This is a genomic window from Legionella bononiensis (assembly GCF_016786215.1).
Classification (GTDB): domain Bacteria; phylum Pseudomonadota; class Gammaproteobacteria; order Legionellales; family Legionellaceae; genus Legionella; species Legionella bononiensis.
On record NZ_JADOBG010000022.1, the window covers coordinates 576714 to 634384 of the forward strand.

Sequence of the window (57671 nt, forward strand, 5' to 3'; positions counted from 1 at the left end):
TTTAACGGCATACACCCCTTATCAAGCTGAGGCCAGTCAAGGAACTTTGCAATTATTGTATGAATACCAAACGATGATCTGCGAATTAACCGGCATGGAAGTGTCTAACGCCTCCATGTATGACGGCGCCACTGCTCTGGCTGAAGCCGTACTTATGGCGGTCAGGGTCAACAAGCACAGCAAAACAAATAGAGTATTAATTGCAGGCACTGTACATCCTTATTATCGTGAAACCATAGAAACGGTTGTACGCAATCAACATATTGAAGTTGTGACTCTGCCATTTGATGAGCAGCAGGGAATCACTGCCTTGTCAGCTCTGGAGCAATACTCTGGCGAAGACATTACGGCTCTGGTTATTGCTCAACCTAATTTCTTTGGTTGTCTGGAGCAGGTAGACAAACTCACCGACTGGGCCCATCACAATAAAACCATTAGCGTAGCCTGTGTCAATCCCGTTTCACTGGCCTTGCTGAACCCTCCTGGTCAATGGGGAGCACATGGTGTTGATATCGTTTGTGGCGAAGGACAACCATTAGGATCACCTATGGCATCTGGCGGCCCATATTTTGGTTTTTTAAGTACCCGAATGGCACATGTGCGGCAAATGCCTGGGCGATTAATTGGTCGCACGGTTGATAAAGAGGGTAAAGATGGTTTTAGCCTAACCTTACAAGCACGTGAACAACACATACGCCGAGCCAAAGCCACTTCAAATATTTGCACGAATCAAGGCTTGCTAGTAACCGCTGCTACGATTCACATGAGTTTACTTGGTGCTGAGGGACTAAGACAGGTTGCCAGTCAATGCCATCAGAACACACATGAATTAGTTGAGGCACTGACACAAATTGATGGCGTCGAACAGGTTTTTAAGGCTCCTTATTTCCATGAGGCGTTGCTCAAACTCAATCAGCCCGTTGAAGACGTGTTAAAACAATTAGCTGACGCGGGTATTGCAGGAGGATATGCGCCCGGAACTCATTATTCCCAATTAAACAATACTCTACTGGTTTGCGCCACTGAAATGCGTACGCAGGAAGATATTGCGACTTATGCCCGGGCATTAAAAACCATTATGACCAGACGAGGTGCCTGATGTTTCTAGTGCAATTAACGTATCTGACTCCTCTTAGTGAAGTAGATAAATATCTGCGGGCACATAGAGAATTTCTTGATTACCATTACAAACAAGGTCTTTTACTGTTTTCAGGCCCTATGAAGCCAAGAACAGGGGGCATTATCATCGCCAACACCAATGATAGGGAATACCTTGAGTCAGTATTTCAAAAAGATCCTTATTTTCTGGCTGAAATCGCTGAGTACCAATTTATTGAGTTCACTCCCATGATGTATCGAGACGAGTTCAAAGAACTTATTCAAAAAACGGAAGGCAAAATATGATGATTTTTGAATTATCCAAACACGGTCGACAATCTACCGCCCAGGCACCTAAAATTGCACACAGCACGTATGCGATCCCGGCTGAGTTTCAACGTAAAACTCCACCCAAAATGCCTGCTTGCTCTGAATTACAGGTAGTGAGACATTATACACGCCTGTCTCATAAAAATTTTTCAATTGATACCAATTTTTATCCGCTGGGTTCCTGTACCATGAAATACAACCCTCGCGGCGTTCATAAAGCGGCTTCTATTCCTGGTTTTGCCAACCGACATCCATTAGCTCTGGAACGAGACAGTCAAGGCTTCCTGGAGTCCTTGTACCGCTTACAGAATAATATTGCTGAAATTACCGGTATGGCGGGAGTGTCTCTGACTCCAATGGCAGGTTCGCAAGGTGAATTTGCGGGTGTAGCCATGATCAAGGCATACCATCAATCTCGAGGCGATACAGCACGTGATGAAATGCTGATTCCAGATGCTGCGCACGGAACGAATCCAGCATCTGCGGTCATGTGCGGTTTTAAAGTGATAGAAATTACTACTGGCGCTGACGGTGATATCGATCTGGACGAGCTGAAAAGTAAAGTAGGTCCAAGAACTGCAGGAATTATGCTAACCAATCCCTCAACTCTGGGATTATTTATGCGTCAGATTAAGGAAATCGCTACTCTTGTGCATCAAGCAGGTGGTTTACTGTATTACGATGGTGCCAACCTTAATGCCATTCTGGGTAAAGTAAGGCCTGGCGATATGGGTTTTGATGTCATGCACCTTAATTTACATAAAACGTTTGCAACGCCTCATGGAGGTGGTGGCCCGGGAGCAGGTCCAGTCGCAGTCAGCAAAAGACTGGTTCCATTTATGCCTCTTCCCGTTGTGAAAAAGACAGGCACAGAGTACCAATGGGCCACAAGACAGGATTTCCCACAAAGCATTGGTCGTTTATCCTGCTTTATGGGCAATGCCAGTATTCTCCTGCGAGCTTACTTCTATATGGTTGTATTAGGAAAAGAAGGCTTATTGCGAGTTTCTGAATACGCCACGCTTAATGCCAATTATTTACTCAAAAAATTAACAACTGCAGGCTTTACTCCTGCTTATCCAGGTAGAAGAGCGTCTCATGAATTTATTCTGACCTTAAATCCGGAGAAAAAAAGCTTCGGAATTTCTGCGATGGATTTGGCAAAAAGACTCTTGGATTACCGTTTTCATGCCCCCACCACCTATTTTCCTCTGCTGGTTCCAGAATGTCTTCTAATCGAGCCAACTGAAACTGAGAGTAAAGAAGAGTTAGATGGTTTCATTCACGCAATGAAAGCCATCAGGGAAGAAGCGGCCAATAATCCCAATCTGCTCAAAGATGCGCCTCATACCTTACCCGTGAAACGGCTTGATGATGTGAAAGCGGCTCGAGAATTGGACTTGAATTATTTTGCCAAGAACAAATCCGATTCAAATAAAGATTAATCCTGAATCCCGGGTACCAGCTTTGTGTGTACCCGGGTAGCTCCTGACGTCTGTAATAACTCATCGAGTCGCCCTATCTGAATGCTTCTATCGGACAAGGCACACTGCTGGATTGACTAAAGAGATCATTCAGTCTGGTTTATGCAGCAGATGGGGACATATTCATTTCATCAATTATGTGCGACAGATCATTTAGCTTATTGGCTGAATCTGTATTTACCTTAAAGAAAAAAGCATTACCTTTTGAACAACTGTAATTAATAACAAATGCTAACCCCAAAGTTACGATTCCTATTGCCAGATTGACAAAAATTTCTTTCCATCCACGATGCGTTTCTAAATGGGGCTTGGCTGAATTAATCTCTTTTGTACATTCATCCTTGAACTGCTGATAATCTTGCCCGGTCTTTGAGGAAGATTGATACAGATCAAATGCAGCTTTTAATTGGGTATAAAGGTTTTCAGCGATAAGTGCTTTCTCAGGACATAGTTCTTCCCTAAGCAGGTTACTTTTATTGCTTATTTGAAGCAAAAGCTCCTGAAACGTGTTGTTATGGATTTGCGATAATCTGATCCGCTGTACTTCTGCTGCCTGGTTTAATTTTCTTAATTTATCTTCTACCAAACGTTTAAACTCATTAACTATTATTTGATCCAGTTTAACAAAGTCACTCTCTATATTTTTAAAAGCTGCATTCTGTTGATCGAGATTCTGTACTTCTTGCTTTAAATAATGATTAATCTCTTCATAAGTTGTACATTGAGTAAATTTAAGGCCATATTGTTGTACTGAATGAATAATACTTCTAACTTTAGCAGGTGCTTGAGACAACTTTTGTTGTACCATTAACCTGACCTTTATTTCACTATGTGACATATACTTTTTAGGATCCTGTAGCATTGTCTCAAATTCTGCTTGTACCGCAGCACTTTCCTTTTTAGACAAGCCAGACCCTTTAACTTTTATATTCCGAGCTATATCAGCAATCAGCACCATATTAAAAACCGCTTCGAAGGCACATATAGGAATATTCAACTCGTCAACTGAATGAGACTTAAAAAACTTCTCAAGCTCCAGATCAAAAAATGGATACACATCATATTGACCCAATAGTCTATTAGTATCAAATCGCGCAGATACAAAAGAATTAAAGCCAAAACTGTCTTTAGGTCCACGTTTAATCGTGTTAGGTGGAACACTGTTAGATAGTAAATAGTCTTCTATTTTTTGTGATAAGCGAATCATATCCGCAGCTGAAGAATATTTATCAAAATAAAGCGTGAGTTGATCGGTATCAAAAAAACGATCATGAGCACGATTGGAAGGATCAATTATTTTAAAACTAAAGCTTAGGTTATTGTCAGGTGACTCCGATTCTTGAATCAATAAATGGATTAACCCCAGGATAATTGCTTCATCCATTTCAGCAATTTTATTAAGATTCAAGTGTAATTTTAATGCACCTTGTGGGTTCCAGTTGCGCTCACCATAGAATCCATTCGCCCACAATTTCTTGTTCATTAATTCAATCAGTTCTTTTTGTATTCTTAGATTTTTATGGTAATCAGTAAAAATACCCGGTTTATCCAGTTCCGGTTTATAGTGTTTTTTTAATTCGATTATTTTGCTGTTTGAGGACTCAATTGTATAAAAAACAGTACCCAACATAGGAGAGCATGTTACATTATCGTGAAGAGCATTAACTCTTTTCATTAATTCTTCACCAGAAAATTCTTTAAATTTCATAGAGTTATTATTCCTATTTAGATACTACTCACAACAATTTGGATCATTTTAGTTCAAGATGTCCTTTTTGTAAATAAATGGGAGGGATATCTAACAAAAGACGATAACCGTAACACGTCTGAATCATCGAGTGATTGTAATATCACCATGTTGATGTACAATGACTCAAAATTTGAACTTGAGATGAATACAATGTTCCTAAAAGCATTTATTTTTGGCGCGGAAGGCGTAGGTAAAACAGAATTATGTAAAAAACTGACTAATCCTCAATATACCAATAAGCCAGATCAAAAATACAGTCGTTCGATTGGTCCAGATTTTAATACAATTGAGATTCCTAATATTGAAGGAATTAAAAAAGTTCAGCTTAACTTATGGGAAACATCAGGAAATCCGAAATTCAAAAACACCTCCCCATTTTTTCTCGCAGGCTCGGATTTTGGTCTTTTTTGTATTGATTTATCCAAACCTGTTGATCAACAAATAATCGATGAACTCAATGATGACCTGGCTATGTTCCGGGAAGCCAATCCTGCTGCACTGTTACTTTTAGTAGGAACCAAAAGCGATGAAGCGTTACCCAATGCGCTTGAAAATGCAAAACAACAGTTTAAACAAATTCCCTTTAAATCAGCTGTATCGACCTCTGCAAGGGAGATAGAGGGTACACTAGAACTGTTTAACCTCATTACTTTAGAAACGCCTAAAATAGCGTTACAAAAGCAAGAAGAAGAGTTAAAAAACGCACAAGAGTTAATCAAAAATACTGAACAAAGAATGACTATCCTTTATGCTCGAAATCGATGCATGGAAAACTCTGATTTGTATCGTGCGTTAGATAAATTAAATCATGAAGCCAAAGAGTTATCCCCAGAAACAATCAAAACACTGGGTATTGAAACAAATAGCCTGCTTGATAAACTTGAAGATCCAACCATTGATGATAAAGCCCCCTGTTTTAAAACATTCATCGCTAACTGTAATAGAGCAATTAAAGGGACTCATTACGAACTTAAAAGTACTTTATTAACTTTTGTTTACGCTGCAGCTGTTACGATTATTGCCGCAGTGATCGGCTTCGGAATTGGTTTTGCTTTAGGAGCATGGTCAGGACCCGGCGCGTTTTTTACCGGTTTAGCCGCAGGCAGTGCCAGTGCCGTTTCAGTTGCAGTTGGTTCTTCATTATCCGGCGCAGGAACACTGATTTATTCTGCTCATCATTTTTTTAAAACCACAACGTTATTAAGCTCAATTAATCAAGTTGCAGAACATGCCAATGAAAAAGACCTTAATCAGTTTAATAACAGATATATATTCGACTAAACAATGACCATGACTCGCCAATCAGGACAGGTACGACACCACAGTAGTTCAGCTAAAAACCTCGTCCATTGGGAGCACTGCCATTAAGTAAGGGGTTATTGTGGATTGGCTATTTTCATGGCCTATAGTACCGAAGCGCTGAGGTATCCAGGCATATAATTACTCACCTGATTAACTACAGACCTGTGGGAGCAAAAAACACGTCATTCCCGCGAAGGCGGGAATCCGTTCATCAAATTAGCACCTGATTTTGTCTGTTAAATGGATCCCCGCCTTCGCGAGATGACGTATTTTCACTCAGAGTGAATTAACTAAGGTCCGTAGGATGATTAACTATATGCCAGGATTCCACGGAGCGAAGCGTAATCCAGGGGACTAATGGCGTTTGTAGCCACTTAGATCCTGTATTACGCTTCGCTAATACAGGCTACGCAGAATTAATTTAATGGCAATGGCCATTGGGATTCTAAAGCTCGCTCTGGATCAGTAAAAACAGTTGAAGGCTTCCAAAGAATAAGGCTATAGAATAAACTTGGTTCATTTTCGACTCACTCAGGATAGTACTAATGCGTAATAATTACTGGTTTAGTCCATTATCAGCGTTAAAGGAATCCCTGTTTCATGATACAGACGCAATTAATCCGAGCCATATACTCAGTTTATTTCTTCTGGGATTCTCATTAATTTATATCCTGATCCCCTCTTTTGGATACCAATCCATCTTACCTGACTCCGCACAAAACCTTAGTTGGGGACACACTTGGGCATGGAGCTATAATCGTCATCCACCTCTTGGCACCTGGCTCATTAGCTTCATGAGTATGATATGCATCAACAATGAAGTGGCGACTTTTTGTGCAAGTGTCTTATGCTTATCAACAAGTTTGCTCTTTATTTATTTATTATCAAAACGCTATCTGGGTTCTCATGATGCCTTTGTCGCATGTGTTGTTTCTTCTTTTTGTCTTTATTATCAGACTAATTTCGTCCTTCAATTTAATCAAAACACCATCATGCTCCCTTTTTGGATCATGATATGTTACTTTCTTGATCGCTGTATCCATACAAACCGCTTACAGGACTGGATTTTGTTAGCAACAGTAACTGCAGGAGCAGTACTGGCTAAATACGAGTCCCTGTTAATAATCTTTCTCGCACTGGTCTACCTGCTATGGCATTTTGAGTATAGATTTTTGTTCAAATTGCTGATGGCTATGGGATTAACTTTATTGCTACTCACGCCGCATCTGATTTCTGTAGCAGAACATGGTTTTTTAACCCTGGAGTTTATTCAGGGCAAAGTAAGTGAGGATCCAGGCAATTATACGCAACATCCCCATCTGGCTTATCCCATTAAGGCATTACGAGAGCAACTGGGGCACATAGCACCTGCAATAGCAATACTCATCCTGTTGATTAAAACCAGGCGGATTAATCCAGCAATTCGTGAAACAGACAAAGTTAAATGGAATTATCTAGTCTATCTGGGAATAGCCCCTTTATGTTTGGTTATTCTACTGTCACTTATTTTTGGCTTGAAAATTCAGCCTGAATGGGGCTTTCCACTCTTTTCATTCACCGTGCCAGCACTAATGTCCTATTTTCAATTAAAGAGCAGAACAGCACTTTTAAAACCGCTGCTTTTTATGGCGTTATTAATTCATTCAGGCGGCCTGGGAATCTATATGGCCGCCAACTATTTTTCACTCAAATATGCTCGAACCAATAATCCCAGTTATATGCTGGCTCAGGAAGCCCAGAGCTATTGGAATCAATTTACCAACAAGCCGCTGAACTATGTAGCTGGTGATGAGAATTACGATTATTACCTTGCTGCGTACCTGCCCAACAGACCAAAATTGCTTGAAGCTTATTCGTTTCGACTAAGTCCATGGCTGGATCAAAGGGAACTAAAAAAACAAGGATTTATGATGGTTATTGAAGGGTGCAGTCCAACCAGAAATACACAACTGAAAGAGCGCTATTTAGCTCAGGATTTTAAGTGCGTCGAAGTGCCCTTTAGTAATAAATACCGACAACAATATAAAACGTTGACCTTAATGATAGTGCCGCCAGCACGTTCCAAGGTCTGATTCATTGTTCAGTATCCCTGCACCACAATTCAGTGGTGCACTATTACTTCAAACCTAATTCAACTAATCGCTCATATAAGTAGCGTTTTGCGGTTTTATCTGGCGATAAAAGGACATCCGGATTTGGATGTAAAAATAATGGCATAGATAATCTGGCCACATTACTGTTATGTGGATTCACAACTCTATGTGTGGTTGAACGATAATAATGATTGGTAGCCAAATCCAGCATGTCCCCATTATTAACCACGATGCTTTCTTTAGAACAGGGCACTTCGTGCCAATTACCTTGATTATCCTTTACCTGTAATCCTGAACTGGTTGCTCCAACAAGCAAAGTAATCAAGTTAATATCTTCATGAGCCGCAGCACGTACAGCACCAACAGGTTCATTACCCGATAAAGGAGGATAATGCAATATACGGAGCATGGTCTGTTCACAATGTTCGATCATTGCAGATAAAGGCATGGATAAGGTATTGGCGATCTCTGGAGGTAGTTCCTCTTCCAACCAGGCTAACAAAGTGGAAGCCAATTGGGTCAGCTGCTGGTATAGTTTTCGGGTATTATTACCCATATTCTGAGGATATTGTCCCCATGGATAATACTGATAAAACTCTTTCAAATCCTTTAGTTCAGCTCCTTTCGCTTTCTCAGAAATCGAGGCGGGGAAATATCCATCCTGGGTTTCAACAACAAATTGATATTTATATTTGTTCTCACTGTTAAAAAACGTCATCCATTCCTGATAGATTTCGTTGATTAATTGGATGTCAATTGGGTGATTTTCCAGAACAGCAAACCCGGTATGGTGCAATGAAGAAGCAAATTGGCCTTTGGCATCAGAATGTTCAAAATCTATTTTTAATACATTCATAACATCCCTATTAATTAGGTATCACTGTAATTAAAACTACTATTAAATCATCCTCAAAACAATACAAATTGACAGGTATGTATCCTCATTTTTCTAGGCGCTCATTACTTGGTCATCTTGATATGTTCACGATAACTTGATGAAATATAATTGATTTTAATAATAAAAAGTCTTTGCTATTGAAAAAAAATAAGTTATAACACTCTTACCTGGTTCATGGATTGACGAGGTATTGATGTTGGGTCAGCCAGTCGACAAGGCAGTGCTGGATTAACTATTTTTTCATGGAGTGAGAAAATGAACAGTAAAGTGTTTTCACAACGCTTTAATCGCGAATTGGCTGCACTGGGATTTCCAGAAGAATTAGCTGAAAAGACCAAAGCAGTTGCAAAAGTATTTGGAGTCACCCGTCATTTGGCAAACTCAATGATATTTGGTCATGTACTTCCAGATAGAGAACAGCTTGATAAAATCGCAGAAATCCTGGAAGTGTGCCCACAATGGTTAGGTGGAGCAACCGATAGGAAAAAAGCCTACCCAGGACGTGAGACAGCAGATAGCGTGTAATAATTTTGAAATTATTGTATACTAAAGCCTAATAAATGGCGTTTGCCTCAAATTGATTGTTCAGCAAACGCCTTATCAATTTGCGGATTATCATTACCATGGAATGCTTAAGCTTTTGCGTTGCCAAATCGATTGACTTAGCGCGTTTAGACAACCACTTCAAAAATTTATCTAATGAATACAGTTCAGTTAAAACTCGAGATGTACTCAAACTGAATCCTCGTGATAATAAAGATCACACCGTTTTTATTTTTAAAAACGGTACGGTAGTTTCATGGGGTATCAAACGATATGAAATTAATGACTATCTCAATACCATTAAGCTGCTGATTGATAAGCCTGTCGCTATATTAGTTCACGATGAATTCCATTATCAAATAACCAACAAGACAGCAATCGAGCCCCATGATTTTTTTGATGTGGACTGTTTGACTATGGAGGATGACAGCGATGAACTGAAGCTCAGTTTGTCCTACGGCTTTTCCCAATCGGTGAAATTACAATATTTTGAAACCATCATTGAAGCTCTGATAGAAAAATACAATCCAATGATTCAAAGTTTGTCTCACAAAGGTGAAATGCCTATTAGCCGGAAACAAATCCAGCAGGTTATAGGAGAGATTTTAGGCGCCAAGAGCGAATTGAATTTAATTAGTAATTTTCTCTATCATCCAAAATACTTTTGGCAACATCCGACCCTCGAAGAGCATTTCACCATGCTTGAACGCTATTTACATATTCAAAGAAGGGTTAATGCAATAAATCATAGGTTGGATACGCTCAATGAGATTTTTGATATGTTTAATGGTTATCTGGAAAACCGCCATGGGCATAATCTGGAAATTATCATTATTGTATTAATTGCAATAGAAATAGTCCTCTTGATATCAAACTTCCATTTTTAAGCTGAAATTCTGACGCCATCGTTTTTTATGCACGCTGCAGAATGACTCTCATCAGTCTGTAGCATAATCCGCATCAGTTCAGTTGCAAATCACCCCTGTATTTGTGTAGCATTAACTTTTGCTACCAATCAATCCCCAGATGAATACTCCAAAATCCAATTATCTTGATGGAACTAGCCTTAGAACTGAAATTCTGGCAGGAATGACAACATTTCTCACCATGGTGTACATTGCCTTCGTTAATCCCTCTATTTTACATGACGCAGGTATGGATCAGGGTGCTGTATTTACTGCGACCTGTTTAGTTACTGCCTTTGCCTGCGCACTGACTGGGTTAATTGCCAATACCCCCATTGGCGTTGCCCCGGGCATGGCCTTAAATATTTATTTTTCTTATAGCGTCGTTCAGGGAATGGGGATTGATTGGCAGCACGCTTTGGCCATGGTGTTCATCTCTGGACTGTTGTTTCTTTTAGTGACCTTAACTGGTCTGCGTCGACTGTTAATTGAAGCAATCCCTTACAATTTACAAATTGCGATTTTAATTGGTATTAGCTTGTTAATTGCGTTAATTGCCTTACAAACCAATCAGATTGTCATTGACGATCCTCACAGTTTAATGCGTCTTGGAAATCTCAACAATCCGGAAATCGGCTTGTTTTTCTTAGGATTTTTGTTGATATTAGCTTTTGATTATTATCGCATCCCCGGCGCGATTATAATCGGTATTCTGAGTATCGCTGCTTTGAGCCTGATACTTGGTTTAACTTCCTGGCAAGGCTTGGTTGCCTTACCGCCCTCTATGGAGCCCACCCTTTTAAAACTGGATTTTTCTGGTCTTACCAGTGTAACCGCATTAAAAGCAATCTTTACCTTTTTTCTGATCGCCATATTTGATGCCACAGGAACACTAATAGGACTGCTTAATCCTACCGTATTCAAACAGGAAGAGGATTATCCCAAGCGTTTAAGTTACAGTTTAACCGCGGATGCTGCTGCGTCTTCTTTAGCAGGTCTTCTGGGTTCAGCCAGCACTTCTCCGTATATAGAATCAGCGACCGGAATTGAAGCAGGAGGAAGAACCGGTATCACCGCATTGGTCATAGCGGCGGGATTTATCTTAATGCTCTTCTTTTTTCCTTTAGCCAAAATGATTCCCAGTTTCGCTGTAGGGCCAGCCTTATTGTATGTAGCATGCTGCATGATGAAGCATTTAACTGATATGAAATTACCCGATATCAGTGAAACCGCGCCATGCATGCTAACAATCATGATGATTCCCTTCACCGGTTCGATTGCAAATGGCATTGGAGGAGGAATCATCCTTTATAGTGTACTCAAACTGTTAACCCGGCAAAAACAAAACCCCTTGGTCATCATTTTAAGCCTGATTTTTGTAGTGTTTTTTGTAATTAGTTAAATAATCACTACCTAATAAATCCGGCACACGTTATCCCTGAGATCGAGAAAACGTCAACCGGATTTTTAAATCGTTATACTCATTGTCCTAGATACAAAAGCAGCGCTTTTTGCACGTGCAAACGATTCTCGCTTTGCGCAAATATGATGGAACAGGAATGGTCCGGTAATGAATCTGCAACCTCTTTTCCACGTTCCATGGGCATACAGTGCATAAACACGGCTCCAGAATTTGCCTGAGCCATCAAAGCCTCATTCACTTGAAAACCTGCAAAGCAATGTTCATTATCCTGAGCAACAAAGCCCATACTGGTCCATACATCGGTATAAACCGCATCAGCATGACGAACCGCCTCCTCGGGTGTGGAATAGCAATTAATCATTGACTCAAAAGACGGTGAACATTGTTTCAGTATCTCGTCTTTGGGCTGACGAGTTTCAGGACAACAATAATTAATTTTAACTCCCACCAAAGGAGCCATTAACAATAAACTATGCAGGACATTGTTGCCGTCACCAACATAAGCGATTGTTAACCCTTCCAGGATGCCGAAATGCTCGTGCAGTGATAAGAGATCAGCCAGAGCCTGACATGGATGATACAAAGCCGATAAACCATTGATAACGGGTACTTTGGAATAATTCACCATCTCAGTCAGCACCGTGTCATCATGAGTCCTGACCATGACAAAATCACAATATCCATTCAACACTCGAATCAAGTCACGAGGTTCTTCATGTTTTCGTGAATTACTGATACTTTCAATCGCTGTTCCTCCCATATTTTCCATTGCCAGAGTAAAGCTCAATCGCGTCCTGAACGAAGGTTTTTCAAAAATCATGGCCAAATTTTTGCCCAGCAATGTATTCGAAAATTCAAGAGGATATTTTTTTATCCTGATGGCGTTATCCAATAATAACCGAATATCCTGACCATCTAATTCCATTCCTGTTACGACATGTTTTATTTGAACTGAATCCTTTTGTTGCGGATTCAATGGTTTTATTGGTTTTAAGGAGAAACCGATAACATCCGAATTGAGCTCTTCCAGAGTACACTGATTCTCCAAAGCCGCAGCGACCATTTGCCCCACCTGATGATGAGCATCTCGAAACGGAATACCCTGCATAATCAATGCTTCCAGCACAGCGGTGGCATTGAGAAAACCACTATTCGCCTTATTTTCCATCAACTCAGTATTAAAGTGCAGGCTTTCCAAAAATGGGGGCAGAATAGTAAGACATGATACTAAGGTATTTACGGTATCAAATAGCCCTTCTTTGTCTTCTTGCAAGTCTTTGTTATAAGCAAGAGGCAATCCTTTTAATACGGTTACTATACCGAGTAAATGTCCAAAGACCCTGCCAGATTTACCCCTGATCAACTCAAGAATATCCGGATTCTTCTTATTTGGCATCAAGGATGAACCGGTTGCAAAAGCGTCATCAAGAGTAATAAAACCAAACTCCTGAGTAGCCCAGAGAATTAAATCTTCAGCCAATCGAGAAAGATGTACCATCAAAATTGAAGCGGCACTGCAAAATTCCATTATAAAATCGCGGTCGCTCACAGCATCCAGAGTGTTGTTGATAATGCCGCTGAATCCCAAGGTTTGGGCAACCCAATTTCTATCCAGAGGCAAATTGCTGCCTGCCAATGCACCTGCGCCTAATGGAGAGAAATTCATTCGATTTCTCATGTCTTCAAATCGGCTTATATCTCGTACCAGCATGGACAGATACGCATCAAAAACCCATCCCAAATAAATAGGCTGAGCCTGTTGCAAATGAGTATATCCTGGCATACGGTCATCAGCATGTTTCATGGCCAGTTTTTGGAGTACATCCCTGACGCTGTGCAACAAACCAATTATTTTAGAGGCCGCATCTCGAGTATAGAGTCTTAAATCAAGAGCGACCTGATCATTTCGACTTCGGCCAGTATGCAATTTCTTACCTGTTTCACCAATCTTCTCTATCAACAGGTGTTCTATAAACATATGAATGTCTTCATACTCATCATTCAGAACGTGCTCGCCTTTGTTCAACTCACCTTTGATCTCTTCCAAAGCGACACAAATCGCCTGAGCCTCTTCTAATTGAATAATTCCCTGACGCGCAAGCATTTTGGCATGAGTCTGACTGCCCAGAATGTCATAAGAATAAAGAACATGATCAAAAGCTAATGAAGCATTGAACGTTTTGGCTAATGGATCCAGGCTTTTTTTAAATCGACCGCCCCAGGTTTTATTGCTCATACTGCTCTCCTTTATGAACCTTGCCATAGACTTGTGCTGATAGGGAAAATAAATTAATAAAACCTTCTGCATCCTGTTGGTTATATACCGTATCTTCTTCAAATGTTGCGAGAGCTGGCTGATGAAGACTATAGGGTGAATGCATACCACAAGGAATCATATTGCCTTTAAACAACTTGAGTTTTACCGTACCTGTAATATGTTGCTGCGTTACCACTATTAATGCGTCCAGCGCTTTTTTCGCGTGGCTGAACCAACGCCCTTCATAAACCAGATTGGCATAGGTCCCCTGCAAAGATTGCTTCAGGCTAAGAGTCGCTCTATCCAGACAAAGGCTTTCCAGCATCTGATGCGCCTTATAGAGAACCGCTGCCGCCGGTGCCTCATAAACCCCCCTGATCTTCATGCCAACCAATCGATTTTCTACAATATCAGCAACACCTATCCCATGTGCACCGGCCTTTTGATTGAGCAAGTGAAGCAAATCAACTGGGTGCATCGGAGTATTATTTAAAGATACCGGCTCACCCTGTTTAAACTCTATCGTGATGAATTCAGGTTCATCAGGCGTCTGTTCTATTGGAGTAGTCATCAAGAGCAAATCATCGGGTTGTTCCTGAGCAGGATCTTCCAAGACACCACCCTCATGAGAGATATACCAAATATTATGATCTCTGGAATAGGGCGATTTTGGGGTGACAGGAACCTCAATACCATGCAAATTGGCATAATCTATCGCTTGTTGCCTTGATTTAATTTCCCAGGAACGCCAGGGAGCAATAATGTGCATGTCTGGTGCCAGAGCTTTAATCGTGTATTCAAATCGCACCTGATCATTTCCCTTACCTGTAGCGCCATGAGCAATAGCATCAGCCTCTTCTAACGTAGCAATTTCTACCAGTTTTTGTGCGATTAATGGCCTGGACACAGTACCCAGGATGTATTGATCCTCATACAACGCTCCTGATTTAACCAAAGGCCATAAATAATCGGTAACAAACTCGTTCTGAACATCAATAACATAAACAGTTATCGCGCCACTGTTCAGAGCTTTTTGTTTAATCGCTACCAGATCTTCGCTCTGACCCAAATCACAAATCACCGCAACAATTTCCGCCAGAGGATAGTGCTCCTTAAGCCAGGGAATCATTACCGAGGTATCAAGCCCGCCAGAATAGGCTAAAACGATCTTTTTAATTGCTTGCTTCATAATCAACTCCTGCTAATGTTTGTTTTACATAATGGATAGGATGTTCCAGTTCTCCAGGCTTAATGTCTGCGATAAGCCGCCCGTTTTTAAGCACCACAAGCCGGTCAGTAACCTGTGTCAGAAAAGCTAAGTCATGTGAGGCAATGATCATGGTGACCCCCATAGTGTTCACTTTTTTCAAAAGCATGATGACCTCCTCTATCATGATCGAATCCAGACCAGATGTAGGCTCATCGCAAAGCAGTACGGCGGGCTGCATCATTAAACTTCGTGCCAGAGCCACACGTTGTTTTTGTCCGCCAGATAACTGAAATGGGTACTCTCCAGCCTTATCTGCAATACCGAGAGTTTCCAAAAGAGTCATGGCATGTGCTTGATGGTTCTGTGTTTTATTGTGCAGGCCTGGGGCATAAGTCAGATTTTTAAGTACCGTCATATGAGGAAATAACTGAAAATCCTGAAACATGAATCCACTGCTTCCTTCTACGTGAATTGCTCCTGAATCTAAATGTTCCAGTTTTTGGATGCATCTTAATAAAGTTGATTTTCCACTGCCTGAAGGACCAGACAGACCCAGAATAGTGTGTTTCTCAACCTGCAGATTGATATTATTCAAAACCGGACTGAAACCAAATTGTTTGCAAGCATTAGCAATTGTTAACATGCGATCCTCCTTTGGCGATTCGTTTACCCAGAAATTCAATCAATAAAACCAGGGCGTAGTAATAACAACCCGCAATACAAAGAGGTAAAAAATAAGTAAAATGCTCTGAAGCCGCTGATTGCGCTTTACGCATCAAATCCATACCGCCTATAGTAGAAATCAATGCCGTTTCCTTGGTTAAGGCTATGGTTTCATTAATCAGCGCTGGCAGAATATTGTTTATTACCTGAGGTAATATAATGTCTTTCCATAAGTAAAAATTAGATACGTTCAAGGTTGCCGCGGCTTCAAACTGCCCTTTTGGTAAATGCTCAATACCTGCCCTTAAAATTTCGGCAATATAGGCCGAACTGTTCAAACCGAAGGTCAGAATGCCTGCAGCTAAAATATCGGGTCGGAACCCGGTAAGACCCGGGATGGAAAAATACACAAAGCTCAATTGCAATATAACGGGCGTTCCTCTGATAACAGAAATAAACTGGGTGATTAATCCTTTGCCTATACCGTTGTATCGTAATATGGCCAGCACGGTTCCAAGCACTAAACCGGTAAGCAGTCCTCCTGCCAGAAGCTTCAAAGTCAGAACCATGCCGGAGTCAATATACAGGATGTATTCACTTATTTGTTCCATGCGTCATTCTCCAACCATTTAGTTTTTAATTTTTGAATTTCTCCTTTTGCCTCCAGATTTTTTAACGCCTGGTTCACTTCCGGTGTTAACAATGAGTTCTTGGGTAGCGCCAAGGCGTATCCATCCTCAGATTGTGCAATCAATACATAAGCCAATCCTGGATTGTTCTTACTGAAAATGGGGGCTTGCGCGCCATCCATAATCACCACATCAACATGCCCGGCCTTAAGCGCTTCTACAGCCTGATTATTATTATCCATAAGGACAAGCTCTGCGCTTGGTACCTGCTTTTTCGCCCAGATTTCCATTGTGGTTCCCAACTGACACGCTATTTTCTTATCATGCAGTACAGATAGCGAATTCATTGATTGCCCAGTCTTAAATACTGCAGCCATGCCTTCAAAATAATAAGGTGTACTAAAATCCAGATTCTTTTTTCGTTCTTTAGTAATGGTGATGGTTGAGATAGCAAAATCGGCTTGCCCTGACAAAACAGCCGGTAAAATACTGCTGAATTGCATGTCATGAAACACCGCCTTTTTTCCTAACTCTTTGGCGACCAAGCGAGCCAGATCAATATCAAAACCTTTGATTTCACCTTGATCAGAGTATTCAAATGGTGGATATTCTGCTGAAGTAGCAACATTTAGGACCTGAGTCTCATTTTCCCCGTCACACCCAGTAACAATAAGGGTAAAGCATATTAAAACAGCGTAAAGTAATTTATTCATAATGCATTTATATCCAATTTATATCCATTTATTCACTATATGGATCCTGGATTGCCTTGTCAAGGCTTAATGGATATAATTTCAAACAATTGATTGCATATCCAAATTTTAAGGGGAGGTTTTATGTCGCGTGATGCCGTATTGGATGGGCATATTTTAACTATTGTTCAAAGCAGTAAAATTGCGGAACAGATGGAGTTGCAACAGTATTTAAAAGCCAGAGGTTATGATGTTCCTCAGGCGACTTTATCGCGACGTTTAAAAAAATTGAATATTGCCAAAGTTTCCGGAGTGTATAAGGTTGTTGATTTTAAATCGTCTAATTTACCCATGATACTTGGCATTAATATTTCTGAATATGGACTCATTGTATTGCATACAGAACCAGGTAACGCGAACAGCATTGGCTATTACATCGATCAAAAATATGTGGATTATCATTCATTTGAAAATAAAGATTCAGGAATTTTGGGAACTATTGCCGGTGACGATACTTTACTTCTAATTATCAAGAGCAAGAGTTACCTGGATAAAGTAGTACATCTTCTGAAGAATGAATTTCCTTATTTAAATTTTTAATAAAGAGATTGAATGTTATTTGTAAGACCGGATTCTATTAAAGTTTAAGGGAACCATTATGTTAGAACAATCATTAAGACATCATTATCAACGTGTTTTGGTTGATCCTCTAGTCTGTCGTTTAAATAATCGAATAACGCCATTATCAATTACCTGGTTATCTGGCTTTTTTGGTTTATTATTTATTCCTTGTCTTTTATTAAATAAACCGTTTTTAGCAATTAGCTGTCTCTTAATCTCAGGATATTTAGATACACTTGATGGCTCAATAGCTCGCTTTCAAGGGAAATCAACCGACTTTGGCTCAGCAATGGACATCATTATTGACCGAACCGTTGAATTTGCAGTGATTTTTGCATTTTATCTGGTGAATCCAATTCAAAATGCCTTTTCTGCTATTTTAATGTTAGGCAGTATCTTGCTGTGTATTACCAGCTTTCTGGTTGTAGGCATTTTCACCAACAACACCACACATAAAAGTTTTCATTACAGCCCAGGATTAATGGAGCGAGCTGAAGCATTTATTTTCTTTATTGTCATGACCTTATACCCTGGATATTTTAATCCTTTAGCATGGCTATTTTGTATTTTGGTTTGCTTTACAGCATTGATTCGAATGATGGAATTTAAAAAAAACAGTAATACTGCCAGTTGATTTGTACTAAACTAAATACATTGACATAGTATCACCCAGATACTTCAAGAGAGCGGATCAACATGAAAAATCCCTTCATTCGTTCAGGTGTTGCCTGCATCCTGTTCCTCACAGCAATCTCGAGTTTTGGCAAAACCGAACAGGCGATTTTTGCCGGAGGTTGTTTTTGGTGCATGGAAGCTGATTTTGATCATCTTCCTGGAGTCATCTCGACAACTTCTGGATATGATGGAGATACCATTAAAAATCCGACCTATGAACAGGTATCTGCCGGAGGAACTAATTACGCAGAATCAGTCCTTGTAGAGTTTGACTCTAATAAAGTCAGCTATAAGCAATTAGTTGACTATTTTTTCAGACACATTGATCCAACTACCAAAGATGGGCAATTTTGTGATCAAGGTCATCAATACCGTAGTGCTGTTTTCTATTTAAATAATGAGCAAAAAACTGTGGCTGAAGCAGTCAAAAACTCACTGATGCATACAGTTCCGAAAATCTATACCGAGATAGTACCTTCGACTCAATTTTATCCTGCTGAAGAATACCATCAGAATTATTATCAAAAAAATCCGATACGCTATAAATACTATCGTTACCGTTGCGGCCGGGATGCTCGAGTAGAAGAGGTATGGTCTCATGAACCCCATTAAATACAGTACTATCGTCTGCTTTTGTTGCATCAGTGTTCTAGCTCAAGCGTACCCTGCATTTGATAAAGAACAAAAACTGAAGCAACTCACCCCCTTGCAATATGAGGTGACTCAGGAAGGCGCAACTGAACCGCCATTCAAAAACGCGTATTGGAATAATGAAGCCGAAGGAATCTATGTCGATATCGTATCAGGTGAACCCTTATTTAGTTCTACTGATAAATTTTCCTCAGGAACTGGCTGGCCAAGTTTTACCAAGCCAATCGACATGCAATTTATTACTTTGCATACAGGCAGACATTATCTGTTCTTTGTACGTACTGAAGTAAAATCAAAGAATGGCGACTCTCATTTAGGGGATCTTTTTACTGACGGCCCGCAACCTGGTGGACTCCGTTACTGCATCAATTCTGCTTCTTTAGAGTTTATTCCCAAGGATCAAATGGCACAAAGGGGTTATGGTGCTTATCTCAAACTTTTTTCTAAAAAATAAGCAATTCTTGATAAAACACGCTAATCTTAGCAATAATAAATATGAATTATAAAGTACCACTATGATTACTAATATAAACCAACTTAATACGCAACAACTCAAGGAACTCGAGGAGTTAATGGCTGTTTGTAAAAAATCTGACGGGAGCATCCCCAATACTTATACTCATATTTTAAGCCAAGTCCGTTCATTACCAGCCAGCTTGCTTTATTATAAAAAAGAACAATTAATCGGATTCTTAAGTGCTTATTTCTTTTATGAGGACGCTGTTGAAATCGCACTCATGGTAAAACCTTCAGAACGCAAACAAGGAATAGCCAGGGAACTCATCGCATCAATAATACCTCTTATTGAATACCATGAGTTTCATAGATTAATTTTCTCAAGCCCCTCTCATCTTAACGATAACTGGTTACTTGCGAAGGGATTTACCTACCTTCATAGTGAATACTACATGGAGCGAGAAGAGTTAAATCCGTTACTTGATAACAATAAATCCTTGACGTTTCGTAAAGCCAACATGAATGATATCCCCATTCTATCGGCCATCGATAAAGTCTGCTTTCCAAAACATTACGTTGACTCGGTTGAACGATTCCAGCATTTAATTGAAGGAAGAGAATACCAAATCGTAATTGCTATAAAAAATAACAAACCCATTGGAAAAGCGCATCTGCGCTGGCAGGATAATGGAGCTACTCTTTCCGATATCGCCATTTTACCCGCTTATCAAGGTAAAGGATTAGGAACCTCATTAATCACTTATTGCATCAATCTGGCATTAATTGAAGGGAAACCTCATCTTAATCTGGATGTGGAAACCCATAATCTTAAAGCGCTTAACTTGTATTCCAGACTTGGTTTTCTGATACAAAATGCTTGTGACTACTGGGAAATAAACCTGAAGCAATTACAAAAACTATAGAGTGATTCAGTGTTCTGCGTTCCCATTCATGAATCCTTTTAATACGTCACTCATTAGCGTCTTTTGATAGTCAAATACTCAACAACATTGAAACTGGTGGCATCAGTTTTACTGTCATACTAGGCCTCGTCCATTACCGCCAGTACAGGTCTACTGAAACATATATTAATTAGAACTTGACATTATTTAAACCTCGCCTTTAGTATTGCTGATGTCTGCCTAAAGGAAGGCGTTATTTATTGAACAAAAAGGACCATTAATGAAAAAAAGGGTTGTTATCACGGGCATGGAAATTACTTCTTCCATAGGAACTGGAATTGATAAATTTTGGAATGCCGCAATCCAGGGTCTTTGTGGTATCAAACGAATACAAGCCTATGATCCTTCGCCTTATACAACTCAAATTGCTGGTGAAATTACCGATTTATCACTTGATAATCTTCCAGAGTTTAATAAAAGCAAACGTTATCCCAAAGCAGCTCAGTATGCCTTGTATTGTGCTCATAACGCGATTCAACAAGCTGGGCTTACGACACAGGATCTTGCATCAGCAGGAACCTACATCGGTACAAGCCTTGGTGGTCACCCAGAGTTGGAAGTAGGCTATAAAGCATTTTTTACTGAAAGCTGGAAAAAAATTCCTCCCCTCAGTGTGATAAGAGGTATGCCTAACTCTGTTGCCAATCATATAGCCATAGCCTTCGGTATTGGCGGACCCAATTCGACCATTTCCAACGCCTGTGTTTCTTCTGGCGAAGCTATTGGCACTGCATACCAACAAATTTCCCAGGGCAATATTTCTACAGCTCTTTGTGGTGGTACTGAATCTCTGATTTGGGAGTCGGTAATGGCTGGATGGTGTAAACTTCGCGTCATGTCCACTAACAATGAAAACCCAACTCAAGCCAGTCGTCCCTTTGATTTCAATCGAGATGGAATGGTAATGGCCGATGGTGCCGGCGTACTGGTTCTGGAAGAACTGCAGCAAGCTAAAGCGAGGGGAGCAAAAATTCTCGCTGAAATTATTGGCTTTGGTGCCAGCTGCGATGCGTTTCACGTCACAGCACCTAATTCTCAAGGTCAATCACGAGCAATCGCTGCTGCGTTAAACGATGCAAAATTATCGATCAATGATGTTCATTACATCAATGCTCATGGTACAGGTACCCAGTTAAATGACAGTACTGAAACGGAAACGATTAAATCTGTTTTTGGAAAAAAGGCGTACGAAATCCCAATCACGGCTCAAAAAGCCATGACCGGTCATACTATTGGTGCTGCTGGCGCCATGGAAATTATAGCCACAACTTTGTGTCTGCAAAACGACATGCTTTTACCCACCATCAACTTGAATACTCCCGATCCTGCTTGCGATCTGGATTATGTACCCAATGTATCTCGACCCAAAGCGATAGACATAGCATTATCCAATCATTTCGCTTTTGGTGGAGCAAACGCAGCATTAGTGCTGCGTAAATACAGAGGCTAGAGCGCCGAATAATTTAAATATTTGCACATCTCGTAAACTCGACGTCCTGTGGCTTGTCCACAGGATTCAGTGATGCTAAAAGATTAATGGAGCCCGTGGACAAGCCCTGAATCTTAGTCACAAATAAGGAATCTTGAAAGAAGACTAAGTAAATAAATAACTTAAGCTAAACAATAATTCATTAGTATATAAATGGGTTAACCGTGGTCCTTTGGTTATCGTATCTCCATCACCACCCAAATAGCTTTTACCCCAATCACCCCATTCATATCCTACGGCAACTTGCCAGTTAGGATTCAGCATTAATTGCACGCCCGCTCCCAGAGTATAAGAAAATGCAACGGTTGTATTGTCAACAAACCAAGGCGACGGGTATAAATAAGGACTGACTGAGAGTGAGTTAAACCCATGGGAGTTATTAAATCCAGCGCCAAAACTACCACTGATATAAGGTTGAACAGGCTGGATTAAATTTCCTATGAGTCTGCCTTTCATTTCAACCCGAACATGATTTACTTTATACTGAAATGAATACAAATCCGGAATACCATCAACATTAACCACACCAGTAATCTTGGCATCACTGGCACCTGCGACACCCAGTCCCAATTCACCGAGGATGTTGGGTCGAACCATGCGTTGCAATCCAAAGAAGATTTCTGCGTTTGCCATCACACCGGTCTTTGAATTGTAGGTATAATGATCAAAACGCGGAATGGGTTCGGGATACAAATATTGACTTTGCCCGGGAGCTGACCAGGATGGACCACCACTTAAAGTAATTATCGATGACCAAAGTACCGGTATTTCTTCTTCATAAACCAATTCTGCAGCAGAAACACTCATTGAAAAGGAAGCACCAAGCCCGGCGATCAGTATTCTTTTTAACATATCCCATCCTTTTGATTTCAAATTAGTCATCCAGTGAAGCTCAAATAAAAAATGAATGAACTAGTAATTATCTGTTTTTATACCTTATTTAACTATTTTTTTCTATTGAAATCTAAATCATTCAGTCACAGACAAATGGAACAGTTCTCATTTCTATCCGTATTAACTCGAAAATGAAGAGTAAGGGGTATATAATCGACCTATTTTGCAGAATAAAAAGGTTAATGAATGAATACCTCCCTTTGTGATATAGCAAATCTGGTTCAAGGAGTTGTGATAGGTAATGACTCAATAATAATTTCCGCCTTATCCCCCATAGATCATATTACTCCCGGTTCATTAGTTTTTGCTGAAGGTGAAGACAATATTAAATTAGCTGAACTGTCTGAAGCAGCAGCCATATTGGTAGGACAATCAACAATTAAATCCAATAAACCACTGATACAGGTTCTTCATCCCTTCAAAGCCTTTATTAAATTACTCAATCATTTTAATCCCCCCAAAAAAACAATTGCCGGCATTCATCCAACTGCCGTCATAGGTGAAGGAGTGCAACTGGGAGAGGGTGTGTCTATAGGCCCTTACGTCGTGATTGAATCGGGAAGCACGATAGGTAACAACTGCACTCTGAAAAGCCACATACACATTGGCCATGATGTCATCATGGGAGATAACACCACCATACACGCTCATGTAACGGTATATGATAATACCCAGATAGGCTCAGGGGTAACAATTCACGCATCAACCGTAATTGGCTCAGATGGATTTGGTTATACTTTTGTGGATGGACAACACCTTAAAGTACCTCATTTAGGTAAGGTTATCATTGAAGACAATGTGGAAATAGGTGCCAATACCGCTGTGGACAGAGCCACAATGGGCGCAACCGTCATCGGCCAGGGGACTAAAATCGATAATCTGGTCCAGGTCGCACACTCGGTAAAATTGGGCAAACATAATATTTTATGTGGTTTTACTGGCGTCGCTGGAAGTACCACAACAGGTAATAATGTCATATTTGCGGCTAATGTCGGCGTGAGTGATCATGTCCGTATTGATGATGGAGTAATCCTGGGAGCCAGGACAGGTGTACCCCCAAATAAACATTTAAAAGAAGGAACCATTTATTTAGGTAATCCGGCCCGTCCCAAAGATTTGGCAATAAAACATGAGTTATCGGTAAATCGTATCCCTTTGATGCGTAAAAATATAAAAACACTGACCGAACAGGTTGCATTGCTGAATAAGCGATTAGCCCAACAAGAGGCAGAATAAATATGAAAGCCCCGTTAATACTGATTGATGGATCATCCTATTTTTTTCGGGCATTTCATGCCTTACCCCCTTTAACGAATTCTAAAGGCCAACCCACTGGAGCAGTCTATGGGGTAGCCAACATGATAAAAAAACTGATAAAGGACTACCAACCTGAAGAACTGGCGGTGGTTTTTGATGCGAAAGGAAAAACATTCCGAGATGAATGGTATCCTGAATACAAAGCACACAGACCCCCCATGCCAGTAGAACTAAGTTCTCAATTTCAACCTTTAATCCAGCTCTTACAGGCCATGGGTTTACCTTTGTTGATTGTGGATGGGGTTGAAGCAGATGATGTTATCGGTACTTTAGCGCATCAGGCAACACAACTTGGTTTACCCGTTGTCATATCGACTGGGGATAAGGATATGGCTCAATTAGTCAATGAACATGTTTCTCTGATTAATACCATGAGCAATTACAGCATGGACGTTGCCGGCGTTAAAGAAAAATTTGGCGTAACTCCCGAGCAAATTATTGATTATCTCACGCTTGTTGGTGACTCAGTAGATAACGTACCTGGTGTGACCAAATGTGGCCCCAAAACCGCGGTTAAATGGTTAGAGGAATACAAAACTCTGGATAACCTGATTCATCATGCAGAGGCTATTGGTGGTAAAATAGGAGAGCATTTACGTGCCTGTATCCCTCACTTGGCTTTATCCAAAAAACTGGTCACCATAAAAACAGATTTGGAACTTCCCTTAACCCTGGATGATTTAAAACCAAAACCGGCAGACAAAGAACAGTTAATCGAACTCACTCGAGAATTGGAATTCAAAAACTGGCTTAAAGAATTGTTAGGACAGGAAGAAAATCAACCAGCTCCGACGGATGAACCGAATACTTCATATACATCTTATGAAATCATCACAACCAATCAGCAATTGAACCACTGGTTAAATAAATTAGAACAATGCCCTGTTTTTTCAGTAGACACTGAAACAACCAGCCTTGATGTCATGGTGGCAGAAATTGTTGGCGTCTCTATGGCAATTGAAGAAGGAAAGGGAGTTTACATTCCGTTAATACATACAGACGGTAGCCCTCAACTGGAACGAGAAGAAGTATTAACCGCCCTAAAACCCATCCTAGAAAATCCTGATATTAAAAAAATTGGACAGAATATAAAGTATGATTACGGGGTGTTTAAGAATCATGGAATTACCTTAAAAGGAATAGCTTACGACACCATGCTCGAGTCGTATGTACTCAATAGCAGTGCTGGACGGCATGATATGGATACTTTAGCCTTAAAATATTTAGGCGTTAAAACCATCAGTTTTGAAGAAATTGCCGGAAAAGGGGCGAAACAGTTAAGGTTTGACCAAATACCTGTAGCCAAAGCAGGAATTTATGCCGCTGAAGACGCGGACATCACGTTACAACTTCATCATAAACTATACCCCATGATGGATGAACCATTAAGAGAAGTATTACAGACTATTGAAATGCCCTTGCTCACCGTACTTGCGGACATGGAACGATATGGGGTTTTAATCGATCCAATAACCCTGAAAACTCATGGGAATCGGTTAAAAGAACGGATTGGCGAATTGGAAAACGAAGCGCTTCAATTAGCTGGAAGACCCTTTAACCTCAATTCTCCGAAGCAATTACAGGAAATTTTATTTGATGAGCTCAAATTACCGGTTATAGCAAAAACGCCAACCGGACAACCGTCGACTGCGGAATCTGTTTTGCAGGAACTGGCTTTTGATTTCAGGCTTGCTGCAGTCATTTTGGAGTATCGCGGTCTAACCAAATTGGTATCAACCTATATTGATGCCTTACCTAAAAAAATAAACCCGATAACTCATCGAGTTCATACCTCTTACAACCAGGCTGTCGCTGCAACTGGACGATTATCCTCCAGCGAACCCAATTTGCAAAATATACCCATTCGGAGTGAAGAAGGCCGGCTAATTCGAACGGCATTTATTGCGCCACCAGGCTGCGTCATTCTTGCTGCTGATTATTCTCAAATTGAGTTAAGAATTATGGCCCACCTCTCGCAAGATCCGAATTTACTGAAGGCTTTTGCCAATGGATGGGACATACATGCCGCAACCGCCAGTGAGATTTTTCAAACACCACTCGATCAAGTCACTTCAGAACAACGAAGGAAATCGAAAGCCGTTAATTTTGGTTTGATTTACGGGATGTCCGCTTTTGGTCTGGCCAAACAAATTGGCGTTGATCGTCAGGATGCTCAACATTACATCGATACCTACTTTCAACGTTACCCTGGTGTCCTCGAATATATGGAACGAACTCGAAAACAGGCTCATCAACTGGGTTATGTTGAAACTTTATTTGGAAGACGACTCTATTTGCCTGAAATTAATGCCCGTAATATGATGCGGCAAAAAGCTGCAGAGCGTATGGCAATCAATGCACCCATGCAGGGTACAGCTGCAGACATCATAAAAAAAACCATGCTTGCCGTAGCAAACTGGCAAAATTCACAAATCAACCCTCCAGCCCGCATGATCATGCAGGTACATGATGAACTGGTTTTTGAAGTGCGTCATGAAGAAGTCGAGTCATGCACTAAAATAATCCATAATCTCATGGAGCATACGGTTGAGCTTTCTGTTCCCTTACTGGTTTCAATAGGAACAGGCGCTAATTGGGATGATGCTCATTAACAGACTGTTCAAATGACGAAATCCCCAAGTGTTACGCTTAAGGTGCCCATACAAATGGGTACTAACTGTTTTGAAGAACACTATCGGCAACGAAACAAAACGTCTGCCAACCAGGAAGAAGACCAATTCTTCCTGGTTGGCAGACAGTTTTTAAGAGTGACGAGAGCGCTTTTGCGTTTGAGATAATTCTGATTCCTGTTCCTCGGAATCTTCTTCAGGACGATCGCGCTTTGCTCTGTCGTCGCTCACTGGAACTGAGGAGGAAGCAGCAGCCCCACTGGTTGCAGCAAAGAAACCGGATGTCGATGCCGTTGTAGTGACTGATAATTTTTGCGATTCGAGAAGCTGTGCAAAATCGACAAGACTCCACAGTCGAGTGACATGATAGGAGGCACCTTTTCTAGGCGCAATACGCTCTTTCAGATACGCCTCATGGCATGGTTTCCATTCCATTTTATATTTTTCAGACAGTTTCTCTATAAACGTATTGAATTCCTGCTCAGAAATGTCCAGTCTACGAACAGTTTCTATCTGCTGATCACTTAATTCTTTCAAATCTACCAGCGCTTCCGCTATGCCACGGAGTTGCTGCAGGTTCTGAGGTGTGATTCGGGAAGAAAAATGCGCTCTTGCGAAGTCACGAAGTTCTGCATCAAGAAGCTCTGTTCCAAGTGCACGCATCAGGGGATGTGCAGTAATTGATTGAAAAATACGACGTAAGCCGCCTGAAAAACAGCTGGGCTTGTCGCCTTCGAGATCATCGTATTGCTCCATAAACTCAGTACCGTCAAGGCGTTTTGCAGGACGTTTTTTATCCCAATTATGGGCGCGATTGATGAGGGCAAGCTCAGTGATAAAATGAAACATCCGGCCATGGAGAGTATGTCCTTCAGTAGGTGCCGCCGTTGCGTCCGTTGCTGCTGCCCAAAGAAGAACGATCTCTTTGCTGTATCCTTCAAAGGAAGAATAACCCAATCCTGCCCGCGGATTATTCTCAGCAAATGACGCATTAACCGCCATCCATGGGTTGGGTTTTAGTATCCAGCGAAGCGCGGTATGCACAGTGTGTGTGTAATACGCCCTCAATGCGCTTGCGCGCGCCTCACCGGTAAGGTCAAGTCGCTGAAACGCATCCCATGACAGTGGCAGGATCAGATCCTTGCCATTAAGAGTGATGCGAGCTGGTTTGGCTTCATAACATTTGCGCAGGTAATCACGCAGCTCTTCCAATAACTGGTTTACTCTGATGGGATCTATTTTGTCCTCGCCTCCAAAAATCTTCTGCACGTAGTGTTTTTGAAGGCGGGATAAGCGACGTTTCTCCAAGGGTGTCAAGGCACGCAGGGACGATTCCCTATCCTGTGCTATGGCTCGTAAGTCCACATTGCCTGAAATGTCATCTGCATAAAAATTATGGGCTTGCGCCAATTCATACACCTGCGGTATTTCCATGAGCAGTTGAATCGCCCTCTGGTTTTCATGACGAATCGCTGCGCGCAAGAGCGCGTTTTCCTCATCGCGAACTACAGCATGTGCCTGGGCGGCCACACTGGGAATACGCAGTAAAAATTGCAGAAAATGTTGCGATGCGGGCCAGTTATGTCGAGTAAGTCCGATTGCCACTCGCAAAGCAAAAGCGGTGTTCGCCTCATCCAGCATAAAGACTTCGTTTGGATTACTCTCGGTTAAGGCTCTTGCTTCTGCTTGCCATACCTCACAACACTCGTACAAAAATACCGGCAATACATCACCACACTCCGCCTGATGCAAGAGCGCCCAATCCATGAATGTCGGATGGTGCAGAAGATGCCACAATGTATCGGGATGTCTTTTGGCACAGCGGGTGAGGCGAAATTCACTAAAAATCTCAGCGTTGAATAACACCTCAAAATCGTCAATTCCGCAAAGGCATCGGAGTACGGTGTTCAAAAACTCTGGCGTCATCGAGCGTTCCAGGTGCCGCAGGATTGATGTATCGCCATCTGCCGCAGCATCAATGTATTTATCGGCGATAACCTGGTCAGGAATCGGGGGATATCCCAGTTGCTTTAATCGTCTTTCCACATAATGCGCGGTTTCGGGATGTCGCATGGACCTAAAATAAGTACGATAATTATTACCCAAAATCGCGGCACGGATTTGTGTACCAGACATGTAAGACTCAAGGTAACGCAAGGTATCAAACTTCCGCATATTAAGAGCATTTTGGTATACTTCATAGTGATTCGACTGCGGTGCTGCCTCCATGAAATCTGAAGGCATTATTTTAAACAAATGCTGGAGTGTTTCGATATGGCCATTTGTGGCAATTTCTTTGAATACACGAAAATCGTTTTTCTGAAGTACCTGCTTCATTTCATCAAGAGTCATGAAGCCTTCAACGAGCTCCTGGAATTCACAGTGATTGTAGCGAATAGCATATTCCCATTCTTCAAGGCGTTTACTCCGGATCGCTTCATCTATTTCTTCAGGGGTCACAAAGCCTTTAAGGTACTCAGCGAGTGCAATATCATTTGTTGATAGAGCTCTTAGGATTGATACATACTTATTCGCTCTAAGTCGAAGACTAATTTCTTCACGCGATAGAAAGTGTTCTTCAAAGTATTTCGGGATTTCAATATTACCGCAGGATATGGCACAATTGTATTTTTCGTAGTTATTTTTTCGAAGCACTTCCTGAATTTCTTCTTTATTAAGATATTGTTCTATGTGCTTGAGGTTTGAAAGGCAACCAGAACCTATTGCATAATGATATACGTTATAATCTCGTGCCCTTAACTGCTGCTTAATTTCATCAACAGACATATAGGTTTCGATGTACTCTGTAATGTGGATTTTTTGACCACTCAAGGCTTCTTGATATGCTGACCATGAGTCTGCACTTAGAATACTGTAGATTTGTACCTTGGACATCTTTGATTCCAAGTGTTTGAGTATATTAATATCGTCCGTAAGGACAAAAGGGTTAAAGTCTCTGGATTGACAGGCCTCGAATACTTGTTCAGAGGTCATCCGGGATTCGAGGTGCTGCACCATCTCCAAATGACCATTTCTGATGGCGCGGATATAAGGTGTGCAACCCTCGCCTTCATAGTTAGACATTGACATCGCTACATTTATTTGTTCCGCAGTCATGCAACGTTCCAAATAGTGCAGGGTGGCCATATCACCCCGTTCTGCAGCCTGGCCATATACTCCGTAACCACCTACACTCAGCGCTTCTCTCCAAACACGGTCTTCTAACCCTGTTTGTAACTGCTCGAGCGTCAGGACATCGCGCCTGTTCGCCGCGACTCGCACCAACTCATATTGGTTAGCTCGTAATGCAGCATGCTTTCGTCCATAGGGCATCAGTGGCTCCAGATACTGCATGGTAGCGACATGGCCGTTTAAAGCAGCTCCGCGATATGCTTGATAGTAATCTGCGACAACTGCAGCTGTGATCTGTTGTTTCGTCATGTGCGACTCAAGGTGCTGCAAGGTGTCGATACACCCTTTTGCGGCGGCCTTTCGATAGGCCTCAAAGTTATTTGCCAGAATCGCGATATTGACATCTTCAGGGCGCATTCGACCTTCCAGGTATCGCAAGGTATCCACATGTCCATTGGCAGCTGCTTTTCGGTACGCCTCAAATTGATTGGTCTGAACCATACTTATGATTTGCTCTTCCGTCATCCATTGCTCAGCATATTCCAGGGTAGAGGTATGGCCGTTTGCCGCCGCTTGTAGCAGAGCGCCAAAGTCATCCGCTGTGAGCGCTTCACTCCTGTATGTCTGCGGCATCAGGGAATTCAGATGACGTATTGTCCCAATATGCCCATTTGATAACGCTTCTTTGAATGCCCGACAACTCTGGGCCAGTACAGCCACACGGCGGTTAATAGGGTGTTCGTGCTCTTCAAGATAGTGCAGAAAAGCCGTGTGACCATTTGCTGCTGCTTCGATATACACTGCAAAATCATTGGATTCAATCGCGATCCACCACTGTTCGGGTGTTAAGCACTGTTCCATAAACTGCATGAAAGAATGATTATCGTATCGTGCAGCAATGACACATCCTTGAGTCCAAAAGTGTTGCAAGACTCGTGGATGGATGTTGACATCAGGGTGCTTGATATAGCTCTCCAGAATGTCTGTTCGTCCCGCTACTAACAACGCCTTGAGCATTGATTCCAAATACTTTTTTTTAACATTCAAGAGCACAGGTAACAATTCTTCAAGTGATGCCTCTTTATGCCCTACCAACATACACAACATGGCTTTATAAGGTTTGTACGATTTATTCACATATCGTAAAAATCTGCCAAAATCGAAATTCATGTACTTTAATTCTGAACTACTTGCTTGATAATTAAATTCTTTTTCCCATATCTTCCAGGGAATTCGGTGTGCTATAGGGTGAGTGGCAAGTTGCGCAGGAGTTTCCAAATGAGGCATGCTGACCTTCTTAGTATCTATATGGTAAAAAGATGATCATTATAAGTTAATGTAAATCATTTGACAACGTTAATCACCAATACCCACCAATGTTTTGAAGAAATGCACAAAGGACATACAAACCGAGGCTTGCCAATTTATAAGAGTTATTGCTTTAAAAGGCACTCCAAAAGGAATGAAGAGTCAGGACTTGCTCAATAGCGACGCGCCCGTAATGAAACATCTTATCTCAAAGCCAACCCGTTTATTTAGCAGACTCAGCAAGATACCACGCAAGATTGACAGGAAAAAGCCTCAGCTTGCCCACCCATAAACTCACCAAAATAATAAGCCCAAGTTTTGCAAATTCGGTCGAGACTGATCACTTTGGTCCAGGTATTGTATTCATTCAATTTATGATTATGACGTTTAAACACCAGGCTAAATGCTTCCCGCATGTATTCTGAATCAGACCAGGCAATAAGAGGAAGATTGGGATATTTTTGCATCAGGATGTCGGCAAGCTCAGGTCCATTGCAGCATTGGTCATCAGAGGTTACACCTAAATCCCCATCAATGACTACCATATCCGGTGAGTTACTATTAATCACTGATAAAGCGGCCTGGCTATTATTCACAATAGTCACAGATACCTGCGTCACCACTGACTCCAACAAACGACGTAAACAAAATGCATTAAACGCACTGTCCTCGACAATTAATACTCGCATCTCGGCTCCCTAAGACTCACAAAATGAGTATAAAGGGTAAACCTTAAGAAAAACTTAAGAATTAAAATTAAATCTCGATATCATGAGCCAATAATCGTCGGTTTGCCCGGAAATAAGTAATTGGTGAATGCTCCAGAAAATCCGCTAACTTTTCCATATAAATACAGGCGAATCGATCCACCTGATAAGCAAAATAACTTTCTTCTGCTCCAGCACGGAATACTCTTTCCCACTTGGGATTATAAAACCTACTTTGCTCTTGTAATAATTTGCTAATGTGTAAATCAATGGCAGAAATTTCAAGCTGCAAATCATGAATTTGATTGTCGTATTTCTCGGATGCCTCATCAATGCTCAGAGTACAAATATTGACGTAACGTTGTTCCAGATTTTTTTTAACATTCATGGATTCGACTATTTTTCTCTCAATAGGTAAGGCTTTTAATTGCGCGGCAATCTCTTCACCTAACTCTTCAACTACCAAAGCGGTACGCCAGTTACAATCCTTTTTCAATCGTAAAATATCGCCATAGATATGATCACCGATATAAAGAATCTCATCACCGCTAACGCTCAAATTTTCGGTAAACTTTTTAGCATTTCCGCCTTGATATATTCCAGGAACTATAGCCCCAGACACATTAGTCATCGTGCCATTTTCAGGATTAACGGATAAAAAGCGTAAGTTATCATAAAAAAACCGAGGTTTATTGGCTAAAGTAATAACGTATTCAAATAAATCGTGCCAGGTTTCTCCTTTATTCAAAAAAGGAGTAATCGCATAATCCAATAACAATTTGGTGTAGGAGTATTCCGAATTGGTCAAAATAAAAATCTTTTTTCCATGACGAATAAAATGCTTTAACCCCTCAACGACCGCTTTTTCTTTTATAACGTATTTATTTAAATCTTTAATAATAATATTTTTTAAACTGCCATCCGAATGAACTTTATCGACACAATATTGGACATCCAGGGCTATGGTTTGATAATTGGGCATTTCATCTGGAAACGCATCTTTTAAATCCACCAGCTGACCATATAAAACACAGAAAGCAATCGAAAATGAAGTATCAATTGCCATGTAATTTGGATCACTTAAATCTACATAAGTACTTCTGTAGAATTTTTGCTGTTCATTATAATTTATTAATTTGGTTCCATGATAACTTTGTCTTATGGCACCATAACGACTTAACTTTAAAATGTTGCCGTTTTTACTGTCGATAACCAAACCACGTATGGCATCATGATAATTAAATTGTAAATTTTTGATGGCTTCAGGATATTGTTTCAAATCAACCAATCGTTCTTTAATCAGTTGATACACCAGGGCTTCAAAACTCTCTGAATTATAACGAATTAAGGTATGGTCCATATCCAGACCAATCAATTTAATTTTTTTCATGTTTATAATTCGATTTACAAAAACCTTATGTGCATCCATCTGTTTCAAAACCTATAAAATGAGTCTTTTAATTAATGTATTCCTGCTTATTTCAAGCTCGTAACATCGTCTGCTGAAGCAACCAGAATTTTATCTGCCAGGCGATGGGCAAACAATCCGTTCTCAACTACTCCCGGTATCTGGTTAATACTGTCTTCCAGTGCCATGGGTGTAGTAATGGTTAAATTAAATACATCGAGAATAATATTCCCATTATCCGTCACGAACCCTTCTCTGTATTCAGGATCCCCACCTAATTTAACGAGTTGTCTGGCAACAAAACTGCGCGCCATAGGAATCACTTCAACTGCGACTGGGAACGCGCCTAAATGAGTCACCACTTTAGATTCATCCACGATACATACAAATTTTTGTGCTACATTGGCAACAATTTTCTCACGAGTAAGAGCACCACCGCCGCCTTTAATCATTTCTCCGCGCTCATTCACTTCATCGGCTCCATCAATGTAAATCGGTAATTCATGTACCGCATTGAGATCGATCACGGGAATACCGGCAGCACGTAATAAAGACTCAGTTGCTTTAGAACTTGCAACACAGGCGTCAATTCTGTGTTTGATAGACGCCAGTTCCTTTATAAAGAAATTGACAGTAGATCCAGTACCCACTCCAACTACCATGTCGTCTTCGATAAAATCCATGGCTGCTTTTGCTGCTCTGATTTTCAATTCACTCATCACACACTGCCTTTTTGTCTTTGCCTGATTACTTCATATAATGAAACACCGGTAGCCACTGATACATTCAAACTTTCTACCGCTCCTGCCATAGGTAATGAAAACAGGCCATCACAGTGTTCGCGAGTCAAGCGCCTCAATCCTTCTCCCTCCGCTCCAAGAGCTATCGCCACTGTACCGGTACAATCTATTTGATACAGTGAACAATCTGCTTCACCGGCTGCGCCATAGATCCAGACACCTTGCTCTTTTAGAATGTCCATGGCTCTTGCCAGGTTCGTTACACGCACCAAGGGAACGGACTCTGCGGCACCACATGCTACCTTGCTGACTACAGGTGTAATGCTGGCGCTTTTATCCTTTGGGATCACGACAAAGTCGACACCAGTCGCGTCTGCGGAACGTAAACAGGCGCCTAAATTATGGGGATCAGTCACTCCATCCAATATCAATATTAGGCCCGGTTTTTTACTGGCCTCTAATAAAGTAATTAAATCTGATTCACCATATTCCGGCAATGGACGAGCTGAAGCGACAACTCCTTGATGGGTAAACTCTGCAAAACGCTGATTCATCTTCTGCGCGCTTAATTTTTCAATACTTACTTGTGCCTGTTCTGCCTTATCCAATACATCTTGCAATCTTTTATCAATTCTATCTTGACTGACAAAGAGCTTATTAATCACTCGATGGGGATTAGCCAATAAAGCAGTAACCGCATGAACCCCATATACAAACTGCTCACTCATTGCTAACTTCATCCTCTGCAGGCTCAAAATCAATTTTACGTTCGTCTAAATCAACGCGCGCCACCAATACCGTCATTTTGTCACCCAAACGATAGACCTGGCCGCTACGCGCTCCAATTAAACGATGTTTTACTGAATCAAAGGTATAATAATCATTTTTTAACGAGGTTACATGCACCAGGCCCTCGACATAAATTTCATCAAGTTCAACAAAGATACCAAAACTGGTGACTGCGGAAATTCTCCCTTTGAATACCTGTCCCAATTTATCCTGCATGTATTCGCATTTCAGCCAGGTCACAACTTCTCGTGTTGCTTCATCTGCACGACGCTCGGTCATTGAAGAGTGTTTGCCTAAACGATTCATATCCTCATGAGTATAACTAAACTCATAAACAGGATGATTATCCAATAAATGGCCAATTGCTCTATGAATCAATAAATCAGGAAATCGCCTAATGGGTGAAGTAAAATGAGTATACGCCGAATAAGCCAAACCAAAATGACCTTCATTCGCCTCAACATATTGAGCCTGCTTTAATGAGCGAAGCATGACTGTTTCGATCAAATGCTTTTCAGGCCGGTCACCAATCATACTCATGGTGCGCTGAAAATCTTTTGGTGTAGGTTTTCGACCCCCACCCAACTGCAGTCCCATCTCACCTAAAAATTGGCGCAGAGCCGTTATTTTATCTTCTTCGGGAGCCGCGTGAACACGATACAGAGTAGGTATTTCTGCTTTTTCCAGGAATCGGGCAGTAGCAACATTGGCGGCTAACATGCATTCTTCTATTAATTTATGCGCGTCATTACGAATGACAGGAACGATGCATTTAATTTTTTTATGTTCATCAAATTCTATTCGGGTTTCAGTAGTCTCAAAATCCATCGCGCCGCGCAATTTTCGCGTCGTTAATAAAATCTGATATAACTCATAAAGAGAGTCAAGAACAGGCCACAAATGTTGATGTTTTTCATCTGTTTTCTGCTGTTCGAGCCATAACCCAACCTGGGTATAGGTTAATCGAGCCTGGGAATGAATGACGGCACGATAAAAACGGGAACGTGATATTTTGCCATCCATACTTATGGACATCTCGGCAACCATACACAATCTGTCCACATGAGGATTCAATGAACACAAGCCATTGGAGAGCGCTTCTGGCAACATGGGCACAACTTTGCCAGGAAAATACACGGAATTACCGCGTCTTGACGCTTCTTTATCCAGTGCAGAATCCTGGGCGACATAATTACTCACATCAGCGATTGCCACATACAATTGAAATCCGCCTTTGGGCTTTTTATAACAATATACGGCATCATCAAAATCTTTAGCGTCTTCACCATCAATAGTAACAAAAGGCAGTGATCTCAAATCAGTCCGATTCTTGAGTTGACTTTCTGTAACCTGTTGCGGAATTTTTGCTACTTCGGCCAAGACATCATCTGGCCATTCAAATGGAATACCATGAGCATGAATTGCAACCTGAATTTCCATGCCCGGAGCCATATGCTCGCCTAAAACATGAATGACTTTACCAATTGCCTGTGCCCGTTTATTGGGAAAAGCAATTAATTCGACTAATACCATTTGACCGTTTTTCGCACCACTGGCAAATTCTAGCGGGATGGAAATATCCTGAGTCAAACGTTTACTGTCAGGCAGAACAAAACTCACACCATGATCCGTGAAAAATCGACCGACTACTGTAGCATTGGCATGCTCAAGTACTTCATGAATTTTACCCTCAGGCCTGCCTCGTCGATCGACTCCGGCCTGGTATGCAAGCACCACATCACCATGCATTACGGTCCGCATTTCTTTAGCGGAAAGCACCATGTCTTCCCCGCCCTCATCAGGAACAAAAAACCCAAATCCATCAGGATGTCCTTGAACTGTTCCACGGCGTAGATTGATTTTTTGCAACAGACAAAACCGTCCTCGTCTGTCCTGCATTATTTGCCCGTCACGTAACATTGCTTTCAATCGAAAACCAAGGGATTCCTGCTTGCTTTCCTCATTCAGATGCAATTTATCAAATAACTGATTTCGCGACATGGGTCGACCATACTCATCAAGAACTTCCATAATGAATTCTCGACTCGGTATAGGATCGGCATACTTTTCACTTTCCCGCTTATAAAAAGGATCTTTAGATTTTTTACTCACCTTTCACCACTTATATATTTTATTGTCATAATTAGTACTTAAACACAGTTTAGTCTGTTCTACCACTTATCTATTTAACTAGCAAGAACAGTGCCTTTTATAGGTGAAAGGTTTGCCTTTTACTTCGCTACCGGTAATTTAAAACCACGTCCACCAATAGCCGCAGTCAAAGCTTGTAACGACATGTCTTCACCAGCCCAAAAAGTACCTTCACTTCCAGCAGGAATTTTTACTCCTTTCCACTGACACACTGCAATGGCTCCTTCGCAAGGAACCTGTTGTTCATGGCCGGGCCTGGATTCAATGCAAGTCAATTCAAATGGAGGTTTATCCACTGCCAATGCCGACCAGTTACCGGCCTGCAAGCGGGTTGTCCATCCAGCACTGGCTCCAGGATTGGTCACTGGATGAGTAATCCAAAGATCCGCACTGGTGAGATTATGGATAAAGACCAATTTACTGCTCTTTGATTTTAAAGTGACCGATTCACCCTGGACAGCAACAGCCTGACATCCATCGGGTAGAGTAGATTCTGCCCACAGGCAAACAGAAATTAGCAGTAAGCAAAAAGAGAATACTATTCTCATGACCAGCTCCAGAGTTATTTTCCAAGATTATTGTGATTATATAGTTATCATACCCTTCTGACTAGCGACAACTTCTTTTCGCTCCCGAGATCGGAGTTCCTGTGCACAGCCAAATAAAGTTTGTTTTATATTAGTACGATGGATCTCAACCGTAATAATTACCGGGCTACGTTTTACAGTATCCAGCAGTCCAATTAATTGTTTTCTTTTTACATTAAAACCCAGGTATTCACTATTCATTTGCATGGTTCTGGGTATGTTCACTTCATCAGCAGCCTGTCGACGCGTTATTCCAGGTGAAGGATCATCACATAATTTAACTATTTTCGAAGTCGATTGTTCCGCAAAAAGACCATAATGCCACAATCGTTTAATAGTTTTTAGAAATCCAAAATAAAACTCGCCTATATTGGAATGTAAACTTCCTTCAACTTCAGCTTCAGTTGCACCTTTCAGCAAACGTTTTTTTAACTCTTTATCAGTACAGGTTTTCGCTAAGAGCTCACATCCCTGTCGTACCAGCTCATAATGCTTATTTTGTCCAAAATAGGTTAATAGACTCAGTTCCGCCTGCGGGGATTTCAACTCATGATTTATGATTTTTTTTGCATAAAACTGAGCCATATCACGCAATACCACAAAATCCAGTTTTTGGGGATTTTTAATCATAACCTCTTCCAGAGCATCAAATACAACAAAACTTATATCGCGTTGTGGAAATTGTTGTAACAATCCTGAAACGGGATGAAGGTACTCGATATTATGTTGAAATGAGGCAAAATAGTCCTCCAATAATAGCAATACTGATTTTTTCTGACCTGAATAATTCAAGAGATAGGCGCAAATCATGGGGAGTTTTCTGGTATTAATTTCTTTCCAGGTCTCATAGATTAAATGCCGCCAGTCCAATAAAATCTGATGATCTTTTAACTCCTTGTTCAATGGAAGCTGATCACGAAACCACTCTTTTATGCGGGGTAATTCCCCGGCTATCCGCTCCTTTATTCCGTCAGGTATCCAGAATTTATCAACCAGTTTCTCTAGAAAAACGCGCGAAAATGATAAGCGGGCAAGCGTTTTATTAAACTTTTTTTTAGAATAAAATAATGAGGTCTGTCCCAAGCTGGCACTTCTAAATATTAAGTCCCCCAGGATTTTATGCCCAATTGAAGAATCACTATCTAAAGAACGCTTTTTGCTTAAATGCCGATTAGTGAATTTTGCCATCTCATCTAATTCGCTTTTTTGCCATGATGTTTTTGCAGAGGAATGTGGTTCCGCTTTTGGAAATAGGACAGCATGCTGTTTTTCTAAAACATGCAACACGAATTTATATTGTGCCCTTCCTTCCCAGAAGGACGTTTTATTTAATACCGGAATAGCAGCAACCAAATGCTTCTTGTTAAAATATTGAGTCACCCGGCTGATTTCAGGATTTTTTACCTGCTGAACAGCGGTTAGCGAACGATCATTAAGAAATTCTTTTAGTACAACTACGGCACAAGCTTCAGTTCCAATTAATTGTTGTAACAAAGCATCAAATGTACCGGTCTTTATGTCATTGGGACCTAACTCTTTGAATAATAAAGCCAGAGAATCGCCCAGTACATTATCCAGCTTATTTTTTTTAGCATAATAGGCAAAACGCGACAAACCTTCTGCAAACCAGGACTTATCATAATAGTTAGCCATATACTCAGCCAAACACTCTACCACATGATGCCGATCCAAAAATTGATGAACATCTGCTTCATACAAGCCACTGAATAATTGAGCACGTTTATTATCGTGTTTTAAAATGCTATGAAATAGTTGAATTGCATTAGTCTTATGCCGAATATTGGCCAATAATCCAAACACTTCATCATCGCTAAAATGATTGACTATCGATTCAAGGGTGGCTGGATTAATGTACTTTGCCAGATTTTGTACCGTCGTGGACATGCGACGTTCAAACCATTGAACTCTTGGAGATCCCGCTGTAACCCCCTCAAGTCCATAAAAAACATTCAATGAATTTTCAAAAAGTACGTGCTGAAGCAATAACGCCAAACCTGCAGGTGACTTATCCAATATCAGCTCAGGAGTTGTTCCCAATATTCGGACACTGAACTCTTTTTGAAATTGTCCGGCACTTCTCACCTGACCTGATTCGGATAAATGACCAATCACTCTGGCTGCTTGATCAAAGAGTGGTTCATTCTCCTGTACGGCGCCGGATTGAATTAACGGAAGTGGTTCTTCATTAACGTAGGTAATGGCTTCATTCGCTTCATTAATAAATCCAATCTTTTGACCTGCTGAATTATATAACCCAATGTCCCTTTTTCGCGCCAAATCAACAGGATCAATGGTAACTTGCGAACCATATAAATTAAAACCTTGTAGCACATGATTGGGATCGTTGCCCAAAATGGTTCCTGACTCATGTACCTTCTGATAATGTGTTGCTATAGCTCTTATCAACAAATCAAAACGTAAGGAAGGGTACATCTGGCTATAATAGCTATATAGCACTCGCAAAGCCTGTTCCCCATGCTCTTTACCCTGATTTTTTTGCTGATTAGCATGTTCTTCCAATTGAAACAACAAGGCGTTTACCCTGTACTCGATACCCATTTTTAAGGTTTTAAATCGTTTGGCTAACCAATCTTCGTGGGGTTCAGATTGTTTCAATAATCGCAGGTTAATCCGTTTTAAATGCTCCTTAAACTCAGCAGTATTGGAATTTCGTTCATCTGAAGCAAGGATGTACTTATTAAATTCGGTCTGACTCAGCGTTAAACTGAGTAATGTATATCGATCAATTAATTGCTTTAATAATTCAGATGAACTTGTCGCAACAAAGTCAGGTGATACCAACAACTGCTCTATCCCTGAGCCAACAAAACATCCATCGGTTTTAAGAACTGGCTCATCCGGAATCGGCCTAGCCAATGTGGTTATTTGAGGTGTCGTAAACAGTACGTCATCCGGTTGCATTAAACGGTTTTGGATCAACGTCAGGCACTGTTTATCAGGTACACTTGATTCATAACAGAATAAACACAGCAACTCCATAAACAGCTGACGTTCTTCCAAACCTCCCTGGATAGAGTTCTTTAAACAATAATCAACAATTAAAAAGTACTGAGCCGGATTCAAGCCATTTAAAAATTCAATTTGTGTTTTTGAATCCATCTTCTTTAAAAAGTCGTGGATCATCATAATAAATGCCGATGCGACTGATGTATCAGGATTACATGCTGATTGATAATAAGAGCAAATGACCCACAGCGTTTCTAAATGAAGAGGAAACGGATGAGCATCAATGCAGGCTCTCAATTCGGTCAATTTATCCAGCTCATTAGTTCCTGGCGAACAAAGGAGCAATAAAAGGCGAAAGGACATCATGTCCATTGCCTGATTGACATATGAATCAAGATAACGGGTAAACCATCCGGAAAAATCAGGTTGGCGTAAAAACTGAAACAAGGCGTTTCGTTTAATTGCCTCTAACTCCTTATTGTTTTTACTAAAAAAAACATCCAGCAAAGCCTGTACATTGGGATCATGATTTAAACGAGCCAAAGCCCTTAATGAAGGTTCGCTAAACTGTTCAAGTACCTGAATTAATTCATTAGGACCTTGCTTTTGCAAAGCAGTGATTATTGGCCAGGCCTCTGAAAGATCCTTTAATTCATTGCAGATTCGAGAACTGAATGCGCTATTATCTATACCCTCTACGTCATTCTGTAATTGAGGAGCAGCACGAAGATACTCTCTTAATTGCTGACGTACTTCTTCGGGAGCATAGCTCGCTACAATTGGAACAATCGCATAATGTGCGGGAAATTGAATGTTCGAAATGCTCTGAGCATGCTTTTCATTCAAGTTTACAGGAATTTGTCTACTAAAAAGCTCCGTTACAGTATCAGAATCTTCATTAAAATGCTTCAGCAGCCAATCTTTTAAAGCAGGACTCGTTAATTGTTGAATTTGTGATTTTACGATGTCTATTAACAGCTTCATACCACTTTTCCTTAAAACCGCAAAAATCCCTGGCACTTTATTCCTTCAAGAACAATGATTTTAATATACAGATAATCTGTTGATTTGAAAATGTAGAAATGCACTCTTCAATAAAATAGCAAATCTGATAAATACAGCTGTATCAATTGATACGATTAATACAGCATAAACATAATAATATATACACCCTGGTTATGATTTCACTACAATTTTGATAGAATGTTAAACCTTGGTGCATTAAATTAAGAATTACAGGAATGATCGGTCTCCAGCACTAATCGTACCTGCGTCATCTTACTTAAAGCCATTTCACTGATATAAGGATGCAACATAATGCATATATGGGTAGACGCTGATGCCTGTCCCAAAATAATTAAAGAAATATTATTTCGTGCGGCCATACGCACAAAAACACATCTGACCTTGGTGGCTAACGCATTACTTACATATCCCAACTCACCCTTCATACGCTCTGTACAAGTAGAAAAAGGCTTTGATCAAGCCGATCACTACATCGTCAGTCATTTAAACGCTCACGATATAGTAATAACCGCAGATATACCTCTTGCAGCGGACGTTGTAGCGAAACACGGCCTGGCCATAAACCCTCGAGGAGAAATTTATACGGCAAATAACATCAAACAACGTTTAACTTTAAGAGATATGAATGAGCAATTACGCTCTACGGGAGAACGTATTGGTGGTCCCTCAGCATTGAGCATTAAAGAAAAAACTGCTTTCGCCAATGCTCTTGATCGATGCCTGGCTAAAAAAGCATAATACTATTTTAACACTTATTGATTGTTAATTTGACAAACAACCTCCAGCCACCTAGAGTTTAAGTAAATCTTGATCAGGCTATAAACATGAAAAAAATATTTTTTATAATCTTGTTTATAAGCAGTTCTCTACTTTATGGAACCACAATCAATGTGGGTTTTATTATTTCGCCTCCCTACGCGGTTTATGCAGACGATGACAAAAAACATTTTTATGGATTTACCGTTGACCTGATGGATGAAATTTGTAAGCGAATTAATGTGGACTGCGTCTATAAACCCATCACACTTAATACTGAGCTGGCTGAACTGCAAAATGGTACGATTGAGCTTGCATTCACTCAAATACCCATTACTAGCGACGCCACAGGAAATTATTTATTTAGTCTTCCTTATTTAATCAGTGATGGTCAATTTGTAACACTAAGTGAAAACAAAATTAATACTGCCAGCGATCTGAAAAGTAAACGTATTGGCGTTCTTACTGATACCTTGTATCAAATACTGCTTAATTCAAATTATTCTGATGAACAAATAACGCAATATTCCAATTTTTCAGATATGGTATCAGGACTTGAAAATAATCAGATTGATGCCATTTTTATTAATAATCACCTGGCCCATTACATGATTTATAATGTGTCATTAGGTATCAAAATGATTGGCAATCAAGTGCCTATTGGAGAGGGGTATGGCATTCTCGGACTCCAAACCAATAAAGCATTAATTGATAAAGTGAATACCGCCCTGCTCAGTATGGAGTCTGATGGTACTTATCTCAACCTCTACACACTCTACTTTGGAGAGGATAAGTAAGCATCCATGCACCTGGCATGGTACACTTGTCCCGGTTGAAAGAAAACTGGATCCCCCCCCACAAATAAGGTTAAACTATCCAACTTTTTAATCAGTAGGATAGATTATGTACCACGATATCAATCCCTCAATTATCACTGATCTGCATAAAAACTGCATCATCCAATGGAAATCATCAGGGATCGAATACCAACATAAACAGTTTTATCAACTGGTTGAAGAAAATCATGCATTTAATTATCAGTTATGGCATGCCGAGGATCGCGCTCGCAGAGATGACATGGGTTTTGAATTTGTGTATCAAGCGAAACGTGAAATAGATGCCTGTAATCAATTAAGAAATAATCGCATGGAGGCTATGGATGAATGGCTGTTTCATTTATTGCAACCAGCAAATCCAACTCAATGTCCGGTTAATTCAGAATCACCAGGGATGATTATTGACCGTCTATCGATATTAGCTCTGAAGTCCTATCATATGGCCTTACAGACAGAACGCTCTGATGTCAGCGAAGAACATAGAACAACCTGTACTCAGAAATTGGCAATCATCCATAATCAATTAGAACAATTATCACTTTGTCTGGGACAACTTCTTAATGAAGTACAAGCAAAAAAACGTACTTTTAGAATATATCACCAATTTAAAATGTATAATGATCCTACGTTAAACCCTGAATTGTACTCTGCGGGCTAGAGGTATATATTGAAAAATCCTGTTCACTTTTAGCGTGACGCAGATCTGATTTGACTGATTTATTATTAAAAAATCCATAATGTGACGAGGTAGTGGGCGACGATTTCTGGGAATCAGTCCGGAGGTTTTTGCTCTGGATTGACTCCCCTGGCGCCTCGGTTTGCAGCACTACCTTGGCTGTGACCGAATCATTGACAGGTTGTGGCTCAACATCAGCAGCAAGATCAACCTGTCCTAATGGCACGCGCCCCAATCCTCTTGCCAAGGCTCTGAGCGCCAGGATAATACCGAAGAATAAGGCACTGAATACCGATAAAACATACATTATTGGCGTATCCTGATAATGCCCCTGCTCGTCCATTTCCTGTAAAGGATTCCCTGCAAAATCAACAAATTTTTGTCCCTTGCCAAAACCGGAAAATAAGGAGCGGAATACTTCAAACCATTCTTGAAAGAAAAACTGAGGTGACCGATCCAGAAAGAGACCGTCTTTAAGCGACTGTTGAAAAGAATCGGGCTCAAGTAAATGAGCAGTTCCTTCCAATAAAGTATTCTTCATATCTATCAATTCATGATAGGGATGATTTTCAGGATCATCTTTTTTGTTTAATTGAATATAAGTTGAAACCAGGGAATGAATTGCGAAACTTACCATAAATACCAGACCAAGAATGACGCAGCTGACAAGTAACGCTGGCGGGAACGCGATTCCAGTTAATACCAATATCGATCCCACTAAAAACAAGATACTTGCCAGAGCGCTGTACGCATACAATCCATTTTTTATCCCTAATAGTGCAGCTGATAAATAAGTACGGGTTGATTGCTGTTTCAATACATTTCGCTTTTCTTCAAACCGGTTGATTAATTTATAAACCTCCAGTTCCAAACAACGAATGGCAATAAAGTCCTCTAAATTTATATTGAGTTTGCCCCTCAATGCTAATAATTGAGCGTAGCTGGTTTCCATTTCCTTGGTAATCAAAGCCAATTCACATTTTGTTTGAGTAACAAACAATCTGAGTTGAAAATCATATTCTTCATATAAACGAGTAACAACACAGGCAACAGTGTATATAGCGCAAATAATGGCCATAGAGGTCAACATGGGTGATGATAATATAGCCAGTCCTAATACGCCCACATACAAATACAATCCATCAATAAATCCACCTGCGGCTACTGCAGCAAAAGCCAGGCATCGTGTATCAAATGTCTGACGTTTCATTTGTTTCAGATAAGTTTCACTTTCTTCATGAGTTAATGTTCTCAATTTTTTGATTTCAAGCAAAAGTTCCGCATTGGCAGTCATCATGACTTTTCGGTCTTCCACCATTTTTCGCAACCAGAATCGATTGGCTGCCGCAAAAATGCCCAGAAATAATCCAACCGGGGCGATAAGATATTTTAAATCGATACCACCAATTAAACTGATGGCTACTATCGCGCTTCGAAACCCTTTGTAAGCATTTTTCAGACCTTTCATAATGTCACGGAAATAAGGCCAGGCTGTAGCGATGAATTTTTTAACAGAGTCACTTTTTTCTTTTTCAAATCGGGTTGCCAGGAAAGAAAATGAAACCAGGAAAAGTGATTCAAGAGAGATTGCGATGATTCCGGCAGGGGTCATCATCATGTCATGCATCAAATCATTGTTACCGTTCGGAATACACAGGTCAAAGAAATATTTGAACATGCTGTAAGAAGAACTGAGGGAATCTAAAATTGAGTAGGCGTAATATACAGTGCGATCTTTATCGAGTTTTTCTGCCAGGATTCGACTTTGCGCATCGATACGGCCAGCTATTGCTAGTATGAAAACTAAATCTACAGGTTTTATAGCTTGATTTTCATCACTCTTAAGAGACATTCGTGCACGTATGGGCCATCAGCTAAGATTGCGCAACATTGTATGCATTATTGCTCTTGATGTCAATAAACTTTTCACCCTGAATTAAAAAAATACAAATAATTAGGGCGGTTTAAGATTTTATCACAATCAAAGAGAAAAAATATGAATAAATTTCAAATTTCTTTAACTAATCTCATCCACGTACTGTGACTTGAGACACAAACCTGATACGATATTGCACTAATAATTACATAGAACCCTAATTGAGGATTAGATGAGATCAATACTTGCTCTCTTTTTATTTATGTCACTATTGACTGGACCCATTATGGCAAAAAGTGAAGTACAGATTTATGGTTATGTTGAGAAAGCTACCTTAGTTGATAAAAATCTCACTCTTTCGGCAAAATTGGATACTGGTGCAAAATCAGCATCATTAAACGCAGTAAATATCACTGAAATCGATGTAAAAGGGGTCCCTTATTTGCGTTTTACTGTACCCACTAAAAATGGCGACCATATTTTTGAGTGCGAATATATAGGTAAAGTAAAAATAAAAGTCAGAGCCAGCGAAACGAATCCCGGGTTATTAAAATCCACTCCAATCAAGCGTCCAGTGGTACTCCTGAATGTTAAACTGGGAGATAAGGTCAGAGCCATTCAGGTTAATCTAACGAACCGAAAACGCTTCCTCTATCCATTACTTCTGGGAAGAGATGCAATTATTGATTTTGATGGTGCTGTTGATCCCGCCCTTACCTTTACTTTGAAATCCAAGAGCCTTACTAAATAATGAAAAAAAACACGCGACATGTTTACGGCCTGATCCTTACTCTGTTTTTACTGGGTTCTGGAATATTTTTATACCGACATATTATTTTGGATGTTCCTCTAACAGACACTGAAACAATAAACAGCTGGATGGTTGAATCCAATTTACGCTTTACCGCAGATAACAATACTCCCATTAAAGCCAGTTTTACAATTCCTTATTTACCCCCTCATTTCGCTATCCTTGATGAATATTTTGTTTCCAGAAGCTATGGGGTAACAACCAACTTAAATGGTTATAACAGAGAAACCGTATGGTCTATCAGGCGTAGTCATGGTGCTCAATCACTTTATTACCGAGCCATATTTCGCCAAACGGACAGCGATGAATCCTCCTTACCCAAACCTTCTGTAATCAAATCTCAGCCTTTGGATGAGAGCCAAAGATCTGCAGTTGAAACCATTACCAACCAGGTCAGGCAATCCTCTGCTGATATTCAGACTTTTGCTCAAAGCACCATTAAAGAATTAAACAAAAAAGATGGAAATGCCAAATTATTAATTGGGAATGAGTTCAATGATGAATCCATTATCAATGCAACTATTCTATTACTCAATCAATCCAAGATTTTTGCTATTCCGGTGAAAGGAATCTATCTGAACCAGCAAAGTAAAGCAGATTTGAAATCATTCCTGGCAGTATTTAATGGAAAACGCTGGATATACATCAATCCACGAACTGGCGGGGCAGGATTACCCAAAGAATTCCTCATCTGGCAATACGGTAATGATCCCTTGTTTAATGTAACAGGCGGTAACAAAGCACAATTCTCGCTTACCGTTTCACCAACTCCTATCAACGCGCTCAGTGTTGCCAAATCCAGAGGTTTACAATCTGACTCCCAGCTTTTACGATTTTCCCTTCTACAGCTGCCAGTGAATGTCCAGGCCACTTATAAAATCCTGCTAACGGTTCCTATCGGTGCCTTCATTATCTTGTTGCTCCGCAATTTCGTAGGTATAAAAACCTTTGGTACCTTTATGCCGGTATTAATTGCTTTAGCATTTAGAGAAACACACGTAGTCTGGGGGATAAGCCTCTTTATTATCATTGTATCCTTTGGTTTGCTCGCCCGTTTTTATCTGGATCAGTTAAGACTGCTCCTGGTGCCGAGGCTGGCCGCCATCCTCACGGTAGTCATTCTGTTGATGATATTCATCAGTGTGGTCAGTCAAAATCTTGAGCTGGATTCCGGATTATCCGTTGCCTTATTCCCTATGGTTATTTTAACCATGACCATTGAACGGATGTGTATCACCTGGGATGAGCGTGGGGCATCCGAAGCGATTAAATCTGGCGCGGGAAGTCTGGTCGCCGCTGTTTTATCTTATTGGGCAATGAGTTACGAACCCGTTCAATACCTGGTATTCGCATTCCCCGAACTGCTTCTGATTCTCCTGGGCTTTATTTTATGGTTTGGTCAATATCGCGGTTATAGACTATCCGAATTGAAACGGTTTAAAGCACTTGCGAGCGCTATAGAATGATTCGTCTCTTTCGTCGTTTAAAAAATCACGGGGTTTTAAGTATTAATCAGCGGAATACTGATTTTGTCTTACGTTATAATCCAAGAAAATTATTCCCTCTGGTTGACGATAAACTTAAAACGAAAAAGCTTGCTTTAAAAGCTGGAATTGCCGTTCCACCGTTATACGACATCATTGAAACAGAACAACAAATCAGAAACATTGAAGAACGCTTTTCTCCATATAATGATTTTGTAGTGAAACCCGCGCGAGGATCTGGTGGTGATGGTATTTTAGTTTTTAAAGATAAAGTATACGGTCGCTATCGACAAATTAATGGCAAACTGACTACCCATCAAGAATTAAGTTACCATCTGTCATGCCTTTTATCAGGTGCCTATAGTCTCGGTGGATCTTCAGATTATGCCATCATCGAAAAACGAGTCGTTGTAGATCCCGTTTTTGCCGAAGTCAGTTATGAGGGCATTCCTGATATTCGTATCATTACTTTATTGGGCTATCCGGCAATGGCCATGGTACGATTGCCTACTCGCCTTTCGGGCGGAAAAGCAAATCTGCATCAGGGTGCAATAGGTGTTGGCGTTGATCTTGCAACTGGAAGGACTCTTGGAGGCGTGTTCCAAAACGACACCATTGATTATCATCCAGATACTTTAAATCCAATAGTTGATATCGAAGTACCTTATTGGAATAAAATCCTTGAAATTGCATCAAGTTGCTACGATTTAACCGGATTGGGTTATCTTGGCGTTGACATTGTATTGGATAAAGATCATGGACCTTTAATGCTGGAACTTAACGCGCGACCAGGATTAAATATTCAGATTGCAAATCGAGAAGGTGGATTAAATCGTTACAGGGCTATTGAGAACCGATTTATGGAACATGGACAGGAATCTACAACGGATAAAGTAACGTTCAGTCGCGAGCAATTTGCTCGCACATAAGATAAATGATCAACCGAACCTAAAAAGTGGGATTATGAAGGGAGGTATGAGCATTAATTTCTTCGAATATTTTTTGTCGAGTATGTAACCAATCAATTTGTTCATCCAGAATTTTTAAAGTTTCTGATGGAGCAATTTGTTTAAGTTTTTTTTGCGTATCTTCCCAGAACATTCCTCTAACAGCAAAACCCTGCCTTGCTCTCGATATAGCCGGGGTAAGACAGCGTGTATCCACAACTTGTTGCAACTGACGTTTTTCAATAGTCAATTCTTCCAGAAGAGATTCTTCGAGATGAATTCTGTCTCTTATACTATGCCAACCTTCCTTCTTAACCTCATCTACAAATTCTTTTCTAACGATGTCTTCAGTAGTTTCTGCAGCCATACGACCTATACGAACATTCAACTGTTCCAAATTATAAGGCATACTGCTACCAATCATTCTAAAGAAATTTCTTGCAAACATAGGTTACAACCATAGTCCAATGTGTAGCTTATTATGGCAAAAATTGGTTTTTTTGTAAACAAAGCCAAATTAGTTTTAAAATTTTTATCCAATTTGGTTTTAAATTGACTCATAGTGTAATATAATCTCTCATCTAATATTTATAGAGATTGATATGTTTGGAAAAGGTATCACTTCTTATTTTTTTCGTTCCAAGTCCATACGCACTCCAGTTCACCCACGCAAATGGTTTGAGCAGCAACTGTTGGAAAGCGGATTAAAAAATAAAATTTCCAGTGAACATTTAAAAATATCTCAGCCTACCGTTAAAGTATTTTTCAATAAAAATTATTTCCCTGATGATTTGGCTGTTCAACATTCCTTAACAAAAATACCCGCAGTCAATGTTTCAGGTGATCGATCTGGTTATTTTCAAAACGGTATGAGCTTTCCGCAAAATCCTAATTTTTTTGCGACCATTCCTGAGGGTCATCCAGAATTATTATCCCCATTGGAACGACTCACATCGGCAAAAAAGCTTGTTTATTCAGAGAGCCTGGTTTTTGCCACTGGAGGTTATCCTTTTATTAACCCAATAACACTCTATCCTCAACCCATCAACGTTGGCCTTTTCTCACTCGCTGGCGCCGCCTTTGAAAACAATTATCTCCATTATCGATTGTTTATGCTTGACCGTCAAAATGTCAAAGTTGATACTGCCAGATTTGACTCGATTTTTAAGAACCTGCCCACTGAATATGCGGAAGCACAAAAGGAATTAGGAATTTATGATTTAAATCAATCATTAATACGTATCAGAACAGGATTGCCCTACCTCGCCAGAACAGCATCTGGAACGTATTACCCATCATTTACTCAATCGAATGCAGTAATTTTTCAATCAGAAGCCTATTTTCGTCATTTATTGGAAGACACCTCGTTACTTTTAACCTCTGTAAATGAGACTGCAAAAGCGGCTGGCAAACCCGCTTTATTAAAAGCAACGGCTGTTGGTATGGGATTTTTTGCCAAAATTGATGGAAATTATGAAATACAACATATGCTCTACCCTTCTTTTCTTCGAGCATTTAAAAAATTACTGAATGATCAAACCTATTCCTGGATTGCTAAAATTGAATTTCCAACATTTAGTGAATTGCAACAACTGCAGTTTGACTCAGTATTTGAAGATTTTAATAATCCAATTGAGGTAATCCAATCGGGTAGAGATGTATTACAATTCTCTAAAGAAGAAACGGAAGCCTATTTTCCCTGCGCCGTGAATCCCTCTGATGCATTTGCATATACTGGCAATGAATGGGGATATGGCAGCGTTGAATCAATGATAGGTAACAACAGCTCTTTACGCTTTGATCAAGTACCCCATGCTAATCCATTGCTGTTAAATATTCAGCATCATATTCCTGTTAAAATAATGGGGGATTACCATGCGGAAATTGAAACAGCGGGCTTACCTGAACTACTAACACACTCCCACAGATAATACACAGACAGACCAATGCAACACACAACACGGATAGAGTATCTAAATCTCTTTTTAAATCAGGATTGATGAAAACGCCAGCAGGCTGGATGAAAGGACATTTATAGTGCTGAGATGCAACTAACTCAGCACTATAACCATAAGAACATTGGACGTTACAGTGAACAACCTTCTTTAGTCATGTTTAAGAAATATCCGATGGCATCAATTATTTTTTCATCACCATCGACTCGATGAGCTAATCGCTCAGCTGATAAACCGGTATAAAGATGCTTGGAGAACGCTGCGAATGTCTCCTCACTACCATTAACCAACAGCCAATTCAGGATATTCCGTTCTGTAGCAAAGTCAGTTTTACGCATTGATTTTGGTAGATCTTTATTAAACTCGACCATCACATTCGGAACCATTCGTCCATCTAAAAATTTAGTCTGAAAAGTTGGGCAAGTAGAAGCCAGCCATTGATCCAAAGTCAAATCTGCCAGAACCAATTGCTCATGTTCTTTATCCAGGCCATCAGGTTCTATACCCGTATGGACTTTCAACAAGCCTAAACAGGTTGCAGGTCCGTAAAATACATGAATCCAGGATTGTGCTGTGTGCGTTTTATTTGCTTCCATAAATTGTTCCAAATGCCTCAGAGAAGCACAAGCACCCCAGCCAAAAGGATTGTCATTATATTTTTGATAATTTTCAACATCAGAAAACCGCAAAGACATAAGCTCATCGGCTGTAGTGCGTGCCAATAATCCGCCCTGCTTATGCAATACATCATGACTTCGACCGTCTACGCGGAATAACAACTTAGGTTGTTGCAATTTCACTAAAGGATGTCCTACTTTAGGATTTCCTAGATTTTGGAGAGTATTCCCTAACTCATTAGTTTTAACTTTCAGTCTCTGTTTCACATGAGAAAAAAACTTTCCGGAATACATAAGTTGCCTCTTTATAATAACGATGATTTATAACGATGAATTTGTTTTTCTTCTCGTTTTCAAAGTGATTATAACTGGCAATTATTAACTAAAAATTAAGCACTGTGTTCTTTTTATTAAAAATTTTACTGAAAATAGAACCTAAGTACCGTTTATGGCTATTCATTCATCCGGCTGCATGCTCAATAAACAATCTCTTAATGGGACTTATCTCATTGCACATGCGCAAACCCAATCCGCGCAACGCGGTGATCGGTGTAAAAGATTGAGTAAATAATTGTTTAAAGCCCTCCATTAACATAATGGTTTGCCAAACAGCATGCTTTCGTTCTCGTTGGTAGGCACCCATTATTTTGTTGGAGAGTAATGTATTCTGACCTTGATCAAGGATCTTCAGCCAGGATGCTACATCTGCCAACCCCAAATTAAGTCCTAATCCTGCCAAAGGGTGAATGGTATGAGCGGCATCGCCAAGAAGTAACCACCGTTTTCCCGTGTATTGTTTCACATGCCTCATTCGTAACGGAAATTGATGACGAACGCCAACCAACTCAACTGTACCTAGTTGTTTTGCAAAAGCTCGGGTAATTTCAGTATTAAATGCATCTTCACTAAGAGCCATCAATTTTTGTGCTCGAACAGGGTTAGTTGACCATACAATAGAGCATTGATGGGCATTAGCTAAAGGTAAAAAGGCTAATGGTCCATCCGGATTAAACACTTGATACGCTGTTTTTAAATGCGGTTTTTCCGTTTGCACTGTTGCAACCAAAGCATTTTGATTATAAGACCAACTGGTTAATTCAATGTTTAATTTATTACGTGTTGGCGAATTTGCTCCATCAGCAATCATCAATAGTTTCCCTTCCCAGACGATATTTTGACTGCAAATCCTGACCCCGTTTTCAATAGTCGAAACGTCATCGACGGGACAATTTGAAAATAAACTGATGTTCGATTCAACTGACGCCCGTTGCAATAAACCTTGTTTTAAAATGGATTCTTCAATAATGGAACCTAAATTTTGTTCAGCAATGATACGTGAATCAAAATCAATGTACGCGCCACTCGAAGCGTCCCAGACATGCATATGATTGTATGGGGAGATCCGGTCCGTATCCAAAATATTCCAAACCCCTAATTTCTGGAATAAAGACTGTGACGCTTTGTTAATCGCGTAAACACGTATGTCCGTGATCGAAACATCTACCTTTAATGGTCCTGCATCAATCACCGCAACAGAGTAATGTCGCTGAGCCATGGCAATTGCTGCGGTTAGTCCGACGATTCCGCCGCCTACTACAAGCACATCAAATTTCTGGCTCATTTTAACTCCTGTTCACTTAAGGCAATTTCACAGACCAAATCAGGTATCACACCACCAAAACCACGAGCATAGCGCGCAAGTACATTTTTTAGGGCTGGAATATTATCAAGGGCAATAAGACCAATATTCCGTGCCAGACCAACTCCTGGCAAACGGCTGGTGAAGAGTTGAATCAATCCATCCGTACAGCGGGTAATCACCTGTTGATCATGATGCCTTAACTGAAGGTACTCATCCAACATATCCGCATTCAACCCGTTTTTAGCGATACATTGAGCGAGAGTTGCTACATCCCGGATTCCCAGATTAAAGCCCTGACCGGCAACAGGGTGCAACGTATGAGCCGCATTACCCACAAAAACAACTGGCCATTTGGTTTGTTCGGGCATCAGCACCTGCTTCAGAGGATAGGTAAATCGTTTCCCGACTTGAACAAATCGTCCTAATCGATAACCAAATGCCTGCTGTAATTCTTTAATAAAAGAGCCATCACTTAACTCCATAAATTCTTTTGCTTTTTCTGGAGGCATAGCCCAAACCAGTGACATTTTATTAGTCTGCATGGGTAGAAGAGCAAGAGGGCCATGAGCGGTAAATCGTTCATATGCCTTGAAATTATGAGGTTTTATCAAACCAATATTAGCAACAATTGCATTCTGTTCATAACTTTTGGACTGTACCTTTAAAGCACATAATTTACGGATTATAGAATCAGCGCCATCCGCTGCAACAATCAATTGTGCTTCAATACTTATCTCGCCAGATTGCGTCAATACTGTTGCCGTCTTATTAGCGAGATCCAATCCATTTACAGTAGCAGGAGCCAATATCTGATTTTTGGCCAATAATTGATGCAATGCCAGATTAATATATGGAATTTCGACTACGTAACCTAAAGGATTAGCTTCTTCGCCCTGTAATCGGGATACCCCAAAGCGATACTGATCGGATACATGAATCATAGTAATTGGCGTTGCATATTCTTTAAGAATATCCCACACACCAAGCATACTTAATACACGCTTGCTGGCGGGTGATAAGGCTATAGACCGTGCATCAAAATCACGATTTACCTTATCACTAAACGGTTTCGATTCAACCAATAAAGTACGATACCCTAAACCGCGCAAAGCAAGCATTAAGGTAGCACCAGTCAAGCCACCACCAACAATAAGAATATCAGTCTGTTTATCAGCCACGCATCAAAGCCTCAATTTCTTCCACATCAACAGGCAACGCTGCAGTTAATACTTCATGTCCTGAAGGAGTAACTACGACGTCGTCCTCTATACGAACCCCAATATCCCACCAACGCTTGTCTACACCATTCATTCCTGCACTAATGTAAATTCCAGGCTCTACAGTTAAAACCATGCCAGGCTCAAGAGGCCGCCATTCATTATTGATTTTATAACGACCCGAATCATGAACATCAAGACCCAACCAATGACCTGAATTATGCATATAAAAGGGCTTATATGCTTCTTTTTCAATCAACTCATCCACTGTTCCGTGTAAAAGTCCTAATTCAGCTAAACCAGCGGTCAATATTCTGATCATAATTTGTTGAACCGAATTCCAGGGAAGCCCCGGTTTAATGGCCGCAATACCGGCTTTTTGAGCTTTAAGTACTAATTCATAAATACTTTTTTGCTCTGGGCTAAATGTACCATTAACAGGAAAGGTCCGAGTAATGTCTGCTGCATAATTACCGTATTCACCACCAGCATCAATAAGTACCAGATCACCGCGTCTTAATGGCTTGTTGTTATCAGTGTAATGAAGAATACAGGCATTTTCACCACCGCCAACAATAGGATCGTAGGCGACACTACGGCATCCATGGCGACTGAATTCATAAATCAGTTCTGCTTCTAACTGATATTCATGCTCCATATCTTTACATACCTGCATCGCACGTTTATGCGCGCTTACTGAAATACTGGCCGCCCGCCGCATTAAATCAAGTTCCGCTTCGCTTTTGAACAAACGCATTTCACTTATCAGAGGTTCCAGATCACAAAAAGTCTCTGGTGCTTTAATCCCTTTTCTGACTTGAGATTTAATGGAATTAAGAATCAACATTAATCGTTGTTCTAATGACAAATCCCTGCCCAGAATAAAGTAAACCGCAGACTTCCCGCTCATGAGCTTAGGTAATTCTTCATCAAGGCTGCTTATAGGATAAGCAAAGTCCATACCTAACTCGCTGACAGCACCATCCTGGCCCAGACGTTTTCCTGTCCATTGCTCTTGGGAAGGGTTTCGTGGGCGACTAAACAAAATGCTTTGACTTGACTTACCGGAGGTGATCACCAGTACTGCATCCGGCTCATTAAAACCTGTTAGATAGTAAAAATCACTATCCTGTCGAAATCTATAGTGCGCATCACCATTACGCAGTAATTCATGCGACGCTGAAATTATAGCGATGCTGTCCTCGGTTAATTGCTGGGCTAATTTTTTTCGTCTGGTTTCGTATTCGTTGAGTAAATGCTGCATATAAACATCCTTTTTATATTAATGGGTTGTTTCCGAACCGCCTCGTTCTCTTTCATTCATCACTAAATCACCATGCAAACGAATGACCGCTAATCGCGCATATTCACTCACTTCCATCAATGCTTTCTCATCCTCTTCATCAACATCCAGAGTCTCACAATCCAGCTCGGCAAATTCAATAATGTGCTGAAGTGCTTCCTGGGCTTCCTCTTCATAAAATTGATCCGCCCCCACTCCGGCCATAGTCAAACCTTGAGTAAAGCCCTCGCACCACTCACTAAAAGCCTGAGCTCGTTCCACTAAAGACTCATTATCATCAGGAAGCAACATCTCAAATTCAAAATCAAAGTTATTAATCTGTTGCTGGCTTATCGTATAAACAGAAAACATAACCAATAAAGCATTACGGCTTTCTTCATCTTTTTTATTGTTCAATAATGCGCGTAAATAAGCCTCACCCTGACTGTCTGCACCAGCACAGAGATAACCACACATCATCCCATGCAATTCACTTCCGGAAATACTTAGTGACAATACAGCAATGGATTCGGCAAAATCAGTGTACTCAGGTAAATGCAAGTGGGTATTTTCTACAGACATAATTCACTCATTTCAAAAAAATGATTAATGATAACCGATTTACAGTGAGTGTTCACCTGCATTAATCGCGAGGTTAAGGAATTCTCACTATTTGCTGCAATCCAGCAAAATTGCTACTATTTAAATAGCTCGGTGCTACTGCTAAGGCATAATAATGACTAATATTAAATCCTGTAAAGTTAAAATATTAAATAAATCATATGAAATAAAATGCCCGGAAGGTGAGGAAACCAATTTATTGCTCGCAGCCGAAAAACTTAATGATCAAATGCAGATTAATAAAAGCAAGTTTAAAAATCTTGATAATTTTCATAATTTGTTGCTTGCGGCTTTAGATATTGGTCACGAATTAATCCTGTGCAAAACGGAGCAAGAACAACAACGACTTAAAGTGACCCAATTTATCACTTCTTTAGAAAATAAAATTAATAAGACGGTGGGTGGTGAAGCAGATAATCTGCCACAAACTGATTAATCATGTAGTTTACTATAAGTCATTCTATAATAAACATATTGGAATTGTTGAAAGGAATTCATAATGCGACGTCAATGGTATATTGGATTTGGGGTGGTATTACTCACTTTAATGGCCCTCTTTGCAATGTTTCATGACATCAGATGGTTTATCGGCTTCCTGATTCCTATAATCATGCTGTGGATTTATGATCTTTTTCAAAAAAAACACAGTATCTTGCGTAATTTTCCCGTATTAGGTCACGTCCGATTTTTTCTTGAATTTATTCGACCTGAGATTCAACAATATTTCGTAGCAACCGATGAAAGTGAACTTCCTTTTAATAGAGAAATGCGTTCACTCGTTTACCAACGAGCAAAAAATACTCGTGATACCATTCCATTTGGAACAGAACGCGATATATCCAGCGTAGGGTATACCTGGGCTCTGCACTCAATGGTACCCAAGCACGCAGCGGAAGTTGAAGACAGAATTATGGTGGGCGGACCGGATTGTAAAAAACCCTATAATGCATCTCGATTAAATATTTCAGCGATGAGTTTTGGATCCTTATCTGCAAATGCCATTATGGCCCTGAACAAAGGGGCTATGATTGGTGGTTTTGCTCATAACACTGGGGAAGGAGGATTAAGTCCCTATCATTTACAAGGTGGCGACATCATTTTTCAGATAGGAACTGCGTATTTTGGTTGTCGTGACGAGGATGG

48 protein-coding genes and 1 pseudogene (2 of these 49 cut by a window edge) are annotated in these 57671 nt (G+C 40.4%); 25 read left to right on the forward strand and 24 right to left on the reverse strand.

The window, feature by feature from the left end:
- The 3 genes in view from gcvPA to gcvPB are tightly spaced (each overlapping or abutting the next) and all read left to right on the forward strand, a layout consistent with a single transcriptional unit that may run on beyond the window.
- Positions 1-1099 carry the 3' portion of an aminomethyl-transferring glycine dehydrogenase subunit GcvPA gene (gene gcvPA / locus IZU94_RS16010; protein WP_203112950.1) on the forward strand. 272 nt of this gene lie to the left of the window's left edge, so the window shows 1099 of its 1371 coding nt (coding positions 273-1371); its start codon lies off the left edge, out of view; it ends in the stop codon at positions 1097-1099.
- Entirely contained in the window at positions 1099-1404 is a 306-nt protein-coding gene (locus IZU94_RS16015) for a YciI family protein (protein WP_203112954.1), read from the forward strand. The genes gcvPA and IZU94_RS16015 overlap by 1 nt, the downstream gene beginning before the upstream one ends.
- Entirely contained in the window at positions 1401-2873 is a 1473-nt protein-coding gene (gene gcvPB, locus IZU94_RS16020; protein WP_203112957.1) for an aminomethyl-transferring glycine dehydrogenase subunit GcvPB, read from the forward strand. Before IZU94_RS16015 ends, gcvPB begins: the two co-directional genes overlap by 4 nt.
- 139 nt (positions 2874-3012) lie before the next feature.
- Here the strand turns inward: gcvPB and IZU94_RS16025 are convergent, their stop codons facing one another.
- Positions 3013-4620 (reverse strand): hypothetical protein, encoded by a 1608-nt coding sequence (locus IZU94_RS16025; protein ID WP_203112960.1) that lies wholly within the window; start codon positions 4618-4620, stop codon positions 3013-3015.
- Between the two features lie 183 nt (positions 4621-4803).
- Between IZU94_RS16025 and IZU94_RS16030 the strand changes: the two genes are divergently transcribed.
- On the forward strand, positions 4804-5943 hold the full coding sequence (locus tag IZU94_RS16030; protein WP_203112963.1) for a Rab family GTPase: 1140 nt from the start codon (positions 4804-4806) through the stop codon (positions 5941-5943).
- A gap of 566 nt (positions 5944-6509) precedes the next feature.
- Positions 6510-8036: a glycosyltransferase family 39 protein gene (locus IZU94_RS16035; protein WP_203112966.1), complete on the forward strand. Its 1527-nt coding sequence runs from the start codon at positions 6510-6512 to the stop codon at positions 8034-8036.
- Between the two features lie 43 nt (positions 8037-8079).
- On the opposite strand, the gene IZU94_RS16040 is transcribed toward IZU94_RS16035, so the two are convergent.
- Positions 8080-8913, reverse strand: coding sequence for an isopenicillin N synthase family dioxygenase (locus IZU94_RS16040; RefSeq protein WP_203112969.1), 834 nt, complete (start codon positions 8911-8913; stop codon positions 8080-8082).
- A gap of 297 nt (positions 8914-9210) precedes the next feature.
- Between IZU94_RS16040 and IZU94_RS16045 the strand changes: the two genes are divergently transcribed.
- The 3 genes from IZU94_RS16045 (at position 9211) to IZU94_RS16055 (ending at position 11805) form a co-directional block, all read left to right on the forward strand.
- A complete protein-coding gene (locus tag IZU94_RS16045; RefSeq protein WP_203112972.1) occupies positions 9211-9480 on the forward strand; it encodes a hypothetical protein in 270 nt (89 codons plus the stop codon).
- Positions 9481-9578: 98 nt separating this feature from the next.
- Entirely contained in the window at positions 9579-10385 is an 807-nt protein-coding gene (locus tag IZU94_RS16050; RefSeq protein WP_203112975.1) for an RMD1 family protein, read from the forward strand.
- 139 nt (positions 10386-10524) lie between these two features.
- Complete coding sequence (locus IZU94_RS16055) at positions 10525-11805, forward strand: NCS2 family permease (protein WP_203112977.1); 1281 nt, start codon at positions 10525-10527, stop codon at positions 11803-11805.
- 79 nt (positions 11806-11884) lie between these two features.
- On the opposite strand, the gene argF is transcribed toward IZU94_RS16055, so the two are convergent.
- The 6 genes and pseudogenes from argF to IZU94_RS16080 all read right to left on the reverse strand — a co-directional run bounded on the left by argF (position 11885) and on the right by IZU94_RS16080 (position 17298).
- On the reverse strand, positions 11885-12802 hold the full coding sequence (argF, locus tag IZU94_RS18475; RefSeq protein WP_369411327.1) for an ornithine carbamoyltransferase: 918 nt from the start codon (positions 12800-12802) through the stop codon (positions 11885-11887).
- A 39-nt stretch (positions 12803-12841) separates the two neighbouring features.
- A pseudogene (gene argH, locus IZU94_RS18480) lies at positions 12842-14062 on the reverse strand (argininosuccinate lyase); the annotation flags it as partial.
- Entirely contained in the window at positions 14052-15272 is a 1221-nt protein-coding gene (locus IZU94_RS16065) for an argininosuccinate synthase (protein WP_203112979.1), read from the reverse strand. The pseudogene argH and the gene IZU94_RS16065, both read right to left, overlap by 11 nt.
- A complete protein-coding gene (locus tag IZU94_RS16070) occupies positions 15256-15936 on the reverse strand; it encodes an amino acid ABC transporter ATP-binding protein (RefSeq protein ID WP_203112981.1) in 681 nt (226 codons plus the stop codon). The genes IZU94_RS16065 and IZU94_RS16070 overlap by 17 nt, the downstream gene beginning before the upstream one ends.
- Positions 15920-16567 (reverse strand): amino acid ABC transporter permease, encoded by a 648-nt coding sequence (locus IZU94_RS16075; RefSeq protein ID WP_203112983.1) that lies wholly within the window; start codon positions 16565-16567, stop codon positions 15920-15922. The genes IZU94_RS16070 and IZU94_RS16075 overlap by 17 nt, the downstream gene beginning before the upstream one ends.
- Positions 16555-17298 carry an ABC transporter substrate-binding protein gene (locus tag IZU94_RS16080; RefSeq protein ID WP_203112984.1) on the reverse strand — a complete coding sequence of 248 codons (744 nt, stop codon included), beginning with the start codon at positions 17296-17298 and terminating at the stop codon, positions 16555-16557. The genes IZU94_RS16075 and IZU94_RS16080 overlap by 13 nt, the downstream gene beginning before the upstream one ends.
- A 123-nt stretch (positions 17299-17421) precedes the next feature.
- Here IZU94_RS16080 and IZU94_RS16085 point away from each other — a divergent pair, with 123 nt between their 5' ends.
- The 6 genes from IZU94_RS16085 to IZU94_RS16110 all read left to right on the forward strand — a co-directional run bounded on the left by IZU94_RS16085 (position 17422) and on the right by IZU94_RS16110 (position 22092).
- Positions 17422-17877 (forward strand): arginine repressor, encoded by a 456-nt coding sequence (locus IZU94_RS16085; RefSeq protein ID WP_203112987.1) that lies wholly within the window; start codon positions 17422-17424, stop codon positions 17875-17877.
- Between the two features lie 58 nt (positions 17878-17935).
- A complete protein-coding gene (locus IZU94_RS16090) occupies positions 17936-18532 on the forward strand; it encodes a CDP-alcohol phosphatidyltransferase family protein (RefSeq protein ID WP_203112990.1) in 597 nt (198 codons plus the stop codon).
- Between the two features lie 62 nt (positions 18533-18594).
- A complete protein-coding gene (gene msrA, locus IZU94_RS16095; protein ID WP_203112993.1) occupies positions 18595-19185 on the forward strand; it encodes a peptide-methionine (S)-S-oxide reductase MsrA in 591 nt (196 codons plus the stop codon).
- Positions 19172-19678: a peptide-methionine (R)-S-oxide reductase MsrB gene (gene msrB / locus IZU94_RS16100; protein WP_203113001.1), complete on the forward strand. Its 507-nt coding sequence runs from the start codon at positions 19172-19174 to the stop codon at positions 19676-19678. Before msrA ends, msrB begins: the two co-directional genes overlap by 14 nt.
- A 61-nt stretch (positions 19679-19739) precedes the next feature.
- Positions 19740-20603 carry a GNAT family N-acetyltransferase gene (locus IZU94_RS16105; protein ID WP_203113004.1) on the forward strand — a complete coding sequence of 288 codons (864 nt, stop codon included), beginning with the start codon at positions 19740-19742 and terminating at the stop codon, positions 20601-20603.
- Between the two features lie 259 nt (positions 20604-20862).
- On the forward strand, positions 20863-22092 hold the full coding sequence (locus IZU94_RS16110) for a beta-ketoacyl-[acyl-carrier-protein] synthase family protein (RefSeq protein ID WP_203113007.1): 1230 nt from the start codon (positions 20863-20865) through the stop codon (positions 22090-22092).
- A gap of 144 nt (positions 22093-22236) precedes the next feature.
- Here the strand turns inward: IZU94_RS16110 and IZU94_RS16115 are convergent, their stop codons facing one another.
- On the reverse strand, positions 22237-22983 hold the full coding sequence (locus tag IZU94_RS16115) for an outer membrane protein (protein ID WP_203113010.1): 747 nt from the start codon (positions 22981-22983) through the stop codon (positions 22237-22239).
- Positions 22984-23211: 228 nt separating this feature from the next.
- On the opposite strand from IZU94_RS16115, the gene lpxD reads away from it, so the two are divergent.
- Positions 23212-24261, forward strand: a complete 1050-nt coding sequence (lpxD, locus tag IZU94_RS16120) for a UDP-3-O-(3-hydroxymyristoyl)glucosamine N-acyltransferase (RefSeq protein WP_203113013.1) — start codon at positions 23212-23214, stop codon at positions 24259-24261.
- 2 nt (positions 24262-24263) lie between these two features.
- Positions 24264-26954 carry a DNA polymerase I gene (gene polA / locus IZU94_RS16125; RefSeq protein WP_203113016.1) on the forward strand — a complete coding sequence of 897 codons (2691 nt, stop codon included), beginning with the start codon at positions 24264-24266 and terminating at the stop codon, positions 26952-26954.
- A 150-nt stretch (positions 26955-27104) separates the two neighbouring features.
- Here polA and IZU94_RS16130 read toward each other — a convergent pair whose 3' ends face one another.
- The 8 genes from IZU94_RS16130 to IZU94_RS16165 all read right to left on the reverse strand — a co-directional run bounded on the left by IZU94_RS16130 (position 27105) and on the right by IZU94_RS16165 (position 41766).
- Positions 27105-31391: a hypothetical protein gene (locus IZU94_RS16130; RefSeq protein ID WP_203113018.1), complete on the reverse strand. Its 4287-nt coding sequence runs from the start codon at positions 31389-31391 to the stop codon at positions 27105-27107.
- A 257-nt stretch (positions 31392-31648) separates the two neighbouring features.
- Positions 31649-32101, reverse strand: coding sequence for a response regulator (locus tag IZU94_RS16135; protein WP_203113021.1), 453 nt, complete (start codon positions 32099-32101; stop codon positions 31649-31651).
- A 67-nt stretch (positions 32102-32168) separates the two neighbouring features.
- On the reverse strand, positions 32169-33548 hold the full coding sequence (locus IZU94_RS16140) for an HAD-IG family 5'-nucleotidase (RefSeq protein ID WP_203113024.1): 1380 nt from the start codon (positions 33546-33548) through the stop codon (positions 32169-32171).
- Positions 33549-33595: 47 nt separating this feature from the next.
- Positions 33596-34246, reverse strand: coding sequence for a ribose-5-phosphate isomerase RpiA (gene rpiA / locus IZU94_RS16145; protein ID WP_203113027.1), 651 nt, complete (start codon positions 34244-34246; stop codon positions 33596-33598).
- The gene (gene rlmB, locus IZU94_RS16150) at positions 34246-34995 is read right to left on the reverse strand and encodes a 23S rRNA (guanosine(2251)-2'-O)-methyltransferase RlmB (RefSeq protein WP_203113030.1); all 750 of its coding nucleotides are present in this window, start codon (positions 34993-34995) and stop codon (positions 34246-34248) included. The genes rpiA and rlmB overlap by 1 nt, the downstream gene beginning before the upstream one ends.
- Complete coding sequence (gene rnr / locus IZU94_RS16155; protein WP_203113033.1) at positions 34988-37168, reverse strand: ribonuclease R; 2181 nt, start codon at positions 37166-37168, stop codon at positions 34988-34990. Before rnr ends, rlmB begins: the two co-directional genes overlap by 8 nt.
- Positions 37169-37287: 119 nt before the next feature.
- Positions 37288-37755 carry a hypothetical protein gene (locus IZU94_RS16160; RefSeq protein WP_203113036.1) on the reverse strand — a complete coding sequence of 156 codons (468 nt, stop codon included), beginning with the start codon at positions 37753-37755 and terminating at the stop codon, positions 37288-37290.
- A 36-nt stretch (positions 37756-37791) separates the two neighbouring features.
- On the reverse strand, positions 37792-41766 hold the full coding sequence (locus IZU94_RS16165; protein ID WP_203113039.1) for a hypothetical protein: 3975 nt from the start codon (positions 41764-41766) through the stop codon (positions 37792-37794).
- 333 nt (positions 41767-42099) lie between these two features.
- Between IZU94_RS16165 and IZU94_RS16170 the strand changes: the two genes are divergently transcribed.
- The 3 genes from IZU94_RS16170 (at position 42100) to IZU94_RS16180 (ending at position 44058) form a co-directional block, all read left to right on the forward strand.
- Positions 42100-42546, forward strand: a complete 447-nt coding sequence (locus tag IZU94_RS16170; RefSeq protein ID WP_203113042.1) for a YaiI/YqxD family protein — start codon at positions 42100-42102, stop codon at positions 42544-42546.
- 86 nt (positions 42547-42632) lie between these two features.
- Positions 42633-43361, forward strand: coding sequence for a transporter substrate-binding domain-containing protein (locus tag IZU94_RS16175; RefSeq protein WP_203113045.1), 729 nt, complete (start codon positions 42633-42635; stop codon positions 43359-43361).
- Positions 43362-43467: 106 nt separating this feature from the next.
- Positions 43468-44058, forward strand: coding sequence for a DUF4254 domain-containing protein (locus IZU94_RS16180; protein ID WP_203113048.1), 591 nt, complete (start codon positions 43468-43470; stop codon positions 44056-44058).
- Here the strand turns inward: IZU94_RS16180 and IZU94_RS16185 are convergent.
- Positions 44024-45928, reverse strand: coding sequence for a hypothetical protein (locus IZU94_RS16185; protein ID WP_203113051.1), 1905 nt, complete (start codon positions 45926-45928; stop codon positions 44024-44026). The genes IZU94_RS16180 and IZU94_RS16185 overlap by 35 nt on opposite strands.
- Positions 45929-46184: 256 nt before the next feature.
- On the opposite strand from IZU94_RS16185, the gene IZU94_RS16190 reads away from it, so the two are divergent.
- From IZU94_RS16190 to IZU94_RS16200, 3 genes are read left to right on the forward strand one after another with little or no spacing between them, the layout of a single operon-like run.
- Positions 46185-46703, forward strand: a complete 519-nt coding sequence (locus IZU94_RS16190; RefSeq protein WP_058472979.1) for an ATP-dependent zinc protease family protein — start codon at positions 46185-46187, stop codon at positions 46701-46703.
- Positions 46703-48229: an inactive transglutaminase family protein gene (locus IZU94_RS16195; protein ID WP_203113053.1), complete on the forward strand. Its 1527-nt coding sequence runs from the start codon at positions 46703-46705 to the stop codon at positions 48227-48229. The genes IZU94_RS16190 and IZU94_RS16195 overlap by 1 nt, the downstream gene beginning before the upstream one ends.
- Positions 48226-49176: an alpha-L-glutamate ligase-like protein gene (locus IZU94_RS16200; RefSeq protein WP_203113056.1), complete on the forward strand. Its 951-nt coding sequence runs from the start codon at positions 48226-48228 to the stop codon at positions 49174-49176. Before IZU94_RS16195 ends, IZU94_RS16200 begins: the two co-directional genes overlap by 4 nt.
- A gap of 19 nt (positions 49177-49195) precedes the next feature.
- On the opposite strand, the gene IZU94_RS16205 is transcribed toward IZU94_RS16200, so the two are convergent.
- The gene (locus IZU94_RS16205; protein WP_203113059.1) at positions 49196-49642 is read right to left on the reverse strand and encodes a hypothetical protein; all 447 of its coding nucleotides are present in this window, start codon (positions 49640-49642) and stop codon (positions 49196-49198) included.
- Between the two features lie 154 nt (positions 49643-49796).
- Between IZU94_RS16205 and IZU94_RS16210 the strand changes: the two genes are divergently transcribed.
- On the forward strand, positions 49797-51125 hold the full coding sequence (locus IZU94_RS16210) for a type IV secretion protein Dot (protein ID WP_203113062.1): 1329 nt from the start codon (positions 49797-49799) through the stop codon (positions 51123-51125).
- Between the two features lie 155 nt (positions 51126-51280).
- Here the strand turns inward: IZU94_RS16210 and IZU94_RS16215 are convergent, their stop codons facing one another.
- The 5 genes from IZU94_RS16215 to IZU94_RS16235 all read right to left on the reverse strand — a co-directional run bounded on the left by IZU94_RS16215 (position 51281) and on the right by IZU94_RS16235 (position 56489).
- Positions 51281-52033 carry a hypothetical protein gene (locus tag IZU94_RS16215; RefSeq protein ID WP_203113065.1) on the reverse strand — a complete coding sequence of 251 codons (753 nt, stop codon included), beginning with the start codon at positions 52031-52033 and terminating at the stop codon, positions 51281-51283.
- 193 nt (positions 52034-52226) lie between these two features.
- Positions 52227-53387: an FAD-dependent oxidoreductase gene (locus IZU94_RS16220; protein WP_203113067.1), complete on the reverse strand. Its 1161-nt coding sequence runs from the start codon at positions 53385-53387 to the stop codon at positions 52227-52229.
- Positions 53384-54586, reverse strand: coding sequence for a 2-octaprenyl-6-methoxyphenyl hydroxylase (ubiH, locus tag IZU94_RS16225; RefSeq protein ID WP_203113070.1), 1203 nt, complete (start codon positions 54584-54586; stop codon positions 53384-53386). Before ubiH ends, IZU94_RS16220 begins: the two co-directional genes overlap by 4 nt.
- Complete coding sequence (gene pepP / locus IZU94_RS16230) at positions 54579-55889, reverse strand: Xaa-Pro aminopeptidase (protein WP_203113074.1); 1311 nt, start codon at positions 55887-55889, stop codon at positions 54579-54581. The genes ubiH and pepP overlap by 8 nt, the downstream gene beginning before the upstream one ends.
- Before the next feature lie 18 nt (positions 55890-55907).
- Positions 55908-56489, reverse strand: a complete 582-nt coding sequence (locus IZU94_RS16235; RefSeq protein WP_203113078.1) for a UPF0149 family protein — start codon at positions 56487-56489, stop codon at positions 55908-55910.
- A 154-nt stretch (positions 56490-56643) separates the two neighbouring features.
- Here IZU94_RS16235 and IZU94_RS16240 point away from each other — a divergent pair, with 154 nt between their 5' ends.
- Together IZU94_RS16240 and IZU94_RS16245 are read left to right on the forward strand one after the other, a co-directional pair.
- Positions 56644-56964: a cell division protein ZapA gene (locus IZU94_RS16240; protein ID WP_203113080.1), complete on the forward strand. Its 321-nt coding sequence runs from the start codon at positions 56644-56646 to the stop codon at positions 56962-56964.
- Positions 56965-57027: 63 nt separating this feature from the next.
- Positions 57028-57671, forward strand: partial view of an FMN-binding glutamate synthase family protein gene (locus IZU94_RS16245; RefSeq protein WP_203113082.1) — the 5' end (the start) only. It continues 928 nt past the right edge of the window; the window shows 644 of its 1572 coding nt (coding positions 1-644); it begins with the start codon at positions 57028-57030; the stop codon falls past the right edge of the window.

Bases quoted from the DNA above. Each gene is read 5' to 3' on its own strand.
- IZU94_RS16130 (WP_203113018.1), bottom strand. From the start codon at position 31,391: ATGCCTCATTTGGAAACTCCTGCGCAACTTGCCACTCACCCTATAGCA.
- polA (WP_203113016.1), top strand. From the start codon at position 24,264: ATGAAAGCCCCGTTAATACTGATTGATGGATCATCCTATTTTTTTCGG.
- IZU94_RS16165 (WP_203113039.1), bottom strand. From the start codon at position 41,766: ATGAAGCTGTTAATAGACATCGTAAAATCACAAATTCAACAATTAACG.
- pepP (WP_203113074.1), bottom strand. From the start codon at position 55,889: ATGCAGCATTTACTCAACGAATACGAAACCAGACGAAAAAAATTAGCC.
- IZU94_RS16220 (WP_203113067.1), bottom strand. From the start codon at position 53,387: ATGAGCCAGAAATTTGATGTGCTTGTAGTAGGCGGCGGAATCGTCGGA.
- IZU94_RS16050 (WP_203112975.1), top strand. From the start codon at position 9,579: ATGGAATGCTTAAGCTTTTGCGTTGCCAAATCGATTGACTTAGCGCGT.
- IZU94_RS16080 (WP_203112984.1), bottom strand. From the start codon at position 17,298: ATGAATAAATTACTTTACGCTGTTTTAATATGCTTTACCCTTATTGTT.
- lpxD (WP_203113013.1), top strand. From the start codon at position 23,212: ATGAATACCTCCCTTTGTGATATAGCAAATCTGGTTCAAGGAGTTGTG.
- IZU94_RS16070 (WP_203112981.1), bottom strand. From the start codon at position 15,936: ATGTTAACAATTGCTAATGCTTGCAAACAATTTGGTTTCAGTCCGGTT.
- IZU94_RS16180 (WP_203113048.1), top strand. From the start codon at position 43,468: ATGTACCACGATATCAATCCCTCAATTATCACTGATCTGCATAAAAAC.
- IZU94_RS16035 (WP_203112966.1), top strand. From the start codon at position 6,510: ATGCGTAATAATTACTGGTTTAGTCCATTATCAGCGTTAAAGGAATCC.
- IZU94_RS16110 (WP_203113007.1), top strand. From the start codon at position 20,863: ATGAAAAAAAGGGTTGTTATCACGGGCATGGAAATTACTTCTTCCATA.
- IZU94_RS16210 (WP_203113062.1), top strand. From the start codon at position 49,797: ATGTTTGGAAAAGGTATCACTTCTTATTTTTTTCGTTCCAAGTCCATA.
- IZU94_RS16055 (WP_203112977.1), top strand. From the start codon at position 10,525: ATGAATACTCCAAAATCCAATTATCTTGATGGAACTAGCCTTAGAACT.
- IZU94_RS16090 (WP_203112990.1), top strand. From the start codon at position 17,936: ATGTTAGAACAATCATTAAGACATCATTATCAACGTGTTTTGGTTGAT.
- IZU94_RS16200 (WP_203113056.1), top strand. From the start codon at position 48,226: ATGATTCGTCTCTTTCGTCGTTTAAAAAATCACGGGGTTTTAAGTATT.
- IZU94_RS16025 (WP_203112960.1), bottom strand. From the start codon at position 4,620: ATGAAATTTAAAGAATTTTCTGGTGAAGAATTAATGAAAAGAGTTAAT.
- IZU94_RS16105 (WP_203113004.1), top strand. From the start codon at position 19,740: ATGATTACTAATATAAACCAACTTAATACGCAACAACTCAAGGAACTC.
- IZU94_RS16065 (WP_203112979.1), bottom strand. From the start codon at position 15,272: ATGAAGCAAGCAATTAAAAAGATCGTTTTAGCCTATTCTGGCGGGCTT.
- msrA (WP_203112993.1), top strand. From the start codon at position 18,595: ATGAAAAATCCCTTCATTCGTTCAGGTGTTGCCTGCATCCTGTTCCTC.
- rpiA (WP_203113027.1), bottom strand. From the start codon at position 34,246: ATGAGTGAATTGAAAATCAGAGCAGCAAAAGCAGCCATGGATTTTATC.
- IZU94_RS16030 (WP_203112963.1), top strand. From the start codon at position 4,804: ATGAATACAATGTTCCTAAAAGCATTTATTTTTGGCGCGGAAGGCGTA.
- IZU94_RS16135 (WP_203113021.1), bottom strand. From the start codon at position 32,101: ATGCGAGTATTAATTGTCGAGGACAGTGCGTTTAATGCATTTTGTTTA.
- IZU94_RS16085 (WP_203112987.1), top strand. From the start codon at position 17,422: ATGTCGCGTGATGCCGTATTGGATGGGCATATTTTAACTATTGTTCAA.
- IZU94_RS16115 (WP_203113010.1), bottom strand. From the start codon at position 22,983: ATGTTAAAAAGAATACTGATCGCCGGGCTTGGTGCTTCCTTTTCAATG.
- IZU94_RS16170 (WP_203113042.1), top strand. From the start codon at position 42,100: ATGCATATATGGGTAGACGCTGATGCCTGTCCCAAAATAATTAAAGAA.
- IZU94_RS16040 (WP_203112969.1), bottom strand. From the start codon at position 8,913: ATGAATGTATTAAAAATAGATTTTGAACATTCTGATGCCAAAGGCCAA.
- msrB (WP_203113001.1), top strand. From the start codon at position 19,172: ATGAACCCCATTAAATACAGTACTATCGTCTGCTTTTGTTGCATCAGT.
- IZU94_RS16175 (WP_203113045.1), top strand. From the start codon at position 42,633: ATGAAAAAAATATTTTTTATAATCTTGTTTATAAGCAGTTCTCTACTT.
- IZU94_RS16140 (WP_203113024.1), bottom strand. From the start codon at position 33,548: ATGGATGCACATAAGGTTTTTGTAAATCGAATTATAAACATGAAAAAA.
- IZU94_RS16045 (WP_203112972.1), top strand. From the start codon at position 9,211: ATGAACAGTAAAGTGTTTTCACAACGCTTTAATCGCGAATTGGCTGCA.
- IZU94_RS16240 (WP_203113080.1), top strand. From the start codon at position 56,644: ATGACTAATATTAAATCCTGTAAAGTTAAAATATTAAATAAATCATAT.
- rlmB (WP_203113030.1), bottom strand. From the start codon at position 34,995: ATGAGTGAGCAGTTTGTATATGGGGTTCATGCGGTTACTGCTTTATTG.
- IZU94_RS16185 (WP_203113051.1), bottom strand. From the start codon at position 45,928: ATGTCTCTTAAGAGTGATGAAAATCAAGCTATAAAACCTGTAGATTTA.
- IZU94_RS16205 (WP_203113059.1), bottom strand. From the start codon at position 49,642: ATGTTTGCAAGAAATTTCTTTAGAATGATTGGTAGCAGTATGCCTTAT.
- gcvPB (WP_203112957.1), top strand. From the start codon at position 1,401: ATGATGATTTTTGAATTATCCAAACACGGTCGACAATCTACCGCCCAG.
- IZU94_RS16190 (WP_058472979.1), top strand. From the start codon at position 46,185: ATGAGATCAATACTTGCTCTCTTTTTATTTATGTCACTATTGACTGGA.
- IZU94_RS16235 (WP_203113078.1), bottom strand. From the start codon at position 56,489: ATGTCTGTAGAAAATACCCACTTGCATTTACCTGAGTACACTGATTTT.
- IZU94_RS16160 (WP_203113036.1), bottom strand. From the start codon at position 37,755: ATGAGAATAGTATTCTCTTTTTGCTTACTGCTAATTTCTGTTTGCCTG.
- IZU94_RS16015 (WP_203112954.1), top strand. From the start codon at position 1,099: ATGTTTCTAGTGCAATTAACGTATCTGACTCCTCTTAGTGAAGTAGAT.
- IZU94_RS16195 (WP_203113053.1), top strand. From the start codon at position 46,703: ATGAAAAAAAACACGCGACATGTTTACGGCCTGATCCTTACTCTGTTT.
- IZU94_RS16075 (WP_203112983.1), bottom strand. From the start codon at position 16,567: ATGGAACAAATAAGTGAATACATCCTGTATATTGACTCCGGCATGGTT.